Source organism: Brevundimonas sp. Root608 (assembly GCF_001427825.1).
GTDB lineage: Bacteria > Pseudomonadota > Alphaproteobacteria > Caulobacterales > Caulobacteraceae > Brevundimonas.
In genome coordinates, this window is record NZ_LMGT01000004.1 from 1 (window position 1) to 53,400 (window position 53,400).

Here is a 53,400-nt window from a genome sequence, read left to right on the forward strand (position 1 = left end):
CGCACCACGGACGTGACCGGCATCGTGCACCTCAAGGAAGGTGTCGAGATGATCATGCCCGGCGACAACGCCGAGCTGAACGTCGAGCTGATCACCCCGATCGCCATGGAAGAGAAGCTGCGCTTCGCCATCCGCGAAGGCGGCCGCACCGTCGGCGCCGGCGTGGTGAGCAAGATCACCGAGTAATCGGTCGAAACCAGTACGCGTAAGCGAACGGCCCCCGGAGCAATCCGGGGGCCGTTTTTTTGCTGTGCGCTCCGCACTCCACGCCGTCATCCTCGGGCCTGACCCGAGGATGACGGAGCGGGGGGGAGGCGGCGCGCGCGTTTACCGTATCGTTCTCCTCGCAGGCGTCCGTGCTTGCGCGGAACCGCCGTGAGGTCCCTACGTTCGCATCCCGGACGTTAGGATTTCAGTAACCATGCGGCGCGCGATCAGGATCGGACTTTTCATCGGCACCTTCCTCGGCATGTCGGCCTGCGCCGCCACGCCGGACACGGGCGCGCGCGGCCCCTATGGCGGCGTCGAGATCGGCCGCGGGGTCTAAGGCTTCAAGGAAACCGTGGCGGCGGGGGACAATTCCCCCTATCATTGATCCCGCGGACGCCGACAGTCGCGCCGCGTCGGTCCGCTCCCCCTAGATGTTAGCCATCGCCATCGTTGTCGTTCTGCTCCTCGTGGTGCTCAACGGCCTGTTCGCCATGACCGAGCTGGCGGTCGTATCCTCCCGTCGATCCAAGCTGCAGAGCCGTGCCGAACGCGGCGACAAGGGCGCCCGCGTCGCCCTGAAGCTGGCCGAGGACCCGACCCATTTCCTGTCGGCGGTCCAGGTCGGAATCACCCTGATCGGCATCGCCGCCGGCGCCTACGGACAGGCGGCGATCGCGGGCGAGCTGAACCACATCCTCGAAGCGGCCTTCCCGGGACTGGCGGCCTATACCGAAGTCTTCTCGACCGTCATCGTCATCATCTTCATCACCTATGTGTCGGTGATCGTCGGCGAACTGGTGCCCAAGCGGCTGGCGCTGATCTTCCCCGAGAGCATCGCCTCCAAGATGGCGGCGCCGATCTCGACCGTGGCCGTGGTGCTGAAGCCCTTCGTGGTCGTGCTGACGGCCTCGACCTCGGCCATCCTCAAGATCATGGGCGTCAAGGACCGGGACGGTTCGGACGTGACCCAGGAAGAGGTCGAGACGATGATCGCGGAGGGCACCTCGGCCGGCCTGATCGAGCCCGAGGAGCAGACCATGATCGAGGAGATCCTGCGCCTCGGCGACCGGCCGATCCGGGTGGCCATGACGCCGCGCCACGAGGTGTTCTGGATCGCCCTGGACGATTCGGAGGAGACGCTGCGAACAGAGGTTCGCACCTGCCCCTATTCGCGCATCGTGGTCGCGCGGGAGAACGACGTCGATAATCCGCTGGGCGTGGTTCACAAGAAGGACCTGCTGGACAGCCTGCTCGACAACGGCGAGTTCAATGTCGAAAAGCACATCCAGATTCCGGCCTTCATTCCGCAATCGACCTCGGTGCTGAAGGCGCTGGAGATCATGAAGGCCTCGCGCGTCCACATGGCCTTCCTGGTGGACGAATTCGGGGCCTTCGAGGGGGTGGTGACGGCCACCGACCTGCTGGAAATGATCGCCGGAGATTTCGACGAGGGTCACGACGACGCCGAGGTCAATGTGCGCCAGCGCGAGGACGGCAGCTGGCTGGTCGACGGCCAGACCGACATCGACGAGCTGTCGGACGCCCTGGGCGAGGATTTCGGCGAGGCGGAAGGCTTCCACACCATCGCGGGCCTGGTGCTGCACCAGCTGTCGCGCGTGCCCCACGAGGGCGAAATCCTGCAACTGGGCCGGTTCGAGGTCGAGATCATCGACATGGACGACCGCCGGATCGACAAGCTGCTGTTCAAGCAGGTGATCAACGCCCAGGACGAGGCCCGGGCGGTGGCGGCTCAGTACGAGGACTGAACCGCATCCGCCCTTGAAAACCCCGGCGCGGTCGGGCATACGCCGCGGTCTGGCGAAGCCGAACGCGCCCGGGGGTTCCGCCCTCTGGCGCGTTGTAGTTTTCGCCGGGACCACAGGAGTGTAGCTCAGCTGGTAGAGCATCGGTCTCCAAAACCGAGGGTCGTGGGTTCGAGTCCCTCCACTCCTGCCACTTTCCACTGACGGGGCGGGTCCCCATCTGCACCGTCAGACTGCGTTGAAAACGAGAACCGAGCATGGCCAAGGCCAAGAGCCCTTCGGGGCGCCGCACCCAGACCGTCCAGCCCGCCGTCGCCGGCGCGGCCGTGGCGACGGACGCCGTCGCGCCGAAGAAGCGCACCTCGATCCCGCAGTTCGCCAGCCAGGTCCGCGCCGAAGGGCGCAAGATCGTGTGGCCGAGCCGCAAGGAAACCTGGATCACCTCGGTGATGGTGCTGATCATGGTGCTGATCGCGTCCATCTTCTTCTTCGTCGTCGACACCGGCCTGGCCTTCCTGTCGCGCATCGTGCTCGCGATCGGCCAGTAAGAAAGACCCCCCATGACCGACGCAACGCCCGCCAAGCCCGCCGCCAATCCCCGGCACAAGTGGTACATTGTCCACGCCTATTCGAATTTCGAGAAGAAGGTCGCCCAGCACCTGACGGATCAGGCGCGCCAGCAGGGGCTCGAGGACTGTTTCTCGGAAATCCTGGTGCCGACCGAGGACGTCGTCGAGATCCGCCGCGGCCGCAAGGTCAACTCGGAGCGCAAATTCTTCCCCGGCTATGTGCTGGTGAAGATGGAGATGACCGACGACGCCTATCACCTGGTCAAGAACACGCCGAAGGTCACGGGCTTCCTCGGCGCCGCCGGCGGCACCAAGCCGCTGCCGGTCTCGGAGCGTGAGGTCCAGAACATCATCGGCCAGGTGGAGGAGGGCGTCGAACGTCCGAAGCCCACCATCCGCTTCGACATCGGCGAGACCGTCAAGGTCATCGACGGCCCGTTCGCCAGCTTCGACGGCCAAGTCGAGAGCGTCGACGAGGACGCGGCGCGCCTGCGGGTCGCGGTGTCGATCTTCGGCCGTCCGACGCCGGTCGATCTGGAATACAATCAGGTCGAGAAGAGCGCCTCCTAGGCCGGTTTTCGACCGATACAATTCGGGGTCGATATCCGCGACACAGCCGGCGGGACATCATCGATACCCGCGACATGGCGGACATCATGGCGACGGCGGCCCGCACGGGCCGCCGTTTGCTTTTCAGGGCCGCGTTTGCTACACGCGCGCCTCGCCCTGAACGGGGCGGCGTGAGCGATCACGCAAATCCGTGGGAGGCAGCCATGCCACGACCACGGCTCACCGGCCCTGATTGAGTTCAGGGCCATCGTAAGGAGAGACCAATGGCCAAGAAGATTCTCGGCTACATCAAATTGCAGGTGCCGGCCGGCAACGCCACGCCTTCGCCCCCGATCGGGCCCGCCCTGGGTCAACGCGGCGTGAACATCATGGGCTTCGTCAAGGAGTTCAACGCGCGCACCGAGAAGGAAGTGAAGGGCACCCCCCTGCCGACCGTGATCACGGTCTACCAGGACAAGAGCTTCACCTTCGTCACCAAGACCCCGCCCGCGACCCACTACATCAAGCAGGCCGCCGGGATCACCTCGGGCTCGAAGATGACCGGCCGCGAAGTGGCCGGCAAGATCAAGCGCAGCCAGCTGCGTGAGATCGCCGAAAAGAAGATGAAGGATCTGAACGCGAACGACCTGGACGCCGCGACCAAGATCATCGAAGGCTCGGCTCGCGCCATGGGCCTCAACGTCGTGGAGGGCTAAGCACATGGCCAAGCAAACCAAGCGCGTCAAAGCCCGCACCGGCGACACCGTCGCCCCGATGGGCTTCGCCGAGGCGATCGCCGCCGTCAAATCCAACGCCACCGCCAAGTTCGACGAGTCGATCGAGATCGCCGTCAACCTGGGCGTCGATCCCCGTCACGCCGACCAGCAGGTCCGCGGCGTCGTGAACCTGCCCTCGGGCACCGGTCGTGACGTCCGGGTGGCTGTGTTCGCCAAGGACGCCAAGGCGGCGGAGGCCCTGGCGGCCGGCGCCGACATCGTGGGCGCCGAGGATCTGTACGAGAAGATCAACGGCGGCTTCATGGACTTCGACCGCGTCATCGCGTCTCCGGACATGATGGCCCTGGTCGGCCGTCTGGGTAAGGTGCTGGGCCCGCGCGGCCTGATGCCCAACCCCAAGGTCGGCACCGTGACTCCGAACGTCGCGCAAGCGGTCAAGGACGCCAAGGGCGGCGCGGTCGAGTTCCGCGTCGAGAAGGCCGGCATCGCGCACGGCGGCATCGGCAAAGCCTCCTTCACCCAGGAAGCCCTCGAAGCCAACGTGAAGGCCTATGTGGACGCCCTGCAGAAGGCCCGTCCGACCGGCGCCAAGGGCACCTACGTCAAGCGCATCACCCTGTCCTCGACCATGGGACCGGGCTTCAAGATCGACCCGGCGTCGCTGAACGCCTGATCGGCCCTTGAACTGCAACGGGAAGGGCGGCGACCGCAGGGTCGCCGCCCTTTTTTCTGGCCGTCCGTGATCCGGACACGCTTGCGCATCGGCCCGGAGCAACCGACGGTAGGTCCTCATGACGGGGGATTCCATGCGTTTTCTGATGGTGCTGGCGTTCGGGCTGTGCCTGTCCGCGGCGGGTCCCGCGGCGGCCCAGGACGGCGACACGGCGCGGCGGCTGGTTCTGGCGGAGCAGTATATCGAGCTGACCCAAGGGCCGAGCCTGCAGAAGACCCTGGAGAGCTATTTCGACGAGACGTTCGCCAAGTCCGAGGGCCCGGCCGAGCAGCGCGCCTGGCTGGCCGAAAACATGTCGGACGCCTTCGAGGCCGCGATCGAGGCGACCTTCGCCGATTTGACGGACGATGTGGCCGAGATCTTCACCCTGCAGGAGCTGGAGGCGATGGTCGCGTTTTTCGACACCCCGCTGGGCCGCTCGATATCGGACAAGAATTTCGAACTGGGCCTGCGGGTGCAGGCCGTGATGGCCCCGCATCTGATCACGGCCCTCACCCGGCTGAACGAGAAATATTGCACCCGTTTCGAATGCGCGGCGCCCGAGGGCGCGCAGACCGGAAAGCCAGCCGACTGAACCGTCCGATCCCTGACGGGTTGACGCATCGCCGAAGACGCGGGAGTGACCGCACGGCTCCGCGGGGTCCCGCCCGACGCCGGACGGGGTCCGGGGCGCCGGCGCCGCTCAAAGACAATTTCCACCGGGAGCCTTGCTGACCTGATGACCGGCGATGCGATCCGCACCCGGACGGCCGAGCGGCGTCAGGTCGCGGCCCTGCCGTGGCGCAGGACCGCGGCCGGGATCGAGATCCTGCTGGTCACCTCGCGCGAGACCCGGCGCTGGGTGACGCCCAAGGGCGGACGCATGCCCGGCAGGACCGACGCCGAGGCGGCGGCGCTGGAAGCGCTGGAGGAGGCGGGCGTCGAGGGCGCCGTCACGCGCGAGCCGCTGGGGACGTTCCGTTATCTGAAGGTGCTGAAGCGCCGGGCGCCGCGCTGGTGCGTGGTTTCGGTCTACGCCCTGCGGGTGGAGGTCGAGCACGACGACTGGCAGGAACGCGGTCAGCGCGAGCGGATGTGGGTGAGCCGCGACGAAGCCGTCCGCCGCGTCGACGAGCCGGACCTGAAGGCCCTGATCGCCGCCTTCGAGGGCTAGGCGCGCGCCGCAGTCGCCAGGAAGCAGCCGCGGCGCGCGGTGTGGAGATGGATGACCGCCGTATCCGGATGTCCGAACCAGCCTTTCAGCCGGGCCGCCAGATCGCGCCCCTCGACCACGTCGGCGTCGGTCATCATCCAGGCGGCGTCATAGACGCGGGCGGACAGAAGGCGCCGGGACAGCATGTCGGGCAGGACGCCGGGATCGAGAGCCGCCTCCACGGCCGTCTCGCGCACGAAGACAGGACCGTCGGAGCGGTAGGGGCTGAAAGGGTCGTCCAGATGGCGATGGTTCGCCAGGATAAGGCGTTCCCCGGGTTCGGCGTCGGCCAGGCTGACGCGACAGGGCGCGCTGTGGGGCGCGTCGGCGGTCGTGCGGCGCGCGCCCATCGCCCGCAGCGTCTCGCCGTCGAGGGCGAACAGGGGCTGGAACGGCGCGAGGGGCAGGGGTTCGATGCGAAAGCTCATGCGGAATCTCCTTCGCCGCCGATATGACCCCCGGCGGATCGGGCGTCTGGCGGGTTTCGGACGTTGCGCAGGGCGCGCTCCATCCCCACAACGGAGACCATGAACGCTCCCTTCAAGACCCAAGCCGATCCGCTGGACGCTCCCCTGTGGGACCTGTCCGACCTGTACGCCTCCCGCGAGGACGCCCGCATCGAGGGCGATCTGGAGCGGGCGAGGGGGCTGGTGGCCGAGTTGAACGCCCTGCAGGGCCGGCTGATCGAAACGCGGGCCGACGCCGCCGTGCTCGGTGAAAGGCTGGACCGGGCCGTGACCCTGTACGAACAGGCGTCGGACGTGCTGGGCGGGCTCGGCGCCTACGCCTTCCTCGCCGCCTCGACCAACCGCAACGACGCGGGGGCGCAGGGCTTCGAGGCCACGGTGCGCGAGAAGATGACCGCCATCGCCACGCCGACGGTCTGGGTCACCCTGGAGGTCAACCAGCTGGAGGAGGCCGAGATCGAGGCCGCCCTGGCAGCGTATCCGGCCGGGGCGCGCTGGCGGCCGTGGCTGCGGCGGGTGCGGGCGATGAAGCCGCACGAGCTGTCGCAGGAGCTGGAGACCTTCCTGGCCGAGCGCGGCCCGATCAGCGCCCAGTGGCCGCGTCTGTTCGACGAGACGCTGGCGGCGATGAAGATCAGGGCCGGCAAGGACGAGCTGACCCTGGCCGAGGCGCTGAACCGGCTGTCGGACCCGAAGGCGGCGCGGCGCAAGGCGGCGGCCGAGGGGCTGAACGGGGCGCTGGCCCAGCGGACCGCGACCATGGCGCTGGTGATGAACACCGTGGCGGCCGACAAGGCCCTGGAGGACAGATGGCGGGGCTTCAAACGGCCCGCCGACGGCCGGCATCTGTCCAACGAGGTGGACGGCGAGGCGGTCGACGCCATGGCCGACGCCGTGGCGGCCGCCTATCCGCGGCTGTCGCACCGCTATTACGCGCTCAAGGCCCGGGCCATGGGCAAGGCCAAACTGGACCAGTGGGACCGCAACGCCCCGATCGAGACGACCGCCCCGCGCGGCTATGACTGGGCCGCCGGCAAGCAGCTGGTGCTGGAGAGCTTCGCCGACCTCGGGCCGGAATTCGCCGACCGCGCGGGCGGTTTCTTCGACAGGCCGTGGATCGACGGCAAGGCGCGACCGGGCAAGCAGTCGGGCGCCTATGCCCATCCCGTGACCTCGGACCGGCATCCCTATGTGTTCCTGAACTGGATGGGCGAGCGGCGCGACGTGCTGACGCTGGCGCATGAGCTGGGGCACGGGGTGCACCAGACGCTGGCGGCGGGGCAGGGGAGTCTGCTGGCCGACACCCCCCTGACCCTGGCCGAGACGGCCTCGATCTTCGCCGAGGGTCTGACGTTCGACCGGCTGCTGAAGACCGCGCCGAAGGCCGAGCAGCGCGGCCTGCTGGCCGGGCGGATCGAGGACGGGCTGAACACCGTGGTGCGCCAGATCGCCTTCCACCGCTTCGAGACGCGCTTCCACGACGAGCGGGCGGCGGGCGAGGTCCCGGCCGAGCGGATCGGCGAGATCTGGATGGAGGAGATGGGGGCGTCGCTGGGGCCGGCGGTGACGCTGAACCCCGGCTATGAGCACTGGTGGAGCTATGTCAGCCACTTCGTCCACTCCCCCTTCTACGTCTACGCCTACGCCTTCGGCGACCTGCTGGTGGCGGCGCTGATGGAGACGCGGGCGAAGGATCCCGAGGGCTTCACCCCGCTGTATCGCGAGCTGCTCGCGGGCGGGGGGTCGCGCGGCTATGTCGAGGCCCTGGCGCCGTTCGGTCTGAACCCGCGCGACCCGGCGTTCTGGACCATCGGCACGAAGCGGTTGGAGGGGCTGATCGACCGGTTCGAGGCGCTGGTCTGAGTTGACGGCGACGGCGGGGCGGGCGAGCGTCGGGTCATGCGCACATTGATCCTCGCCGCGGCCCTGATCGCCGCCTCTCCGTCCGCCGCCTTCGCCCAGACCCCGGCGGCCCCCGCGCCGCCGTCCGCCAGCGTTCGCGCCATGGCGGCGGGGTACAAGGCCCTGACGGTCTGCAGCGCGTTGAAAACCGCCGAGGCGGCGGGCGGGATGCGGACGCTGGAGAGCATCGAGGCCAATGAGCTGACGGGCATCTATCCCGAGCTGGACCCGCTGGTGCGGGAAATGCCGGTCGAGGTGTTTCCGGCGCGGGTGTCGGTCGCCTGGGACGACGCCATGCCGCCGCGTTCGGCCGTGTGGCGGCCCGGTCGGGGCTGCACCATCATGCCGGTGGGCTGGACGGGCGAGCAGATCGCGACTCTCCCGCCGAGGGGCCCCTCGGATCAGGCCTTCGTCAGGGGCGACACGACGGGCAACGCCGCCCTGTTGAACGAGGCGGTCGAGGGGGCCTTCGTGGGGCGTTATGGCGAGGGTTCCAACACCACCGCCGTGCTGGTTCTGCAGAACGACCGGGTGGTGGCGGAAGAATACGGCGAGGGCTTCGGGCCGGACACGCCGCAGCGGACCTGGTCGGTGGCCAAGTCGCTTGCGGGGACGGTGATCGGCGCGGCGGTCCAGCGCGGCGGGGTCGATGTGAACGCGCCCGCGGCGATCACCGACTGGAGCCGGGCGGGCGATCCGCGCGCGGCCATCACCCTCGACCAGCTGATGCGGATGTCTTCGGGCCTGACCAGCGACACGGCGGGCAACCGCACCGACGCCCTCTATTTCGGCGGCGTGGGCGTCGATGAGCAGGCGACGACCTGGCCGCTGATCGCCATGCCGGGAACGCGGTTCCGCTACGCCAACAACGACATCCTTCTGGCGGTTTTCGCCATCGCCCCGACCTTCGCCGACCATCCGCCGGCCGAGCTGTTCCAGCGGCTGGGCATGTACGACACCTTCGCCGAGACCGACTGGCGCGGGAACTACATGCTGTCCAGCCAGGTGTGGTCGACGGCGCGCGACCTGGCGCGGTTCGGACGTCTGTATCTGAACGACGGCGTCGTCGACGGCGAGCGCATCCTGCCGGCGGGGTGGCGGGACCATGTCTCGCGTCCCTCGGGCCCGCAGCCGGGCGGGGCGCAGGGCTATGGCGCGACCTTCTGGCTGTTCAACAAATCGGAGGGGATTCCCGCCGACGCCATCTCGGCCAACGGCAACCGGGGCCAGTATGTCGTCATCGTCCCCAGCCGGGGGATCGTCATCGTGCGGCGGGGCGAGGACCCGGCGGGGAAGCCGTTCGACTTCATCGCCTTCACCCGCGACACCCTGGCCGCCCTGGACTGAGCGCCGCCGCGAATTGTCACCGGCCGCTTGAGCCGGCGGCGCGCGCCGCTATAAGGGCGCAACCGACGTTCCAGATTCCCGGACACCGACATGGCCGACCTGCACCAAGCCGATTCCCACGACGCCTATGTTCGCGGCTCCCAGGAGATCAGCGAGCAGGCCTCGACGTTCCGCGCCTTCATCAGCATGGCCAAATGGGGTTCGCTGTGGCTGGCGGCCATCGTGATGTTCCTGACCCTGTGGTTCCAGCCGGGCGGCAGCTTCCTCGGCGGCGCGATCACCGCGGCGGTGATGCTGGTCGCGGGGTATTTCTTCCTGAAGTCGGGCAAGACCTCCCACTGAATTGAGCGCTGACGCGCGCGTCCCCGCCTTCGCGGGGATGACGGGCGGTCGCGCGCTGCCTGAGCGCGGAATCGCACGCTTCTGGCGCTTTGACGCAGCCTCACCGATCAGCCTAACGTCGTCCGTCGAGACATGACGGAGGGATTCGCTTGGCTGTCGCCATCGCCGTGACCCGCGAACGCCGAGACGGCGAGACGCGCTGCGCCGTCACTCCGGACACGGTCAGGAAGCTGATCGCCATGGGCGCGGCCGTGACGGTCGAGGCCGGGACCGGCGCGGGGTCTTCCATCCCCGATGACGACTACGCCGCCGCCGGCGCCACCGTGGCCAAGGACACCAAGGCGGTGCTGTCGGGCGCGGACATCGTGCTGAAGGTGCGCGGCCCGACGGCGCAGGAAACCAGCGCGCTGAAGCCCGGCGCCATCGTCGTGGCCCTGCTGGACGCCTACCGCGACAAGGAGACGGTGACGGCCCTGGCCCAGGCCAGTGCGACGGCCTTCGCCATGGAGTTGGTGCCGCGCATCTCGCGGGCCCAGGTGATGGACGCCCTGTCGTCCCAGGCGAACCTGGCCGGCTATCGCGCCGTGATCGAGGCGGCATACGCCTACGGCAAGGGCTTCCCGATGATGATGACGGCGGCGGGCACGGTGGCGCCGGCCAAGGTCTTCGTCATGGGCGTGGGCGTGGCGGGCCTGCAGGCCATCGCCACGGCGCGCCGGCTGGGGGCGGTGGTCACGGCCACCGACGTGCGGCCGGCGACCAAGGAGCAGGTGGAATCGCTGGGGGCCAAATTCCTCGCCGTCGAGGACGAGGAGTTCAAAAACGCCCAGACGGCGGGCGGCTACGCCAAGCCGATGTCGCCCGAGTACCAGGCCAAACAGGCCGAGCTGACGGGCGAGCACATCAAGAAGCAGGACATCGTCATCACCACCGCCCTGATCCCGGGCCGCGCCGCGCCGGTGCTGGTCACGGCGGCGCAGGTAGCGACGATGAAGCCGGGCTCGGTGCTGATCGACCTCGCCGTCGAGGCGGGCGGCAATGTCGAGGGGGCCAAGGCCGGCGAGGTGGTGACCACGGCGAACGGCGTGCAGATCGTGGGGCATACGAACCTGCCCGGCCGGATCGCGGCGGACGCCTCGGCCCTCTATGCGAAGAACCTGGTCGCCTTCGTCGGGCTGATGATCAAGGACGGGGCGCTGGCGCTGGACCTCGAGGACGAGATCCTGAAGGCGGCGGCGGTGACGCACGGCGGGGCCGTGGTGCATGAAGGAGTGAAGGGCTGATGGAACACGTCGATCCCACCGTCTTCCGCCTGGCCATCTTCGTGCTGGCGATCTTCGTCGGCTACTACGTCGTCTGGAGCGTCACGCCGGCCCTGCACACGCCGCTGATGGCCGTGACCAACGCCATTTCGTCGGTGATCGTGGTCGGCGGCCTGATCGCGGCGGCGGCGGCCAGCGCCGACGGCGGCTGGGTCGCCAAGGGGGCGGGCGTCGTGGCCGTGACCCTGGCCAGCGTCAACATCTTCGGCGGCTTCATGGTCACCCGAAGGATGCTGGCCATGTACAGGAAGAAGGAACGGCCCGCGAAGCCGGCAGAGGCGGCGCAGTCGTGATCCAGGCCATCCTCTTCATGGCCATCGTGCCGTTGGCGATCCTGCTGGTGCTCGCCTTCACCCTGCTGAGCGGGCGGATGAGCGACAGCATGCGCGATCGGGTGCAGCGGGCCCTGATCCTGACGGTCTATCCGCTCCTCATTCTTCATTGGCTCTGGCAGGCGTGGGAACGCTGGCAAACAGCCGAATGGCTCGGCCTCGGCATGTACATCGCCATAGCCGCCCTGTTCGCGGTCCAATTCGTCATTTCGCTTCGCACGGGTGTCCTGTTCCCGAGGTTCCGGACTCCCAGGGCATGACGCTGGACGGTCATCAGCTCGCGGTCGGCGCGTCCTGGGTCGCCACGGCGATCGGGGCCGGCCTGTGGCTGTGGAGCTGGCTGCGGGAGACGGACGCCATCCGCAAGCTGCGCTTCCTCGACTGCGGCGTGGTGCTGCTGTTCGCCTCGGTGCTGCTGCGCATCGTCGCCCAGGAGAAGCCGATGAGCATGGTGGACTGGGCCATGGTGTTCGTGGCCCCGCTGTTCATCACCGCCGCCCTGTGGCGGCTGGCGCGGACCGCCTGCCCGCCGGGAGGGCGCTGAGATGCGACCCGGGCGGATCGGCGCGATCGTGAGTCTGGCCGCCATCGTCGCCACGGCGGCGGACGCGCAGACCGACGTGGGCAAGCAGACCGAGGCGGGGCTGCCCTGGCACGTCGCGACGCTGCAGGGGGCCACCTGGTCCCTGGAGTGCCGGTTCCGTCCGGTGGTGTACGAGGCGACCGTCTACAACAGGAGCGCCTGGGCCAACCGGCTGCAACGCACGGCCACCGGCTCCCAGGGCGGGCGGCTGCCGTCGGACAACGGCAGCTGCACCGTGACCAGGACGGGCGGGCGCGGCGCCGTGGCCATCGCCATGATCAAGAACGGCGAGGCGCAGGTCGCGGTCACCAGCGACCCGGCCAGGCCCGCCGCGGTGGGATTTTTCTGATGCTGACTTCCGGGGACACGGCATGAACGCCTCCTTCGCGGCCCTGGCCTATCTGGTCTCCGGCGTGCTGTTCATCCTGAGCCTGCGCGGCCTCTCGAGCCCGGAGACGAGCCGGCAGGGCAACACCTTCGGCATGATCGGCATGGCGCTGGCGGTTGGCGTGACGCTGCTGACGCTGTGGAGTTCGGGTACGCTGGATCCCCTGACCCTGGGCCTGATCGCGGGCGGGGTGATCGTCGGCGGCGGGGCGGGCGCGCTGATCGCCGCGCGGGTGCAGATGACGCAGATGCCCCAACTGGTTGCGGCCTTCCACAGCCTGGTCGGCATGGCGGCCTGTCTGGTCGCGGTGGGCGCGGTCTATGCGCCGGAGAGCTTCGGCATCGCCGACGGCGCCGGCGGCATCAAGATCCAGTCGATCATCGAACTGGCGCTGGGCGTGGCCATCGGGGCCGTCACCTTCACCGGCTCGGTCATCGCCTTCGCCAAGCTGGACGGGCGGATGTCGGGCGCGCCGATCCTGCTGCCCATGCGGCATCTGATCAACATCGGCCTGGCCCTGGGGCTGACGCTGCTGATCGGCATCATGATCGGCACCAATGGCACGGCCACCTGGGCCTTCTGGGGCGTGTTCCTGCTGGCCCTGATCCTCGGCGCGACCCTGATCATTCCCATCGGAGGGGCCGACATGCCGGTGGTGGTGTCGATGCTCAACTCCTATTCGGGCTGGGCCGCGGCGGCGCTGGGCTTCACCCTCGAGAACATCGCCCTGATCATCACCGGGGCCCTGGTCGGCAGCTCGGGCGCGATCCTGAGCTACATCATGTGCAAGGCGATGAACCGCAGTTTCATCTCGGTGATCCTGGGCGGTTTCGGCGGCGACGCGGCGACCGGCGCGGCCGGGGCGGTCGAGACCCGGCCGGTCAAACAGGGCAGCGCCGACGACGCCGCCTTCATCATGAAGAACGCCTCGAAGGTCATCATCGTGCCCGGCTACGGCATGGCCGTGGCCCAGGCCCAGCACGCGCTGCGCGAGATGGCCGACAAGCTGAAGGAGGAGGGGGTCGAGGTGAAATACGCCATCCACCCCGTCGCCGGCCGCATGCCCGGCCACATGAACGTCCTGCTGGCCGAGGCCAATGTGCCGTACGACGAGGTGTTCGAGCTGGAGGACATCAACTCGGAATTCTCGAGCTGCGACGTGGCCTTCGTCATCGGCGCCAATGACGTCACCAACCCCGCCGCCAAGACCGATCCGCAGAGCCCGATCTACGGCATGCCGGTGCTGGACGTGGAGAAGGCGGGGACGGTGCTGTTCATCAAGCGCGGCATGGCGGCGGGTTATGCGGGCGTCGAGAACGAGCTGTTCTTCCGCGACAACACCATGATGCTGTTCGCCGACGCGAAGAAGATGGTCGAGGGGATCGTGAAGGCGCTTTAGTCGCCTGCATCGATTGTTTCAGCGCAGATCGCTACCCGATCCTCACGCCGCCGCGCTCTCGACCTTCAGCACCCCCGCGGCCTTCATGTCCGCAAGCAATGCCTCCGGGGCCCAGTCGTAGCCGTTGGGCCAGGTGAGAGCGCCGAACTCGAGGAACACGCGATCGAAATAGGCGGGATCCTCGAACGGCCGGGTGACGGGCGTGCCGCGTCGCGCCAGATCAGAGAAATCCCATTCACCGGCGCGGCCGTCCGAGAACCACAGCTTCAGGCGATACTCGCCGAGCCGTTGCAGCTTTCGGATGCGAACAACGTCAGTTGTCATTGTCGGCGTCAGGTCCCGGAATTCGTTCTGGCGTGATGTCGTCGCGAACGGCGGTCCATGCCGCCTCCAACTCGGTCTTATACATCGCAATCCATTTGCGGCAGGAAATCTGCCGTCGATCACGGCGCCGGTTTCAAGGTCGAATTTTGCTTCCCGCTCGCCGTGGTAGGCGTGAAAATGCGCGGGCGCATGGTCGTTGAATAACATGCGGATGGCGACGCCGTGGAAGAAGGCTATGGTCGGCACGGTGAATGCGTAACACGTTATAAGTGTATGAGCGAGAGCCTCATGGCCTATGAAGCCAGGACCAAACCCACCAAAATCTCCGTCGCCGACTTCATCGCCGCCGTCGAGAACCCGACGCGCCGGGCCGACGCCGAGACGCTGTGCGCCCTGTTCGAGGAGATCAGCGGCGAACCGCCGGTGATGTGGGGACCGTCGATCATCGGCTTCGGGCGGTATCATTACCGCTACGCCAGCGGGCACGAGGGCGACGCGCCCCGGCTGGGGTTCTCGCCGCGCAAGGCGCAGACGGTGGTCTACATCCTGCCGGGGTTCTCGGGGTGGGAGGCGTTCATCGCCCGGCTCGGCAAGGTGAAGACCAGCGTGGCCTGCCTCTACATCAACCGGCTGGACCAGATCGACCTGGGCGTGCTGCGCGAACTGGCGGCCGCGTCGCTGGTCGAGATGCGCGAGCGCTATCCCGACTGATCAGGCCGCCATGCGGAAGTCCTCGGCGGGGGCGAAGGCGGGACGGGCTTCGTCCCACAGGGCGTCCTCGTCGGCGTAGCGGGCGCTGGCCGAGGCGTCGATGACGTCGATCACCTGTTCTTCCAGCCGGTCCCAGATGACCGCCAGATCGCCGCAGCCCTCGGCGTCGCAGGGGACGATCAGGTAGCGGGAGGCGGCGATGGAAGCGTGGGGGGCGAAGGCGCGGGCCATGGGATGTCTCCGGGGTTCGGGTCTCTGTTGAAACCGACCATGAAGCAGCGTTGCGTCAGATTTGGACGTATGCCACCCTCACCGGATGAGATTGGACAGAACGGCCCTGGTCATCGAGCTGGCGCGGCGCATGGCCGCCAGCGCCGAGGGACTGACGATCGACGAGATGGCGCGGGAGTCCGGTGTCGGCCGGCGCACGGCCGAGCGGATGCGCGACATCGTGCTGGACCTGTTCCCGCAGGCCGAGGAAGTCTCCGATCCCCCGACCAAGCGCTGGCGCATCCGCGGCGGCCTGTCGGCCTTTGAACAGGCCCCGACGACCGAGGAACTGGTCGAGCTGAGCAAGGCGGCCCAGGGGCTGCGCGCGACCGGAGAGCCGGGCCGGGCGGCGGCGCTGGAGGGACTGGAGCGCAAGCTGAAGTCGGCGATGCGCTCGACCACGCTGAACCGGCTGGCGCCCGATCTGGAGGCGCTGGTACGGGCCGAGACCATCGCGGTCCAGGCCGGGCCGCGGCCGTCGGCCGACGAGGCGGTGCTGACCGAGATCCGACAGGCCATCCTGGCCGGCCAGCCGCTGGGCTTCATCTACAGCCGGCCGGGCGCCGAGGCGCGCCGGCGCAGCGTGGCGCCCTGCGGGGTCATGTTCGGGCGGGCCAACTATCTGGTCGCCGCCGACCGCGAGAGCGGCCGCATCCAGACCTTCCGCCTCGACCGGATGAGCGCGGTCAAGGCCGAGGCGGGGGCGGCGTCGCCCCCGGCCGATTTCGATCTGCAGGTCTTCGCCAGCCAGTCGTTCGGCATCTACCAGGACGAGATAGAGGATGTGGTGTTGCGGGTGACGCCGGAGGGCGCGGCCGAGGCCCGGGCGTGGCGCTGGCACCCGACCCAGACGCTGGAGGATCAGGCCGACGGCGGCGTGGTGGTCCGGTTCAGGGCCTCGGGCATGCGCGAGCTGGCCTGGCACCTGTTCAGCTGGGGCGATCAGGTCGCGATCGTCGCGCCGGCGCGGCTCAAGGATGTGATGAAGGGCGAGCTGCAGGCCGCGCGGCGCGGTCTGGACGGGCGCTGAGTGAGGGGGGCAGCGCGCGGCGCCCGCCGGACGCCCGCCAAATGTCCCGAGTCTGAATGTCCTGACGCAGGGGGCGGCCTTCGTTCGAGCGCGCCGGGGTCGGCTATCGGCGCGACTCGGGGGATATCCGGCTCGACCGAGGCCTCAACCGGCGCGCAGAGCCAGGCCGGCCACGAGCCAGCCCGCGAGCGATGCCGCGGTCACGAGTTCAACGACGACAAGGCCCAGGAGCCAGTGCTTCCGGACAAGCAATACGAGATTCACGACACACCCTGATCAGCCGAGTCGTCAAAACTCCCGAACCCGCATGTGGTTCAGGCGTCAGCGGGTCGGCCCCGCGAAGGGGTAGGGACTGACCGACTTGGCCCAGTCATCGACCGCCAGGGGGCGATCGACCGGCGGGGCGGCGCGCTCGGCGCAGGGGTGGCGGTGGCACAGGCGGCAGGCCGGGCCGATGGGGGTGACCTCGGGCGCCGCCAGGTCGAGGCCGCGCGCATGGATCAGACGGTGGGCGTGCTTCAGCTCGCAGCCCAGGCCGATGGCGAGGTCGTGGCCTTCGGTGAAGGCATCATGGCCCTGACGATCCACCGTGCGGGCGAGGGTGAACCAGCGCTGTCCATCGGGCGTCTCGATGATCTGGGTGATGATCTTGCCGGGGGTCCGGAAGGCGCTGTGCAGCCGCCAGCGCGGGCAGGCGCCGCCGAAGCGCGAGAAGGGGAAGGCGCCCGAGGCGAAGCGTTTTGAGATGTTGCCGGCCTGATCGACCCGCATCAGGAAGAAGGGCACGCCGCGGGCGGTGGGGCGGGACAGGGTGGTCAGGCGATGCGCCGCCTGTTCGAAGCCGACGCCGAACCGGGCCTGAAGGCGCCCCATGTCATAGGCCGTCTCCTCGGCCGCACGCTGGAAGGGGCCGTAGGGCATCAGGGTCGCGGCGGCGAGGGTGTTGGTCAGGGAGACCTTGAGCAGGCGGCGGGTCGGTTCGTCGGGCGCGGACGCCGCCTCGGCGAGCGCGGTCAGTTCGGCGTCATGCTCGGCCAGGGCCAGCTGATAGGCGACGGCGAAGGCGCGCGAGGAGGCGCCGAGGGTCTCCGACAGCAACAGCCGCCGGCGGTGGGGGTCATAGCGGCGGGTCCATTCGACCATGACCTCCGAGGGCAGGGTGCGGACGGTCAGGCCATGGCCCGCCAGAAGGCGGGCGCGGGCGCGGGTTTCGAAGGGTTCTCCCGGCGTTTCGGCGTCCATGGCGTCGGACAGGGCTTCGCCGAGGGCGTCCAGTTCGGGGAAGTGGTTCCGGCGGGCCTGGAGGTATTCCCGCACCCAGTCGGCGGGACTGTCGTCGCCGTGTCCGCCAAGGGCGTCGGTTTCGGCCCGATCGCGGGTGCGGCGGTCGGCGAAAGCGCGATACAGACGCAGCAGGGCGTCAGCGGCGGCGGGCTGGTCCTCGGCCAGCTGGACGATTTCGTGGCGCGGCACCGCCAGCCCCTGGAACACCGGGTCGGAGAAGGCCTCGGTCAGTTCGGCCTCGGACGCCGGGCCGCCGGATTGGCCGAGGGTGCGCAGGTCCACGTCATAGGTGTCGGCGAGCCGGAGCAGCAGCTGCGCCGAGACGGGACGCTGGTTGCGTTCGATATGGTTCAGATAGCTGGGCGATACGCCGAGATCGGCGGCCATGGCCGTCTGGGTCAAGCCGAGCTCGCGCCGCAGCCGCTTGAGGCGGCCGCCGAGGAAGAGTTTGCGAAGCGGAGCGGCGTCCATGCCCGCATTAGGTCACAAAATGACTTAACAGCAAGTGTCATAATGTGACTCAATGACACTAGATATGACTCTCAAGCTGTGTTGTTCGTGACTTCAACGTGTTCTGCTTCCGGACATCAGCCGCAACGGCCAGATCCCGAGCAGAGACCGCCATGACGACCTTCGCCGATCTCGTCCCTTCGCCCCATGGCCGTTTCGACGGCATCGAGCGTCCGTACAGCGCGGACGACGTATTGCGCCTGCGCGGGTCTGTCCCGATCACCCACACCCTGGCCGAACGCGGGGCGAACCGGTTGTGGGCGCTGCTGCACGACGAGCCTTTCGTGAACGCCCTGGGGGCCGTGACCGGCAACCAGGCCATGCAGATGGTCCGCGCGGGGCTGAAGGCCATCTATCTGTCGGGCTGGCAGGTGGCGGCGGACGCCAACACCGCCGGCGCCATGTATCCCGACCAGTCGCTGTACCCGGCCAACGCCGCGCCGGAGCTGTGCCGCCGCATCAACCGCACCCTGCAGCGCGCCGACCAGATCGAGCACGCCGAGGGCGGCGCCAAACGCGACTGGTTCGCCCCCATCGTCGCCGACGCCGAGGCCGGTTTCGGCGGACCGCTGAACAGCTTCGAGATCATGAAGGCCTTCATCGAGGCGGGCGCCGCCGGGGTCCATTTCGAGGACCAGCTGGCCTCGGAGAAGAAGTGCGGCCACCTTGGCGGCAAGGTCCTGATCCCGACCCAAGCGCACGAGCGCAACCTGAGCGCCGCGCGTCTGGCCGCCGACGTCATGGGCGCGCCGACCCTGATCGTGGCCCGCACAGACGCCGAGTCGGCCCAGCTGATCACCTCGGATGTCGATGAGCGCGACTGGCCCTTCATAGACCGCGACAACCGCACGCCCGAGGGTTTCTTCCGCCTGAAGCCGGGCACGGGACTGGATCACTGCATCGCGCGCGGCCTGTCCTACGCCCGCTACGCCGACGTCCTGTGGTGGGAGACCTCGCATCCCGATCTCGACGACGCGCGCCGCTTCGCCGAGGCCGTGCACAAGGAGCATCCGGGCAAGCTGCTGGCCTACAACTGCTCGCCGTCTTTCAACTGGAAAGCAAAACTTGACGACGCCACCATCGCCAAATTCCAGCGCGAGCTGGGGGCCATGGGGTACAAGTTCCAGTTCGTGACGCTGGCGGGCTTCCACAGCCTGAACAACAGCATGTTCGAACTGGCCGACGGCTACCGCGACCGCGGCATGGCCGCCTATTCGGAGCTGCAGCAGCGCGAGTTCGCCAACGAGGCCGCCGGCTACACCGCCACCCGGCACCAGCGCGAGGTCGGCACCGGTTATTTCGATCAGGTCGCCACCGTCATCTCCAACGGCCAGTCGTCGACCACGGCGCTGAAGGATTCCACCGAGACCGCCCAGTTCGTGGCGGCCGAATAAGCAGGAGACGTTCCATGCAACCCCTGAACAACCCCACGGCCATCATCGATTTCTGCCTGGCCCCGCTGAACCTGACCGACGGAACCGAGGCCGAGCGCGAGGTGCGGCGTCGGCTGGAGCATGTGATCAAGACGTTCCGGGCGAAGGCGGCCCAGCCCGTCAGCGTCGACTTCTCGTCCATGCCGTCGCAGGTCATAAACGAAGCCGCCCACGGCTACGAATAGGTCAGGCGGCGATGGACTCCGCCGCCGTCCGCGGCAGGGAGACGACAAGCTCCAGCAGTTCGCCCGCGTCCACCGGCTTGGCCAGATGCCGGTCCGCGCCGGCGGCCTCGGCCATGGTCACATGCTCGGTCAGGGCGTTGGCGGTCAGCATGACGATGGGCGTGCGTCGCAGGCCCATCGCCGCCTCGTGCAGCCGGATCTCGCGGGTGGCGGTCAGGCCGTCCATCACCGGCATCTGCATGTCCATCAGGATCAGGTCGTAGTCAGCGTCGCGGCAGGCCTGCAAGGCGCGGGCCCCGTCCTCGACCGAGGTGATTTCGACGGGCGCCTGGGCCAGGATCAGTTCGACGACCTTTCGGTTCACGGGATGATCGTCCGCCAGCAGGACGCGGATCAGGGGCTGATCGCTGTCGGCGGCGATGGCCGGCGACACGAGCGCCGGGGCCGGGGCCTCGGCTGCCCGGTAGGGGATGGTCAGGATGAAGGCCGAGCCGCCGTCGGGCTCGCTCTCGCAATCCAGATCGCCACCCATCATCTCGGCCAGCTGGCGCGAGATGGCGAGGCCCAGGCCCGAGCCTCCGAACTTGCGGGTAATGGCGCCGTCGGCCTGTTCAAAGCGGCTGAACAGGCGCTCGCGGGTTTCGCAGTCGAAGCCGATGCCGGTGTCCTCGATCGAGAACCGCAAGGTCGGCCCGCCGGCCCGGTCCGGGCCCGGCGCGGCGGTCAGGCTGACGAAGCCCGTGCTGGTGAATTTCACCGCATTGGAGACCAGGTTGGTCAGGATTTGCTTGAGCCGCACCATGTCGCCGGTGATCCAGCAGTCGGCTTCGGGGGCGAGCTCGACGAAGAACTGAAGGCCCTTTTCGCTGGCCGCGCTTTCATACAGCCGGGCCGACTCGCGGACGGCCCGGCCCAGGTCGAAGGTCTCTTCCGACAGCTCCAGCCGGCCGGATTCGACGCGCGCCAGATCAAGGATGTCGCTGAGCAGGACCTGCAGGGTGCGGCCGGACGACTGGATCAACTCCATCATCTCGCGCTGGTCGGGCGAGAGTTCGGTCCGGGCCATGACCTGCGCCAGGCCGATGACGCCGTTCAGGGGCGTTCGGATCTCATGGCTCATATTGGCCAGGAACTGGCTCTTGGTGTTGCTGGCGGCCTGGGCGGCGTCCCGGGCCTCGGCCAGGGCCGCGGCGTCGTTCTTCAGGTCGGTGATGTCGGTGCAGACGGTGACGATGCCGCCGGCGGAGGTGAGGCGATCGGATACGCGCAGCCACCTGTCCCCGGCGATCCGCTGCTCGATCGTGGTCGACAGCGCCTTGCGCGACGCCATCCGCTCCACGATCCAGTCATCCTCCCGGCCGAGGGCGTCGGCGTAGAGTCCCTCGGACAGGCCGATCCGGATGATGTCGAGAAAGGTCATTCCGACCTGGAGGTTGGACGACAGTTCCGGGTTCACCTCGGCGTAGCGGTGGTTCCACAGGACCAGCCGGTCCTCGGCGTCGTAGAAGGCCATGCCGTCGGGCATGGCGTCGATGGCCTCGCGGATCTGGGCGAGGGCGCCAGAGCGCGACGTTCGGCCCGTCCACGCCAGGGCGGCGATGGCGCCGATGACGACGGCGACCAGCGCCACGAAAACGGTGCTCATGACCACGTCGGACTCGCGATTGGCGCGCCCGGTACGCGGACCAGGCCGGCGGCCTGAGTCCAGCGCCAGTCATGGTCGAACGCTATGCCGTAGATGATGCGTTCCAATACACCCTCCCGGCGAGACTATCCCGCGAGAGTGGTGAAGAAACCGTGGCCGTTGGCCGGGATTCAGGCGTCGGCGGTCTGCACCACGACCTGGAACTCGTGGCCCAGGACCTTGACGGGATTCACCTGGCGGTCGCCCCGGCGGACCTCGAAATGCAGGTGGGGCCCCGTTGAACGGCCGGTCGAGCCGACCAGACCGATGCGCTGGCCGCTTCCGACGCGGTCGCCTGACGCCACGTCCAGGCGGCTGAGGTGGCCGTAGAGGGTGCTCATGCCGTTGGGGTGGCGGACTTCGACAAACCGACCGTAGCCCGCGGCGTCATAGCCGGTTCGGACAACCGAGCCCTCGGCGGCGACGAAGACGCCGGTCCCTTGCGGCGCCGCGATATCGACGCCCTCGTGATTTCGCATCGCCTGACCGGGCATCCGGCGCGGGCCGAATGGCGAGTTGATCGCATAATCCTTCACGGGCCTGTCGAAGGTGATCAGGCGGGTGATCGGGCCGGCGGCCTCGGCCACGGCGGTGACGGGCGGGGCTTCCGGAATGGCGAAAGTCTCGCTCGGGGCGACCGGATCGGGCGCCGACAGCGGCGCGGCCGCCATGGCCAGCACGGCGACGCCGGCCAGGGCGGCGGCCTGGCCGGAATGGATGAGAAACGACCGGGCGGTCGGCAACAGGCGTCGCATGCGGCGTCGGCTCCGTCTTCGGCTCGCGAGAGCAGGGGGCGGGCGCCGGGCGGGCCGCAACAAACGCGACGCACTGCGGCCAGCGACCGGAGAGCGGGCCTTTTCACGGGCGGGTGGGGCCACTTTGGGGCGAGCGGCAGCGGCAGGTCGTCGCAGGGTGGAACGAAAAAGGCGCGCGACCCGGGAGGATCGCGCGCCCTGTCGGGTCATGCGCTCGCTTACAGCGGCAGGCGGAAGGTGACGGCGCCCACGTGGCTGTCGGCCGAGTCTCCGAAACGGCCGCGATAGCCGATGTTCATGGTCACCGGACCGAGGTCGGCGTCGACGCCCGCCGAGGCGATCAGGGAGCCGCCGAACGGATCCTCGATGTCGCGCGAGAGAATCTTCGCCGGATTAACGGTGATGCCGGTGCGGACGGCGTCGCTGCTGTCGCCGAAGGAGTCGCGATAGCCGCCCTCGACGTAGAAGCTGAAGCCGTCGCCTCCGCCCTCGGCCCTCAGGGAGACCTCTCCGCTGGCCGCCTGGACGGTGCGGTCCTGGTATTCGTACTGCGCGGCCACGCCCTGTTCGGTGTAGCCGTTCACGTCGGTCGAGACGAAGCTGACCGCCGCGCGCGGCGAAAGGCCGATTCCGCCCATGTCGAACCAGACGCCGCCCTGGAGGCGGGCGCCGATACTTCCGCCATCCGTCTCGCCGGTGTGGACGATGGGGGCCAGCGAGGTGATGCGCGTGATGTCGTCATACTGGTCGATCGAGCCGCCGACCGTGGCGTTCACGAACATGGAGCCCGAGCGCCACCCGGCGAAGGCGTCGAAGGCGAAGGATTCGACGTCGAACGCCATGGCGCCGGCGTCAACCTCGGTGTTGCGCCAGGTGGCGGTGAAGCCCATCCGCGTGCTGGCGGACGCCACGTGGTCCAGACCGGCGCGGACGCCCCAGCCGGTCGCATCCGCGGACGCGACGCTGCCGCGGGCGTCGGTTTCGACGCTGTCGGCGATGGCGCCGAACGTCAGGCGGGTGCCGGCTTCCCATGCGGCGCGTCCCGAAAGCCCCTCGCTGGAGAGATCCAGGAGATCCTCCCGCTGGCGGAAGCCGGTCTCGGCCTGGACGGTCGACTGGGCGCCGATGTCGCCATAGTAGAGGTAGTCATTGGCCAGGCGGGCCAGAAGCTGGTGCCCCGCGGCGGTCGGGTGAACGCTGTCCCAGTAGAGATAGGTGCCGGGCGTCGCGCAGACGGTCACGCCGTTGAAACAGGCGTCCCGCGCATTGGTCAGGCCGAACGCGCCCGGACTGCCGGCCAGGGTCGCGCCGATCTTGTACAGGTCCATCAGGATGATGTTGGTCCCCGGGCGGGCGGCGGCCGTGGTCATCAGGCCGCTGAGCAAGGCGCCGTTGAACTGGGTGCCGGCGTAGTCCGCCAGCGCCGCCGCGGGTGCGCCCGGGCCCTGGTTGAACTGCGGCGTCAGGGCCAGGTTGGGCAGGTTCGAAACGAGGATCGTGCCGGCACCGGCGCCGGCCACGCTGTTGACGATGAAGTTGATGTCCGCCGCGGCCGACAGGGCCACGGGCTGGATGGCGCCGGTCGGGTTGGCCGAGGCTCCCGCCGCCGGGACGGCCTGGAAGATGTTGTTGGCGCCCCCGAGAACGCTGACCAGATCATTGGCGCCGAAGACGCCGCCGCCGCTGGTGTACTGCAGCAGCTGGTTGCGCATGCCGGGCGGGAAGGCGGATGAATCGGTGCGGGCGCCGCCGTAGGCGTAGTTGATGCTGCCCGTGCGCGGCGCGCCGGCGGCCGATCGGCCGGCGTTGAAGCCCAGCAGTTCGGTGAATACGGGGCCGTTCGAGAACCGGCCCTGGAAATAGGGCGGCGACGCCGGTTGGGTGTTGCCGGTGGCGGCATACAGGTTGCCGTTGTCGCTCAGGCTGTCGCCGAACACGACCAGGCGGCTGTAGCTCTGGGCGCTGGCGGCCGAGGCCATGGCGCCGGCGGCGGCGATCGTCAGTGCGGCAAGCGCCGCGCTGCGCAGGAAACGAGACATCGATGATCCTCCCTCGGCCGTCATCATGCGACCGTTGAGGGCAGTGTGCGCCGGTTTCGCGTCGGCGCAAGATGCCGTCAGGGAAGGTTTCAGTGCAGCATTCTGAAACGCAGTGTTCCGGCAACACTCTTCAGGGCGCGGAGGGCGTCCGGATCGTAGTCTCGGTCGACGTCGGTGATGACATAGCCGGTGCGTTCGTCGGTCTTCAGATGCTGGCCGAGAATGTTCAGGCCGGCGGCCGCGAGTTCGCGGTTCAGCTCGGCGAGGACGCCGGGCTGGTTGCGGTGGATGTGCAGGATGCGGTGCGCGCCCGTCACCTCGGCCAGCTGCACATTCGGCAGGTTGACGCAGAAGGTGGTGTCGCCGCGATTCAGATAGGCCAGCAGCCGTTCGGCGGCGAATTCGCCGATGGCTTCCTGGGCCTCCTCGGTCGAGCCGCCGATGTGGGGCGTCAGGATGACGTTGGGCAGGCCGCGCAGGGGGCTGTCGAAGGGGTCGGCGTTGGTCGCCGGCTCGTCGGGAAAGACGTCGATGGCCGCGCCGCCGATGCGGCCCGCGCCCAGCGCCTGGGCCAGGGCGCCGATGTCGACGACATGGCCGCGCGACAGGTTCACCAGCAGGGCGCCCGGCTTCATTTTCGCCAGGCGCGCGGCGTCGATCAGGGCAGTGTTGTCGGTCCGGCCGTCGACATGCAGGCTGACCACGTCGCTCTCGGCCAGAAGAGCGTCCAGCGAGGCCATGCGGCGGGCGTTGCCGAGGGCCAGCCGCTCGGTCAGATCGTGGAAGATCACCCGCATCCCCAGCCCTTCGGCCAGGACCGACAGCTGCGAGCCGATGGCGCCGTAGCCGACGATGCCGAGGGTCTTGCCGCGCAGCTCGCGCGAGCCGGTCGCCGACTTGTTCCATTCGCCGCGATGCATGGCGGCGGACTTGTCGGCCACGTCGCGCATCAGGGCGATGGTCAGACCGACCGCCAGCTCGACCACCGAGCGGGTGTTGGAATAGGGGGCGTTGAACACGGCGACGCCGCGGGCGGCGGCGGCCTCGAGGTCGATCTGGTTGGTGCCGATGCAGAAGGCGGCGATGGCCATCAGCCGCGGCGCGGCCTCCAGCACGCGGGCGCTGACCTGGTTCTTGGAGCGCAGGCCCAGCACATGGACGCCCTGCAGGGCCTCGATCAGGGCGTCCTCGTCGAGGGCCCCCTTCAGGGTCTCGACCGAATAGCCGGCCTCGTGCAGCCGTTCGACGGCGGCGGGGTGGATGTTCTCCAGCAGCAGGATGCGGATGCGGGCGCGGGGGTAGGACCAGCGGCCGGCCAGGCCCTCGGCGTGGAGGAATTCGTCCATCGACGGGGAGACGACATCCGCGGCGGCGACGACGCGGTCGCGGCGGACAATCTCGGTGAAGGCGTGGAAGCGGTCGGCGGCGCCTGACAGGCGGACCTCGGCGTCGGTCCATCCGTCGCCGACCATGACGACGGGCGCGGGGAGGGCCAGGGCGCGCACGGCGACCGACTTGCCGCCGGCGTGGGCCAGCGGATTGTCCGCGTCCACGCCGGTGACGCGGCCTTCGGCGTCGTAGGTCAGGTCGTTGCACAGCACCCGGTCCGGCGCGATGTGAAGGTGTTCGGCCAGGGGGGCGATGATCTCGCGGAAGCCGCCTGACAGGATGACGATGCGGTCGGCGTTCTCGCGGAAGAAGCGCAGGTTCCGGCGGACCGACGGCGTGCCTTCGTCGAGGATGCGGCCCGCCAGTTCGGCGACGTGGGACCGGGTCAGGGGCAGGAGCTCAAGGCGGCGGCGGAGGGCCTCGCCGAAGGGCATGTCCCCGGTCATGGCCTGATCGGTCAGGCGCACGATCTCGGCGCGGACCGCCCCGGCGTCGGGCGCGCCGGCCAGGGCGATGTCGGCCAGGGCCTCGAGCGTCTCGATCCGGACGAGGGTGGAATCGAAGTCGAAGACGTAGGTCGCCGGATCAGCCATGGGGGGAGCTTGGCTCACCTTCGCAGTTGCAGCAATGGGCCGGGCGGGTTCGAAAAAATACAGTCCAGACCGTCCAGCTCGTCCAAATGAAAAGCGCCGGCCGCCCGGCGAGGGACGACCGGCGATCATGCTGGCAGGCAGCTACGTCGGATTCGGACGCAGACGTCAGAATTTGCCGAGGCTGCGCAGGCGGCTGTCGGGACGACGGGCGTCCATGGCGGCGGCGCCGATGGCGGCGGCGATGGTCAGAAGGGCGAGGGCCGCGCCGCCTTCACGGGCGTGATCCCTGGCGTAGGCGCCGGCGTCGTGCGCGTACCGGCGCGCGGTCTTGCCGTGTTTCTTCAAGGCCTTGCGCGAAGAATGTCGTGCGCCGTGCAGGATCTGCTCGCCACGATGGCGGGCTTCGCCGCTGAAGTCGGACGCGCGCTCGCCGGCGTCGCTGAGGCCATGGCGCACCGTTTCGGCAAGATCGCCGAAGCGGTCGCGCAGGGCGTCCGTGTCGACCCAGCCGCGCGGGTCGAAACGACCGCGCAGGCGCTCATAGCGGGTGGGACCCGAACGCTGGTTCAACAGCACGGCTGCGATGCCGATGCCGGCCAGGATGGCGACGACGCCGCCGGTGATTCCCGGGTGTTTGCGGACTTCGGCGAGGGCGGAGAACTGGCGGACCATGGGATAGTGAACCTCTTCATCGAGGCCGTCGTCGTTCGGGTCGTAGAGCCCGTCGTCAAACGGCTGATACGCGGAACCCCTGTCCCGCATCATGACAGGAGCGAACCGCGCCAGAAGTGGTTCCGCCAGACCCGGGAGGGCGGAATAGAAGCTGGCGATCAGCCGCCCGCCGCCCCCGACCGTGATCTCGCGGATCGGATGGCTGGCGCAATACAGGATGGTGTCGGCGACCACATGGGTGGCGTAGACGGGCTGGGGGTTCTGCACCGCCTGACCCGTCAGGTTGCGGGCGTGCTTGTTGTAGGGCGTGTCGATCGCCGAGGGCTTGACCAGCGACAGGGTGATCGGCGCCTGTTCGCGCATCAGCTCCATGCGGAAGGCGTTGGTGAAGCCCTTCACCGCGTGCTTCGAGGCCGAATAGACGCCCTGCACCGGAATCGGCGCGTCCGACAGGGTCGAGCCGACATTGACGATGGCCCCGCCGCCCGGCCGTTCGCGCAGGTGGTCGGCGGCGATCATCGAGCCGTTGACCACGCCCCAGTAGTTGGTCTCGAACAGCCGCCGCTGATCCTCCAGCGTCGTCGCGCGGATATTGCCGAAGATCGAGACGCCGGCGTTGTTGATCCAGGTGTCGAAGCCGCCGAACAGACGCACGCATTTCTCCGCCGCCCCGGCCAGGGCGTCGTAGTCGGCCACGTCGGCGACGGCCCAGGCGGCGCGGGCGCCCGTGCCCTGAAGCTCTTCGGTCAGGGCCTTAAGGTCGTTTTCGCCGCGCGCGATCAGAAACACGCAGGCCCCCGCCTTCGCCGCCCGCCGCGCGGTCGCCAGGCCGACGCCGGAGGTGGCCCCGGTGATGACGATGGCTTGCTGGTTCAGGGGCTTGAGGGTCGCTTTGGTCATGAAACCGCCGGGTCTGTGCGCTTGGATCGGGCCTTGAACGAACGGGGCCGAGACCCCGCCGGTTCCTGCTGTAGCATGCAGGTCTTACCATTCGCGATGGCCGCGCCTATCTGACGGCGCTTCCGCACAATCGCTCTTTCCGAGGACCGCCCGTGACCGATCACGCGCATACGTCGCCCGCCAACCCCGCCGACGATCTGGCGGCCGCCTTCCAGATCGAGGGCTGGCCCGTGCGTGGGCGTCTGGTGCGGCTGGGCGAAACCATCGACGCCATCCTGTCGGCCCATGACTATCCGGAACCCGTCGCGGCCCTGCTCGGCGAGGCCTGCGCCCTGGCGGCCCTGGTCGGGTCGAGCCTGAAGTTCGAGGGCCGGCTGATCGTCCAGGCCCAGGGCGACGGGCCGGTGCGCTACGTCGTCGCCGACTATGACACCCAGGGGCATATGCGCGGCTATTGCCGCTTCGACGAGGCCGAGGTCGCCGCGGCGTCGCAGGGCTTCGCCCGGCCGGGGGCGCGCTCGCTGCTGGGGCAGGGGGTGTTCGTGATGACGCTGGATCGCGGGCCTGATTTCGAGCGGACCCAGGGGATCACGCCGATCGAGGGCGAGAGCCTGTCGCTGGCCGCCGAACACTATTTCCAGCAATCCGAGCAGATCCCGACCAAGGTCCGTCTGTCGGTCGGTTCGATCACCACGGACGCGGGCACGGGCTGGCGGGCCGGCGGGGCGCTGATCCAGTTGATCGCGGGCGACGAGGCGCGCGGCTCGACCGAGGAGGCGTGGGACCGGTCGCGGGCCCTGTTCCAGACGCTGGGCGACGACGAGCTGCTGGACCCGACGATCACGCCGGAGACCCTGCTGTTCCGCCTGTTCCACGAGGACGGCGTGCGGCTGGAGGACGCCCGCGCGCTGGTGGCCCAATGCCGCTGCTCGCACGCCCGCATCGCCGGAATGCTGACGTCGTTCAAGGCCGAGGAGCGGGCCGAGATGGTCGAGGCCGACGGCAAGATCCGCGTGACCTGCGAATACTGCGCCACGGTCTATGCGCTGGAGCCGGAAGAGATCACGGTCAGCGAAGGCTAGGTCCCGGCCCCGGCACGACCGGCGGCGAGGCCGTGCTGGGTCCCAGGGCCAGGACGCCGTCATAGGCGCCGTCATCAGTCGGCTCGAGGCGCACGCCTCGAAGGTCGATGTCGACGACGGCGCGTGACGGATTGGTTCCGCATGCAGACTGGCAGTTCCATTCCGTGCCGCCCTGCTGCGCCACCTTGAGCGTCAGGACATCGGCGGCGGGCAGGTGGCCGGCGGCGGGAACGCCGACATCGGGGAAGCGGGGGAAACCGGTCTTGCGGGCATGCAGGTTGCCGACGAGGACCAGCACCTTCGACTGCGGCCGGGCGTAGATCGCTCCTGCCAGCGCATGGCCCATGTCGAGTTCGTACCAGGCCTGCGTCAGGTCGCGCTGGCGGGGCGTGGAAGGCTGGAAGGCGTGAAAGGCTACATCGCGTCCATCCGCGCGAAGCTGGCGGACGGACAACAGCATGGCCAGCATGGCCTGGCTGCTGCGGCCGTCGTTCATGCGCGGGTTCAGGAAATGGGTGCCGGACAGCGCCTCGACCGCCGTGGCCTCGTCGGGCGCGGCCAGGAAGGCGTCCAGCTGCGGCTGCATGACCGTCGGCAGTTCGAGGGCGATCGTGACCGGCCCTTTTTCGGCCGCCGCGCACGCCATCTGCGCGAACGCGGCCGGGGTCTCGACCGTGCCGTGGCTTTCGCCCACGACAATGTAGCGCTGCGGCATTGCGAGAAGGGCGTCAGTCCCCGCCGGCGGAGAACAGTCGGCGGGCTGCGCGGCCAGCAGGCTGGCGGCGGCGAACAAGGCGATCATCGAAGCCCCCGGTTGATCCACGCCCCTACCGGCGCGTGTGCAGAAGGCTGGGCGATTGTGGCGGGCGCGTGGCCCTCCTCAGTACGCCAAGGCAATGCCGTCTTTCCGCATCTCCGTCGCCGCGCCGTAGGTCCAGGGGCCGCGTCCGTTGGTCTGGCGCACCACGTTCTGGTAGCCGCCGAAGCCGCCGTTGGGACCGCCCAACACCCAGCCCATGGCCTCCAACCGCGCCTTCGAAGCCGCCGGGACGCCGGTTTCCAGATGCAGCACACCGACGCCCTCGGACGGATGGCCGGTGGGTTCGGACGAGCCCTCGTGCTGCCAGCGCGGGCTGTCGCCGGCTTCCTGCGGGTCGAGGCCGTAGTCGACCATGTTGATTATGATCTGGGCCTGCCCTTGCGGCTGCATGCCGCCGCCCATGACGCCGAAGGCCATCCACGGCTCGCCGCCCTTGCAGGCGAAGCCGGGGATGATGGTGTGGAAGGGGCGCTTGCCCGGGGCGTAGACGTTGGGGTGGCCGTCGGTCAGGGCGAACAGCTCGCCGCGGTCCTGGAACATGAAGCCGAGGGTCGAACCGTCGGGGCCGTCGGGGACCAGGCCCGAGCCCATGCCGCGATAGTTGGACTGGATCCAGCTAACCATCATGCCGTCCTTGTCGGCGACGCTGAAATAGGTGGTGTCGCCCTGGGTCGGGGCGTCGCCGGGGAAGGCGCGGTCCATGACCCGGTCGGGCCGGATCAGGCGCGCGCGTTCGGCCGCGTAGGCTTTCGAGTTCAGCCATTCGACCGGGGTGCGACTGAAGCGGTCGTCGGCGAACCATTTGGCCCGGTCCTCGAACGCCAGCCGCTTGGCCTCGGCCTGGTGGTGGATCGAGGCGGCGGACTGGAAGCCCATGCCCTTGAGGTCGAAATTCTCGCAGATGTTAAGGATCTGGTTGGTCGACAGGCCCTGGGTGTTGGGGCCGAGGCCATAGACATCGACGCCGCGATAGTCGGTGCGGATCGGCTCGACCCATTCGGTGCGATGCGGGGCCAGATCGGCCTTCGTCATCCAGCCGCCGATGCGGCGGAAATAGCGTTCGATGTGGTCGGCGATCGCCCCCTCATAGAAGGCGTCGCGGCCGCCCTCGGCGATCAGGCGATAGGTGCGGCCCAGGTCGGGGTTGGCGAAGACCTCGCCGACCGCCGGGGTGCGGCCGTCGCGGGCGTAGACCTTCCTGCGGTTGTCGTTCTCCTCGATGATCGCGGCGCGGCGATCGAAATTGGCCATGTTGCGCTCGAGATACCAGGCGATCAGCTGGGGCATGGGCACGCCCTCCTCGCACAGCTCGGCGACCGGCAGCAGGACGTCCTTCCACGGCAGCTTGCCGTAGCGCTGATGGGCGCTCCACCAGGCGTCGACCGTGCCGGGGACGTTGACGGTGACCGCGCCGTAGGGGGGCAGGTAGCCGTCCTCGGCCTTCCTCGACCGCGCCGTCTCCAGCGACAGGCCGCGGGGGCTGTTGCCCGAGCCGTTGAAGCCGACGACCTTCCGCTGCGCCGGGTCCCACAGCATGCAGAAGGCGTCGCCGCCGATGCCGTTGGCGGTGGGCTCCAGGAAGCCGAGGGCGGCGTTGATGGCGATGGCCGCGTCAATGGCCGAGCCGCCGCGCCTCAGGGTGTCGATGCCGATCAGGGTGGCGCGCGGATGGGCCGTGGCGGCGGCGCCGTGCGCGCCCCAGACGGTCGAGCGGCCGACGAACTGGACGCCGCTGTTGCGGTTGCCGGGGCCGACGCCGGCGTAGGGGTCGGCAGGCGCGGTCTGGCGGGGAGGGGCGGCGGTTGCGGCAGGAGCGCCGGCGGTCGCTGCACCTGCTCCGGCGAGGAGAGCGGCTGCGGGGAGGGTCGAAAGGAAGGTGCGGCGGCGCATGGGCGAGGCTCCCTGAACTGAGAAGGGGACCCTAGCGGGTTCGGGTGCGGAAGGAAGTGCAACTGCCGTTTCAGCCGTCGTCATCCCGGCGAAGGCCGGGACCCAGCGGCGCCGGAGCGAAGCGGAGGCGACGAGTCAGCCTGGGTTGGCGTGACAGGTTCGCGCTCTCGCGCGCCGCTGGGTCCTAGGGTCCGCTGCGCCCCCCCCGGGATGACGACAGCAGTGGTTACCCGCCCAGATCCAGCGAATAGCCCGCCGACCGCACCGTGCGGATCGGGTTGACCGTGCCCTCGACGTTCAGGGCCTTGCGCAGGCGGCCGACGTGGACGTCGACCGTGCGGGCCTCGACGTAGACGTCACTGCCCCAGACGGCGTCCAGCAGCTGTTCGCGGCTGAACACCCGGCCCGGGTGCTGCATCAGGTGGTCCAGCAGGCGGAATTCGGTGGGGCCGAGGTGGATCTCGTTGCCGGCGCGGCGGACGCGGTGGGCGACGCGGTCGATGACGATGTCGCCGTGGTTGATGCGGTCGTCGGCCAGACCGGGCCGGATGCGGCGCAGGACGGCGCGGATGCGGGCGATCAGCTCCGACATCGAGAAGGGCTTGGTCAGATAGTCGTCGGCGCCGGTGTCGAGGCCGCGGATGCGGTCGCTTTCCTCGCCGCGCGCGGTCAGCATGATGATCGGCAGGTTGCGCGTCTCGGCGCGGCCCCGGATGCGGCGGCAGACCTCGATGCCCGACAGCTTGGGCAGCATCCAGTCCAGAAGGACCAGATCGGGCAGGCGTTCGTCGATCTGGAGCATGCCCTCCTCGCCGTCGGCGGCGACGACGACGCGATAGCCTTCCTTTTCGAGATTGTACGAGAGCAAGGTCGCCAGGGCGTCCTCGTCTTCCATCACCAGAACATAAGGCTGCACGTCGAACTCTCCGGTCAGGCGGTCGTCGTCGGGTCGGTGGCGTCAGCGGGGTCGGGATTCCAGCGGGGGCGTTCGCCGGTGAATTCCTGACCCGTGATCTCGTAGTAGATGGTTTCGGCGATGTTGGTGGCGTGATCGCCGATGCGCTCGAGGTTCTTGGCCATGAACAGCAGGTGGGTGCCCGCCGTGATCGTGCGCGGATCGCCCATCATGTAGGTCAGCAGTTCGCGGAACAGGGCGTTGTAGTGCTCGTCCACCTCGTCATCGGTGTTCCAGACGGCGACCGCGCGGTCGACCTCGGCGGCGGCGTAGGCGTCCAGCACGTCGCGCAGGCGCATGGAGACCAGCTTGCCCATCCGCTCGATCGACCGGGTCAGCGGCGGCATCGGATCGCCCTCGGCCAGGATCAGGCCGCGCTTGGCGATGTTCTTGGCGAGGTCGCCGGTGCGCTCGAGATCCACCGCCAGCTTCATCGAGGCCAGGGTGCGGCGCAGGTCCGAGGCCACCGGCTGGCGCAGGGCGATCAGGCGGATGGCCTTGCGCTCGATGTCGCGGTGCATGGCGTCGAGCCTGGCGTCCCGGTCGACCACGGCGCGGGCCAGGGCGATGTCGCGGCGGGCGACGGAATCGACGGCGTCGGCGACCTGGGCCTCGGCCAGACCGCCCATGCGGGCGACCTCGGCGGTCAGCTGGTTCAGTTCGTCGCCATAGGCCTTGACGGTGTGCTGGTTCATCAGCCGAACCTTCCGGTGATGTAGTCCAGGGTGCGCCGCTCGCGCGGGTTGGTGAAGATGTCCTCGGTGTCGCCGGTCTCGATCAGGCGGCCCATGTGGAAGAAGGCGGTGCGCTGGCTGACGCGCGCGGCCTGGGCCATGGAGTGGGTGACGATGACGATGCAGTAGCGCTCGCGCAGCTCGTCGATCAGTTCCTCGATCTTGGCGGTGGCGATCGGGTCCAGGGCCGAGCAGGGCTCGTCCATCAGGATGACCTCAGGCTCGACGGCGATGGCGCGGGCGATGACGAGGCGCTGCTGCTGGCCGCCGGACAGGCCGGTGCCGGGCGAGTGCAGGCGGTCGGCGACCTCTTCCCACAGGCCGGCGCGCTTCAGCGAGGCCTCGACCACGACATCGAGCTCGGCTTTCGACGCGGCCAGGCCATGGATGCGGGGGCCGTAGGCGACGTTCTCGTAGATGGTCTTGGGGAAGGGATTGGGCTTCTGGAACACCATGCCGACCCGGGCGCGCAGCAGGACGGGATCGACCGATTTCGCGTTGATGTCCTCGCCGTCCATCTCGATGCGGCCCGTGACCCTGGCCCCCGGAATGGTGTCGTTCATGCGGTTCATGGTCCGCAGGAAGGTCGACTTGCCGCAGCCCGACGGGCCGATCAGGGCGGTGACGGTCTTGTCAGGGATGTCCAGCGAGACGTCATGGAGCGCCTGCTTGCCATTGTAGAAGACCGAGACGTCGCGCGCGGCGATCTTGGTCGGGCCGACGGGGCCCGAGCTGTGGATGACCGGCGGCGCGGCCATGACCGGCGTTTCGGCGGGCGCGCCGCCCTCGGCGCCGTCGGGGGCGCGGAAGAGGTTGAATTTCATCGGGCTACCACCGGCGTTCGAAGCGCCGGCGCAGGAAGATGGCGGCGGCGTTCATGACGATCATGAAGGCGAGAAGGACAAGGATGGCGGCCGCCGTGCGCTCATGGAAGGCGCGCTCGGAAGCGTTTTCCCAGATGTAGACGAGAGAGGGCAGGGCGCCGCTGGGTTCGCCGACGCTGTGCGGTATGCCGGGAATGAAGCTGACCATGCCGATCAGCAGCAGGGGGGCGGTTTCGCCGAGCGCATGGGCCATGGAGATGATGGCGCCGGTCATCACGCCCGGCATGGCCAGGGGCAGGGTGTGATGGAAGACCGTCTGGGTCTTCGACGCGCCCATGGCCAGGGCGGCCTCGCGGATCGACGGCGGCACCGCCTTCAGCGACGAGCGGGTGGCGATGATGATGGTCGGGAGCGCCATCAGGGCCAGGACCAGACCGCCGACCAGCGGGCTGGCGCGCGGCAGGTGCATCCAGTTGATGAACAGGGCCAGGCCCAGCAGGCCGTAGATGATCGACGGCACGGCGGCGAGGTTGTTGATATTGACCTCGATCAGGTCGGTGATCCGGCCGCGCGGCGCGAATTCTTCCAGATACAGGGCCGCGCCGACGCCGAGCGGAATGGCGATGAAGGCGGTGACCAGCAGCATCAGGGCCGAGCCGACCACCGCGCCCAGCACCCCGGCCAGTTCCGGCTCGGTGGAGTCGCCCTTGGTGAACAGGCCGCTGTTGAAGTGGGCGGCCACGGCGCCCGAAGCCTTCATCCGGTCGAGCCAGCCGATCTGTTCATCGGTCAGGCGGCGCTGGTCGGCGGGCGTGTCGCGCGAGATCTCGCCCTTGAAGAACAGGTCGGCGTCGTCGGACACGGGCGCGGCGATCGGCACGGTCTGGCCGATCAGGTTCGGATTGGCCTGGATGCGGGCGGCGGCGGCGAACTTCAGTTCCGAGGAGAACAGGCTGCGCATCGCGGCGGCTTTCGAGCCCTGGGCGTCGTCGGCGACGCCGAGACGGGCGAGTTGCTGTTCGGCGACCAGCAGTTCGAAATTCGTCCCCTGCGGATAGCCGCGGTCGACGCGGGCCGGGTCCATATAGACGGGGACGGTGATGGTGTGGGTGTAGAAGGCGGTGTGGCCCTGGTCGATGATCCGGCCCAGCAGCAGCAGCAGGAAGCCGACCGCCACGCCGATGGCCAGCAGGCCGTACAGCCGGAACCGGCCCTCGCGGGCGTAGCGGCGCTTGAGTCCGGCGCGCAGGCGTTCGGCGCGGATCGCGGGCGTGACGGTCGCGTCAGTCATACTGCTGCCGGTAGGTCTGGACGATGCGCTGGGCGATGATGTTCAGCGCCAGGGTCACCAGGAACAGGGTCAGGCCGAGGCCGAAGGCGGACAGGGTCTTGGGGCTGTTGAACTCCTGGTCGCCGGTCAGAAGGGTGACGATCTGGACGGTCACGGTGGTGACGGTGTCCAGCGGGTTCAGGGTCAGGCGCGCGGCGAGGCCGGCGGCCATGGTCACGATCATGGTCTCGCCGATGGCCCGCGACATGGCCAGCAGCATGGCGCCGGCGACGCCGGGCAGGGCGGCCGGCAGAAGCACGCGCTTTACCGTCTCGGACTTCGTCGCGCCCATGGCGTAGGACCCGTCGCGCAGCGACTGGGGCACGGCGTTGATGATGTCGTCCGACAGGGAGCTGACGAAGGGGATCAGCATGATGCCCATGACCATGCCGGCGACCAGGGCCATCTGGTTCTGCACCAGCATCAGATACTGGCCGAGCCCGTCCAGCGGACCGCCGGCCAGCATGGCGCCGATCTCGTTGAAGAAGACCCGGAACGCCGGGCCCACGGTCAGGGCGGCGAAGAAGCCGTAGACCACGGTCGGCACGCCGGCGAGGATTTCCAGCACCGGCTTGACCACGGCGCGGAACGTCGGCCCGGCGTACTCCGACAGGTAGATGGCCGAGAACAGGCCCACCGGGGCAGCCACGGCCATGGCGATGAGCATGATCAGGAAGGTGCCCGCGAACAGCGGCAGCGCCCCGAAGGCGCCGGTCGATCCCACCTGGTCGGCGCGGATGGCGGTCTGCGGGCTCCACTGGGTCCCGAACAGGAATTCGGCGATCGGCACCGAGGCGAAGAACCGTATCGAGTCGTAGACCAGCGAGGCGATGATGCCGACGGTGGTCAGGATGGCCACGACCGAGCAGACGAACAGCAGGCCGACAATCCAGCCCTCGACCCGGTTGCGGGCGCGCATGCCGGGCCGGATCTGGCTGAAGACGAACAGGGCGCCGAGCAGCCCGGCCAGGACGGCGGCGGCTCCGGCGCCGATATCCAGCATCAGGGCGATGCGGGCGGCGCGCCGGCCCTCGGCGGGCAGGAGCTCGGCATAGGGCGCCGGCCAGATCTGCACTGCCGGACGGCCGGCGCCGACGGAACGGGCGTCGGCGAAGAAGGCCTCGCGCCGGAACGGCTCAAGCTGCTGGACCGCCTCGGGCGCGCCGGAAGCGGTCAGCGACTGCTCGACCGGGCCGGAGAAGACGGAGGCGGCCAGCAGGATCGCCAGGGCCGGGACCACCGTCCAGATCAGGGCGTAGGCGCCGTGCTGGCCGGGACGGGAATGCGGCCGCTGACCCTCGCCACGACGACGCGCCATCGCCCGGCCGCCGACATAGGCGGCGACGGCTGCGGCGATCAGGATCGGCAGGAAAAGCCAGGTCATGGACGTCCGTGACAGCGGGAATCAGAACGGCCCGGTCCCCCGGTTCGCCCCGCCGCGATAACTGCCCCCGAATGGTCAGCGGATTACGACGGGTGAATGACAGTTCTGTTACGCTGCAGAGGTCTTCGGGGCGGTTCTGTCATACGATCGTCGCTCCGCGGGGCGCGGCGAGAGGGAAATAGGCCGTGAAGACAGCGCCCTGGCCCGGGGCGCTCTCGACCGTCAGGCCGCCGCGATGGCGATTGACGATGTGTTTGACGATCGCCAGGCCCAGACCCGTGCCCTGGCGTTCGCCGCTCTTCTGGCCCTCGACGCGGTAGAAGCGCTCGGTCAGCCGGGGCAGGTGTTCCCGCGCCAGGCCGGGGCCATGGTCGCGCACGGTGACGGCGGTGTAGCGCTGGCCGGTTTCCCGATCGGGCGTGACCAGCGGCAACCGGGTCGCCCCCTCGCCGCGATTGCCCCCGGACCAGGGCGCCGACGCCTCGTCCAGGGTGATGTCGGGCCGGATGACGATCTCGACCGTCCCGCCCGAGGGCGAATATTTGACGGCGTTGTCGACCAGGTTCTGGACGACCTGAAGAATCTCGTCGCGATCTCCATGCACCGGCGCGCTCATCTCCCGGTCCTGCAGGTTCACGGTCACGGCGCGGTCGGCCGACAGCACGCTGACCGCATCGACGACGTCGGCGGCGGCGCGGGCCAGGTCGACCCGGCCCCCGGGCGGAATGTGCTCGTTCAGCTCGATGCGGCTCAGCGACAGAAGGTCGGCGACCAGCCGGCTCATGCGGTCGGCCTGGGTGGCCATGATGTCGAGGAATTTGTCGCGCGCCTTGGGATCGTCCCGGGCGTGGCCCTTCAGCGTCTCGATGAAGCCGGACAGCGAGGCCAGCGGCGTCTTCAGCTCGTGGCTGGCGTTGGCGAGGAAGTCGACCCGCATCAGCTCCATGCGCCGCACATCGGTCTCGTCGCGCAGCACCAGCAGCGCCAGGCTGCGGTCGTCGGACGAGGGCAGGGGGCGGGTCAGGGCGCGCCAGTGCCGCGTCTGGGCTCCGACACCGGCGTAGTCGGTGGTGCGGGTCAGGCCGCCGAACAGGGCCTCGTCCACCGCCTCCAGCACCGCGGGATCGCGCAGCACGGGCACCAGCAGGGCGCCCTCGGTCTGGATGCGCAGCAGGTCGCGGGCGGCGGTGTTGGCCAGCACGATGCGGCGGCCCGCGATGTCGTCCGCCTCGCCGCCCGACACCACCAGGACCGGGTCGGCCAGGGCCTCGAAGACGCTGTCCAGCAGAAGCCGGTCCGGGCGCGGCTCCTGGGCCTCGGCCTGGTCCACGGGTCCGGCTTCGACCGGGGTCCGACGGTGGATCATCCACGTCGTCAGACCGACCAGGGCCGCGGCCCCGAACAGCCAGGCCGCCGCCGCCGGCTGAAGAACCGCTGCGCCCAGCAGGGCGATGATGGCGATGCCGGCGCTGGCGCCGACCGTCCACAGCCGGGATCCGGACCGGGGGGCGACGGGAGAGGATGAGACTTCGTAGGGCATTCACGCTTTCGCCGGCGGGGACTTGTACCCCGCGAACATGACACGGAATTCATGACAGCGGGGCGCCGATGGCCCCCGCGACGGGTTGTCAAACATCCTTTACACTCCTATCCCTGAGGGCGACAGACTGGATAAGGCCGGAGGGGATCATGGCGGCGGCGTTGACGCTGGAAGGCGTAAGCAAACGGTACGGGGATTTCCAGGCCGTCAAAGACCTGAGCTTCGAGGTCGAGAAGGGCACGATCTGCGGCTTCCTGGGCCCGAACGGGGCCGGCAAGACCTCGACCATCCGGATGATTCTGGGGTTGCAGGGCGTCAGCGCCGGCCGGATCGAGATCCTCGGCGCCGACGACGGGCGCAAGGTGCGGGACCGCATCGGCTTCCTGCCGGAGGAGCGCGGCCTCTACAAGAAGATGACCCCCGTCGACGCCATCGCCTTCTTCGGTTCGCTGAAGGGCCTGCCGATCGGCGAGGGCCGCCGGCGCGCGAAGGAGATGCTGGACGCCCAGGGCCTGGGCGGCGCAAAGCGCAAGAAGATGAAGGAGCTGTCCAAGGGGATGGCGCAGAAGGTCCAGCTGATCGCCTCGGTGGTGCATCGCCCCGAGTTCGTCATTCTCGACGAGCCGTTCTCGGGCCTGGACCCCGTCAACCAGCAGGGTCTGGAAGCGGTCATCCGCGGCCTGGCGGCCGACGGCGCGACGGTGCTGTTCTCGACCCACGTGATGCAGCACGCCGAGCGGCTGTGCGACAAGGTCGTGCTGCTGGCCCGCGGCCGGAAGGCGTTCGAGGGCACGGTGAGCGAGGCGCGCGCGACCTCGAAGCGGTTCCTGGAGCTGGAAGGGGCCATCGATGCGGCCCAGGCGGCGACCCTGCCCGGCGTCACCGACGTCGAGGTGGTGTCCGACATCGACGGCGTGCGTGTGCTGAAGGCCGCGCTCGGTCGCGGCGGCAAGGGGCAGGAGGCGCTGAAGGCGGCCTTCCTCGGCGGGCTGGACGTGCGGCGGTTCGAGTTGCGCGAGCCCAGCCTGCATGACGCCTTCATCGGCCTGACCGGCGACAATCCCGACGTCGACCAATCCACGAAAGCCGCGGAGGCCGTCCGATGAACCGCACCCTGCTGATCGCGCGCCGCGAATACGGCGCCTATGCCCGCACCGTCGGCTTCTGGCTGTCGCTGCTGGCCTTCCCGATGTTCGCGGTTCTGGGCGGGGCGGTGCCGCTGATGATCCGGTCGTCCGAGCCGGTCCGGGTCGTGGCCGTGGTCGAGGAAGGACCGCAGGCCGCCGGCCTTGCGGCGGCGGTGCGCGACTCCCTGCGCAACGACGCCGAGCGGCGAAACGCGCGCGCCCGGGAAGCGGCCGGGAAGGCCGCCGCCTCGACCGGCGCCTCGGCCGATCCGGGCATGGCGCAGGGGGCGATGGCCAACCTGTCGCGGCCGAAGATGCGGCTGGTCGCGACGCCGACCGACATTTCCTCCCTGCCGGCCGGGCCCGGGCAGGACGCGGCCGTGCGCCGCCACATGACCGACGACACGCCCAAGGATCAGCGGCTGGACGCGGTGGTCTTCCTCAACCGGACGGACGGCAAGCCGACGGCGCGGGTCTGGACCGCGCGGGCCACCGACGACACGGTCGAGGACTTCATCCGCGACGCCCTGAACTCGGCCAATCGCAAGACGGTGTTCGAGGCCGCCGGCATCGACCCGGGCGTGGTCGACCAGACCGAGGCCTTCCGCGCCGACGTCAGCGTCTTCTCGCCCAAATCGGCCAGCGGCGGAGAGGTGTCGTTCCGCGACAAGCTGCCGGCCATCATCGGCCTCGGGGCCGGCTTCCTGTTGTGGTCGCTGATCATCACCGGGGCCTCGATCCTGCTGAACAGTGTGATGGAGGAGAAGTCGAACAAGATTCTCGAGGTGCTGCTGTCCTCGGCCTCGGCGACCGAAATCCTGACCGGCAAGGTGCTGGGCGTGGCGCTGCTGACGCTGACGGTGCTGGCGGCCTGGGGCGGGATCGGCGCGGCCGGGCTGTTCTGGTTCGCACCGGAGCAGGGCGGCATGGTCGGGGACATCCTGCTGAACGGCGGCATGCTGGCCTGGTTCGGCGCCTTCATGCTGGGCGGTTATCTGATGTATGCGGTCCTGTTCGCGGCCATCGGCGCCTTCTGCGAGACGCCGCGCGACGCCCAGACCCTGATGGGGCCGATCATGATGATCCTCGTCATTCCGATGATCACCATGCAGATGGCGCTGCAGACGCCGGACGCGCCGATGGTGCGGATCATGTCGTGGATCCCGTTCTTCACCCCCTTCCTGATGATCGCCCGCATGCCCTCCGACCCGCCGCTGATCGAGGTGATCGGGGCCATGGGCGGCATGTTCGCCTTCGCCCTGCTGATGGTGTGGATCGCCGGCCGCGCGTTCCGGGCGGGGGCGCTGTCGGACGTCAAGCTGAGCTGGAAGAGCTTCGCGGGCGCGGTCAGGGGCGGGCGGTAGGACTCAATACCTTCTCCCGAAAGGGAAGAAGGGCAGAATAGAAAAGGGCCGCTCCGGTTTCCCGGGGCGGCCCTTGATCTGTTCGTTCGGCTGTCGAGCGGGGTTTAGCCGCGGCTCGGACCACCCACGCCCGGCACGCGGGGCTTCGGCGGCGGCAGCAGGCCTTCGCGCTGCATGCGCTTGCGGGCCAGCTTGCGGGCGCGGCGCACGGCCTCGGCCTTCTGGCGGGCGCGCTTCTCCGAGGGCTTCTCGTAGTGCACGTGGCGCTTCATCTCGCGGAAGCTGCCTTCGCGCTGCATTTTCTTCTTGAGGGCCTTGAGCGCTTGATCGACGTTATTATCGCGAACGAAAATCTGTACCAGGTTGAACTCTCCTTTGGCCGCCCGCCGCGCACCTCGAAAGGGAGACGGGCAGACAAATAAAATCTCGGTCCGACGGACAGGGGTCCGCGGATGAAGGCGGGCTGATACACGTTCGGCCCCCTCGTGTCCAGATCGTCGCGCTTCAATCTGAAGGGTCGAAACCCCCGGCTGACGGGGATATGCTGCCGCCATGACCGATGCGCCACACCTGTCGAACGAGACGCCCGGGGGAGACTGGGGCGACCGGATGGAGCAGTCGGTGCTGGACGCCGCGGTCCGCCTGTCGCCCGCCCTGGGCTGGAACAGCCGGATGCTGAGGACGGCCTGCGCCGACAACGGCCTGTCGTTGGGCGACGAGGAACTGCTGTTTCCCAATGGGGCGAGGGATCTGGCGGCCCTGCTGTCGCGCCGCCACGACGACCGGACCCTGGCGGTTCTGGCCCAGGTCGATGCGAAGTCGCTGAAGATGCGCGAGAGAATCGCCCGCGCCGTTTCGGCCCGGATGGAGGCGGGGGCGGCCGATCTGGAGGCGACGCGCCGCTGCGCCGCCTTCCTGGCCCTGCCGACCAATGCTGATCTGGGGCTGAAGCTGGCGTGGGAGAGCGCCGACCACCTCTGGCATTGGGCCGGGGATACCGCGACGGACTGGAACCACTATTCCAAGCGGGCGATCCTGTCGGGAATCCTCATTCCGGCGCTGACCATGCGCTGGTTTGACGGCAGGGACGCCGCCGAGACCTTCGTCGCCGCCCGGATCGAGAACGTCATGGCCTTCGAGAAGTGGAAGGCCGGCAAGGATTTCGACGCGCCGCTGCGCAAGGTCAGCGAGGCTCTGAGCCGGATGCGGTACGGGGCGAAGACCGACACCTGACCTTTCGTCATCCTCCGGCAAGCCGCGCAGCGGCGCAGACCGGGGGACCCAGCGGCGCCGCGACGGCGGCGAAATACCGCTGTCTCCAGCGACAGCGCTCCTGACAGGTTCGCGCTCACGCGCGCCGCTGGGTCCCCCGGTCTCGCTGCGCTCGCCGGAGGATGACGAAGATCAGAGCGGCTTGACCCGGTTCACATGGCCCATCTTGCGGCCGGGACGGGCCTCGGCCTTGCCGTAGAGGTGCAGGCGGGCGTCGGCCTTGCCGGACAGCCTGGTCCATTGTTCGATCTCATCGCCCAGCAGATTGGTCATCTCGACGCGGGCGTGGGCCGTGGTCGGGCCCAGCGGCCAGCCGGCGATGGCGCGAATGTGCTGTTCGAACTGGTCGCAGACGCAGCCGTCCTGGGTCCAGTGGCCGGTGTTGTGGACGCGTGGCGCGATCTCGTTGACCAGCAGGCGGCCGTCTCCGAGATCGAACAGCTCGACGCCGAGGACGCCGACATAGTCGAGGCCCTCAAGCACGGCCTTGGCTATGGCTTTCGCCCGCTTCTCCGTCCTCACATCGACGGCGGCGGGGGCGAGGGTGGTCTTCAGCACCCCGCCCTTGTGGATGTTCTCGCCCAGCGGATAGACGGCGATCGCGCCGTCGCGGCCGCGCGCGGCGATGATCGACAGCTCGCGCACGAACGGGGCTTTCGCTTCCAGCACCGAAGGCCGCTGGCCGACGGCGCTCCAGGCGTCAGCCGCCATGGCCGCCGACCGCACCCAGATCTGGCCCTTGCCGTCATAGCCCTCGCGCCGGGTCTTGAGCACCGCCGGCGTACCGAGCCGCTCCAGTCCGGTCAGCAGGTCGTCGAGGCTGTCGACGGCGGCGAAGTCGACGGTGGTGGCTCCGACGCCGTTCAGGAAGGTCTTCTCCTCGACCCGGTCCTGCGCCACGGCCAGGGCCCTGGGGCCGGGGGCGACGACAGCGCCGCCCTCGACCAGCCGTTCGACCGAGGTCGCGGGGACGTTCTCGAACTCGAAGGTGACCGCCTGACAGGTCTGGCCCAGCACCATCAGGGCCGTGGGATCGTCATAGGCGGCGACGATCTGGCCCTGGGACACCCGCCCGGCGGGGCTGTTCTCCTCGGGGTCGAGGATGGCGACGTTGAAGCCGAGGCGGGACGCCGCCTGGCTGAGCATGCGGCCCAGCTGGCCGCCGCCGAGAATGCCGAGGGTCGAGCCGGGAGCCAGAGGAGCCACTCAGTCCTCGACCGTCTCGTGGACCGCCTCGGTCTGGGCTTCACGGAAGGCCGTCAGCCGCCCGGCCAGCACCGGATCGGCCAAGGCCAGGATCTGGGCCGCGAGGATGCCGGCGTTCTTGGCTCCGGGCTCGCCGACCGCGAGGGTGGCGACCGGGACGCCGCCGGGCATCTGGACGATGGACAGCAGGCTATCCAGCCCCTTCAGCGCCTTGGACTCCACGGGCACGCCGAGAACCGGCAGTTCGGTCATCGAGGCGGCCATGCCCGGCAGGTGGGCCGCGCCCCCCGCCCCGGCGATGATGACCTTGAAGCCCGCGGCCTTGGCGCCCGTGGCGAAGTCGAACAGGCGTTGCGGGGTGCGGTGGGCGCTGACGACCTTGGCCTCCCAGGCCACGCCGAGCCGGTCCAGCGCGTCGGCGGCGTGTTTCATCGTCGGCCAGTCCGAGCGGCTGCCCATGATGATCGCCACGGGAGTCTGGGTCGCCATGGGTGCGCAGCCTTTCGCGGGAAAGCGGCGCGATACAGGACTCGCGTTGCGCCCGCAACCGACCGCGTTAGGCTGAGCCTTGGCCCGGCGTGGTGAGTCGCCGGCCGGGGAGCCCTCTTCGCTCGTGACCAACGCGGCCGTCATCGACCCTTACGACGAGATCGAGCGCCTGCGCGCGGAGATCGAGGCCCTGCGCCGTCGCGCCGAAGCGGCCGAGGCGGCGGCCGATCACGACGTGCTGACGCCGGTCCTCAACCGGCGCGGCTTCATCGCCGCGATGAAGAGCGCCATGGCCTTCTGCCAGCGCCACGGCACGCCCGCGGTGCTGCTGTATCTCGATCTGGACGGTTTCAAGGGCGTCAACGACAGCCTCGGCCACGCCGCGGGGGACGCCGCCCTGGTGCATATCGCCAACCTGCTGGCGGACAATCTGCGCGAATCGGACGCCGTGGGCCGTCTGGGCGGCGACGAGTTCGGCCTGCTGTTGCTGAACGCCGGCCTGAACGGCGGCCGCGAGAAGGCGCAGCGGCTGGCCGACGCCCTGGCGGCCGAGGAATTCACCTGGAACGGACAGTCCGCGCGCCTCGGCGGATCGTTCGGTGTGCGGGCGTTCAACGGTCACACCGACCCGGAGGTCTGGCTGGCCGAGGCCGACGCCGCCATGTGGGTTCGCAAGAAGGGGCGGTGACGCCCGTCAGGCGATGATGTCGGGCAGAATCCGGTCCTCGATCCGGGTGATCTCGTCGCGCAGAACCAGCTTCTTCCGCTTCAGCCGCGCGATCATCAGCTGATCGGGCACGGGCATGCGCCCCAGCGCCTCGATCGAGGCGTCGAGGTCGGCGTGTTCGAGCTGAAGCAGCTTCAGCCGGGCGTGGAGCGCCTGCTCTTCCTCGGTCAGAAAGGGTTCGTCGTCGTTCATGCCAGGATCCCGGACGTCATCTATATCGTGCGTCGCATCAGGCCGGAAGGCGCTCGGCGAGGCGGACCAGCCCCGCGCGCGGGGTGATCGGAGACCAGACCCGGGCCGCCGCCACCATGGCGGGGAGCGGGGGCTGGACAGGGCCGCCGGGGGCGGGGGCGAGGCCTTCCAGCGCGGTCAGCAGGCGGCGTTCCGCCTCCAGCTCCACCGCCTTGACCTGGCTCCGGACGGCTTCGCGATCCGCGTCGTCCAGGTCGGGGGCGCGGGGCTTCAACGCCCGGCGCACGGCGCGCAGGGGGGCGATGGCGGTTTCCTGCCAGGCGCGGGCGGTGTCGCCGGCGGCTTCCAGGGCGTCCTCGTCCGGCGTGCGCCCCTCGGCGGCGCACCAGGCGGCCCAGAGCAGCAGGGGAATGTTCTGGCCGGCGGAGTCCTGCAGCTCAAGGCAGGCGTCGGCGACGCCATCGACGGCGTAGACCGCCACCGCCCAGCGCCAGAGGCTCATTCGGCGGCCGCGGTCTTCAGCCCGTCCCAGCGGCGGACGGCGGACCAGTCGAGGCCGAACAGATCCAGCGCGCGGCCGACCGACTGGTCGACCATTTCGCCGATGCTGGCGGGTTTCGCATAGAAGGCCGGCAGAGGCGGCGCGATGATCGCGCCCATCTCGGAGAGGGCGGTCATGGTGCGGAGATGGCCGAGGTGCAGCGGCGTCTCGCGCACCATCAGCACCAGCGGCCGGCGCTCCTTCAGCACCACGTCGGCGGCGCGGGTCAGCAGGGTCGAGGTCACGCCGGTGGCGATCTCGCTCATCGTGCGGACCGAGCACGGGGCGACGATCATGCCCATGGTCCGGAACGAGCCCGAGGCGATCGCGGCGCCGACGTCGTTGAGGCGGTGCGTCACGTCGGCGCGGCCCATCAGGTCGTCGGCGCTGAGGTCGGTCTCCTGCGACAGGGTCAGCAGGGCGGCGCGGGTCACGACCAGGTGGCTTTCGACCCCCAGTTCGCGCAGGGCGTCCAGCACCCGAACGCCGTAAGTCACGCCGGAGGCTCCGGAAATTCCCACGATCAATCGGGAGGGCGTCGAGCCGGAAAGGTTCCGTACGGCTCCGTTCACATCTTCGGCCAATTCGGGCTCCAGGGTGGTCCGTGTCCGGACGGTCGGCAATTCACTGGAATGTGATTCTACAGCCGGTCAGACCCGGCGCTGACTGTACTGGTCCCTTAGACATGGAGGCGCAAGCCATGACCATCGAAGCTCGTATCCGCGAACTGGGAAACCGTCACCGCAGCCTGGATGAGATCATCCGGCGGGAGATGATCCACCCGGCCACGGACTCGCTTCACGTCAGGGAGCTCAAGCAGCAGAAGCTTCGACTCAAGGAAGAGATCACCAGCCTGGAGGCCCGCGCAGGATAGCGAGGCGGCTTCCCGAAAAGACACCGGCCCCGGAGAGCGATCTCCGGGGCCGTTTTTCGATCAGTCCTTGTTTCCGAACACCGAAGCCGCGGTGGGCTCGGCCCCGCGGCGTTCGCGGGCCTCGGGGACGAACTCCTCCTCGGCCGGTTCGGCGGGCGCGTCGACGGGCTGCAGGGTGGCGCCGCCCTTCTTCGCATCGTCCTTCGCCTTCTTGTCGGCGGCCTTGCGGACCAGTTCGTCCAGGGCCAGTTGACCGACCAGGCCGAGGGTCACGGGGTCGACCGGCTTGATGTTGGGGCTGTTCCAGTGGGTGCGGTTGCGCACGCTTTCGATGGTCGACTTGGTCGTGCCGAGCATCTTGGCGATCTGGGCGTCGGTCACCTCGGGGTGGTTGCGCACGAACCAGGCGATGGCGTCGGGACGGTCCTGACGGCGCGAGACGGGCGTGTATTTCGGCGCCGGCTTGCCGCCCTTCATCAATTCGGCGTGGCGGCTGACCACGGCCTGCATGCGGTAGTTTTCATCGTTCTGGGCCTTGTCCAGCTCCTCGCGGGTCAGCTGGCCGTTGACCAGCGGGTCCGCGCCGCGGATGTCCCGGGCCACGTCGCCGTCGGCGATGCCGCGCACTTCCAGCGGATGCAGGCCGCAGAAGTCGGCGATCTGCTCGAACGTCAGGGAGGTGTTGTCGACCAGCCAGACCGCGGTGGCCTTGGGCATGAGGATGTCGGTCATGAACGCAATTCCGGTTGTGGCTCGAGCCCGGAACCCGGGCTCTGGATACGACGGCGCCCGGCCTTTCGACCGGGCGTTGATGATCGCGATATAGGCCTATTCGCGCGAAAAGAAAACGGACGCCGACAAGGCCGTACAGCCACGGTTCATCGACAAGCTGAACAGTGGGCCGCACAGACGCGTTGTGCGTCGGGAAACCTCCAGGAGGGACGACGATGTTTATCGAGATGCTGGCCGCCATGGCGGTCGTTTCGGGCGGAGCCGCTCCGGCGCAGCAGGACCCGCAGGTCGGCGCCCGCGTCGCGCCGCGCGGCGACTATCGCGACAGCTGCAGCGGCGAATATGTGAACCGGGGGCGGCTTTACGCCGACTGCCGCACCGACCGGGGACGAATCCGCGGCACGTCGATCGAGCTGAACCGCTGCTCCGACTATGAGATTCGCAACGACAACGGCTTGCTGGTCTGCGGTCCGTATCGCGGCCAGTATGAAGACCGGCCGGGCGGCGGCGGCGGCAACGACGGTCCGGGCTGGCCGGGCGGCGGCGGCGGCGGCGGACGCGGCTCGATCACCATCTATCGCGACGCCGATTTCCGCGGAGCCTCGTTCCGGTTCGACGGCGAGGTCCCGAACCTGGCCAACACCGGGTTCAACGACGCGATCTCGTCGATGCAGTTCCGGGGTACGTGGGAGGCCTGCACGGACGCCTACTATCGCGGCCAGTGCCAGACGTTCACCGATGACATCCGGAACCTGCAGCGCTGGGGCATGAACGACCGCATCTCCTCGCTGCGTCCGGTGGGCCGCGGCGGCCGCTGGTAACGTCAGGTCGTCAGGACGATCTTGCCGACATGGCCGCCCGCCTCCAGCGCGAGGTGGGCGGCCGACGCCTGTTCCAGCGGGAAGGTCGCCTCGACCGGCGGCCGGACCGCGCCGGACGCGACCCAGGGCCAGACCGCGGCTTCCACGGCGGCGATCAGCCGGGCCTTTTCGTCCGCGGGACGCGCCCGCAGAGTCGAGCCGGTCAGGACGATCCGCTTCATCATCAACCGCGCGAGGTCGATCTGCGCCATCGCGCCGGACTGGGTCGCGATCACGACCCAGCGGCCGGACGGCTTCAGGGCCGCCTGGTTGAGCGCGGCGTAGTCGGCGCCGACCATGTCCAGCACGACGTCGGCGCCGCCGAAGGCGGCGATGGCCGTGTCCATGTCGTCAGCGAGGGCGTCCAGGCTGAGGTCCGCGCCCAGTCGCAGGGCGGCGGCGGTCTTGTCCGGTCCGCGCGAGGTGGCGATGACCCGTGCCCCCGCGGCCCTGGCCATCTGTATACCGGTGACTCCGATGCCGCTGGTGGCTCCGTGTATCAGCAGGGTTTCGCCGGGCTTCAGGCCGCCGGCCTCGAAGACATTGGCGAAAACGGTGCAGACCGTCTCGGGCAGGGCGGCCGCCTGGACGAGGCCGACGCCGGCCGGCACGGGCAGGGCGTGACGCGCGTCGACCACGGCGCGTTCCGCATAGCCGCCCCCGCCCAGCAGGGCGCAGACCTCGTCGCCGAGGGCCCAGCGGGTCACCCCTTCGCCGATCTGGTCAACCTCGCCCGCGACCTCGAGGCCGAGGATGTCGGGCGCGCCGGGCGGGGCGGGATAGCGGCCCAGCCGCTGAAGGAGATCGGGCCGGTTGACGCCGGCGGCCCGGACCCGGATCCGGATCTGACCGGTTCCCGCGACGGGATCGGGCCGTTCCGCGAGGATGAGAGCCTCCGCCGGGCCCGCTCCGCCGGCGATCTCGATGACCCGCATTCGCTCCATCCAATTCTTGCAATCGTCCGTGTCCGGGCGTTCAGATAGGGGGTTGCATAACCCTTGGCCACGGAGGAGGCGGCGATGTTCGAGGATCTGGAGCCCCGTCCGGCGCGCGGCGCGCCGCTCATCGCCCTGACGCGCGAGGACCTGGACGGCTATTCGGTCGAGGACCTCAAGCAAAGGATCGAGGGACTGGAGGCCGAGATCGCCCGTTCGCGCGCGGCCATCGAGGGCAAGTCGTCGCAACGCAACGCCGCCGACGCCATGTTCAACTTCCGCCCCTGAATCAGGCTGTTGGCACAACCGTTGCAGTCCGTTGAAGCGCCGCGCGAAACCGTGCCGGTCGTGATACGGATGCGCGTACCCCTATGAGTTTGACCGACTTCATGCCCACCGACGCCTCCATACCTTCGCCCGCCGGCCGCAGCCGCGCCGCCGTCGTGGACGACTTCGCGCGCTCGGAACTGTTCGACCGGACCTTCCGCGAAGGCATGGAACTGGTCGAGGATACCGCCGCCTATCTGGACGGCGACGGCCGCCGCGAATCCAAACTGCTGTCGCGGGCGACGGCGCTGGCCTATGCCGGTGAAAGCATGAAGCTGACCACGCGGCTGATGCAGATCGCGTCCTGGCTGCTGGTGCAACGGGCCGTGCGCGAGGGCGACATGACGGCGCTGGCGGCCTGCGAGCCGCGCTACCGGCTGGCGGACCGCACCGCCGAGACCGATCCCACCGACAGCGAACTGCCGATCGCCCTGGTCGAATATCTGGTCCGGGCGGAGAAGCTGTACGACCGCGTCCTGCACCTGGACCGTCGCATGTATCAGGACGCGTCGGAGGAGGATGCGGTCAATCCGGTGCAGAGCCAGCTCGATCGACTGACGGCCGCTTTCCGAAGCTAGCCGCGTCTATGGCCCGACGTCGTTGGCGACGCCGGCGCCGTCATCGACCGCCTTGGGCAGGCTGATGGCGATACCGAGGGCTTCGGCCAGCTTGGCGTCCCGCTCGTAGACATCCTCGCGGAAGGCCACCCGGCCCTGACCGTCGACGAAGGCGGTCCAGTACAGCAGGCGCACGCTGATCTCGCGGCCCGTGGCGATGCGCTTGGTTTCGCGGGTGTCCTGGGCGGTGTCGAACTGTTCCAGCAGGGCCGGGTCGGGCGAGAGCAGCAGGCGGGCGAAATCGACCGCGCCCTGGACGCGGACACAGCCATGCGAGCGCTGCCGCATGGCCAGGTTGAAGACGCTCTTGGCCGGGGTGTCGTGCAGGAAGATGGCGTAGCTGTCGCGCAGTTCGAACTTCACATAGCCGAGTGCGGCGTTCGGCCCGGCGCGCTGGATGACCGTGCCGTTCGAAACGTACATGTTCTGGCTGGCCAAATAGCCCGGACCGCGAGGCAGGATTTCGTTTCGGGCGATCGAGGCGGGCACGTACCAGGGCGGATTGGCGACCACCGAGGCGAACGGTTTCTCGAGGCTGGGCGTCTGGTTGGTCGGCGAGCCGACGACGACCCGGTTGGAGTGGACCGGCCGGCCGTCCTTCCAGTAGACCATGATGGCGGCGGCGGTGTTGACCTCGATCCGTTCGGGCGAGACCTCGCGCTTCAGCCAGCGACGGCGTTCCAGGTTCAGGGCGATCTGGCGGGCGCGGTCCTCGGCCGAGGCGGACAGGGAGCGCTGGCTGCCCGTGCCGATGCGGCCGTCGGCGACGAGACCGTGCCGGACCTGGAATCCGCGCACGGCGGCCTGGAGTTCAGGGCCGTAGACGATGCCCTCCTGCGTCAGGCGCGCGCCGTCCGCCGCGGGAAGGTCGCCCTCGGCGACGAGGCGCTGGATAAGCGCGGGAATGCGGGCGTCGCTCGCGCCCGGCTCGATCGTCGGTCCCTGGCGGAAGGCCGGCCAGCCGCCCTCGCGGATCAGACGGCGGTAGCGAACATAGCCGGCGGAAAGGTTGGAATAGCCGATGTCCGTGGGGGCGAGCGCCTCGAACCAGTCGACCAGACGGCTCTGGGCCAGGGCGTCGTTGAGGCCTACGGGCAGGTCGACGCGGTTCTTCTGCATCTCCCACAGGTCTTCGACCGTCTCGGGCCGGACGCGGCCCTCGGCGAGGACGCGGGCGTAGCCCATGGCGGCCGCGGTGGTGCGCATTTCGGCGGCGTCGCGGTCGGCGGCGAGAGTCTCGAAGTTGAAATAGTCGGCCTGCGACAGGCCATGACGCTCGGCCCGGCCGGCGGCGGCCTGCAGGGCGCGCAGCCGTTCCGGGTTCCAGACGGGCCGCCAGCCGTTCAGCTCGTAGAAGGCGCGAACGTCCGGCTGGATTCCGGCGGGCAGACGGGCCAGCTGATCGTTGAACCGGTCATAGAAGGCGACGGCGGCGGGATCGCGGGTCTGGGCCGAGGCCGCCTGACCCATGGCGGACGCAAACGCCGTCACGGCCGCGCCCAGTCCGAGTTGCCGTCGATTCATCGCCAAGGTCTCTACGCAGGATTCGATGCGGGACACCGTGTCCACGCCCCCGAAAAAGCCAACGCCGGGATGTTATCGGCGTTCCGGTCAAACAGAAAGGCGCCGGTCCGGAGACCGACGCCTTTGTTGTCGTCTTGCCTCAGGGTGTGGCCTGAAAGCCCGCACCCGCAGCGGCCTACTTCTTGATGAAGCCGGCGAACTTGTTGTTGAAGCGCGAAACGCGGCCGCCGCGGTCCAGCATGTGCTGGTTGCCGCCGGTCCAGGCCGGGTGGGTCAGCGGATCGATGTCCAGGTTCAGGACGGCGCCTTCCTTCTGGTAGGTCGAGCGCGTCTGATAGGTCGTACCATCGGTCATCGTCACGGTGATGAAGTGGTAGTCGGGGTGCGTATCCGCCTTCATGGTCCTGGTCCGGTCTCTGCGCGATGACGATGCCGACCGTCGGAGCGCGAAAATGAGAAAACCCGCCAGCGAAGGGCGGGAATGAGCGGCGGCGTTTACACCGGGGGCCGTTCCGGGGCAAGAGGCGCGCGCCATGACAGATGCAACCGCCACCGCCGACGCTGCTGACATCCGGGGACGCCCCGGCGCGGGGGCCGTTCTCATGGAACAGCTGGGCGAGGCGGGGCAGCGGCGCGAGAAGCGGCGCGACGTCCGCCCGCTGGGCCGGCTGCTGCCCTATGCGATGCGGCACAAGGGTCATCTGACGATGGCCGCCGTCTGGCTGATCCTGTCCACCGCCGCCTCCCTGGCCCTGACGGCGTCGGCGCGGGGGGCGATCGACAACGGCTTCGACAACGGCGGATCGCAGCTGAACCTGTGGTTCATGCTGCTGGGCGCCAACGCCCTGTTCCTGGGCCTGGCGACCGCCGTCCGATATTATTTCGTGACCAAGACCGGCGAGCGGGTCATCGCCGATCTGCGCAAGGGGCTGTTCGGGCGAATCCTGACGCTGGACCCGGCCTTCTACGCCGCCATGCGGACGGGGGAGGTGCTGTCGCGCCTGACGACGGACATCGCCCTGGTCGAGACCCTGCTGACCACCTCGGTATCGTTCGCGCTGCGAAACTTCCTTACCCTGATCGGCGGAACCGTGCTGCTGTTCGTGGTCAGTCCCAAGCTGACCGGGATGGTGCTGCTGGTCGTGCCGCTGTTGTTGGGCCCCATCTTCCTGTTCGGGCGGCGGGTGCGGAAGCTGACGGTGGCGTCTCAGGACCGGTTCGCGAACGCCGTCGGTTTCGCCGGCGAGAGCGTGGACGCGATCGAGACGGTGCAGGCGTTTGGCCGCGAGGCCAGCGCCATCGACCGCTTCGGCAAGGCCGTCGAGGACGCCTTCGGCGTGTCCCTGGTGCGGATGAAGGCGCGGGCCCTGATGACGGCCATGATCATCGGGGTGATGTTCGGCGGCGTCACCCTGGTGCTGTGGCTGGGGGCGCAGGACGTGATCGCCGGACGGATGACCCCGGGCGCGCTGCTGCAGTTCGTGCTGCTGTCGGTGTTCGCCGCCGGGGCGGTGGGGGCGCTGGGCGAGAGCTGGGGCGACGTACAGAAGGCGGCGGGGGCCATGGAGCGGATCGACGAGCTGATGCGCGCCGAGGCGGCCATCCGGGCGCCGGAGACGCCGCGGGCGCTGCCGGACCCGGCGACGGGCGAGGTGTCGATGTCGGCGGTGCAGTTCGCCTATCCGGGCCGGCCCGATCTGCCGGCGTTGAAGGGCTTTTCGCTGACGGTCAGGCCGGGCGAGACGGTGGCGCTGGTGGGGCCCTCGGGGGCCGGCAAGAGCACGGTGTTCCGGCTCTTGCTGCGCTTCTACGATCCGCAGTCGGGCGTGGTGTCGGTGGACGGGATCGACGTGCGCGAGGCCGATCCGGTGGCGGTGCGCGGCCGCTTCGCCTGGGTGTCGCAGGAGGCGCCGCTGTTCTCGGGTTCGGCCAACGAGAATATCCGCTTCGGGCGGGAGGACGCCGATGACGCCGCGATCCGCGCCGCGGCCGAGGAGGCGCAGGCGCTGACGTTCGTGGAAGCCCTGCCGGAGGGGTTCGACACGCCGCTGGGCGAGCGCGGCAAGAGCCTGTCGGGCGGGCAGCGGCAGCGGATGGCCATCGCGCGGGCGCTGGTGCGGGACGCGCCGATCCTGCTGCTGGACGAGGCCACCTCGGCGCTGGACGCCGAGAACGAGCGGCTGGTGCAGGCCGCGCTGGATCAGGCGATGCAGGACCGCACGACCATCGTCATCGCCCACCGCCTGGCCACGGTCCTGCGCGCCGACCGCATCGTGGTGATGGAGGACGGCAAGGTGGTGCAGGAGGGCACGCACCAGGCGCTGATGGCGCAGGGCGGGCTCTACGCCCGGCTGGCCGAGCTGCAGTTCCGGGCCGACTAGGTTTTCGGCTTGAGCCTAAGGCCGCCGATGATGGCCCCGCCGAGGGCGTAGACGACCAG

59 protein-coding genes, 1 tRNA gene and 1 pseudogene (1 of these 61 only partly in view) are annotated in these 53,400 nt (G+C 69.2%); 33 read left to right on the forward strand and 28 right to left on the reverse strand.

The window, feature by feature from the left end; translation table 11 throughout:
- From tuf to ASD59_RS06275, 10 genes and pseudogenes are all read left to right on the forward strand, one after another.
- Window positions 1-186: pseudogene (tuf, locus tag ASD59_RS06235) on the forward strand (elongation factor Tu); the annotation flags it as partial.
- Between the two features lie 235 nt (window positions 187-421).
- Window positions 422-547: a hypothetical protein gene (locus tag ASD59_RS14680; protein ID WP_255356209.1), complete on the forward strand. Its 126-nt coding sequence runs from the start codon at window positions 422-424 to the stop codon at window positions 545-547.
- 94 nt (window positions 548-641) lie between these two features.
- Window positions 642-1,976 (forward strand): hemolysin family protein, encoded by a 1,335-nt coding sequence (locus tag ASD59_RS06240; protein WP_200943754.1) that lies wholly within the window; start codon window positions 642-644, stop codon window positions 1,974-1,976.
- A 114-nt stretch (window positions 1,977-2,090) separates the two neighbouring features.
- Window positions 2,091-2,166, forward strand: a tRNA-Trp gene (locus ASD59_RS06245).
- 64 nt (window positions 2,167-2,230) lie between these two features.
- The gene (secE, locus tag ASD59_RS06250; protein ID WP_055829955.1) at window positions 2,231-2,521 is read left to right on the forward strand and encodes a preprotein translocase subunit SecE; all 291 of its coding nucleotides are present in this window, start codon (window positions 2,231-2,233) and stop codon (window positions 2,519-2,521) included.
- A 12-nt stretch (window positions 2,522-2,533) separates the two neighbouring features.
- On the forward strand, window positions 2,534-3,112 hold the full coding sequence (nusG, locus tag ASD59_RS06255; RefSeq protein WP_055829958.1) for a transcription termination/antitermination protein NusG: 579 nt from the start codon (window positions 2,534-2,536) through the stop codon (window positions 3,110-3,112).
- 263 nt (window positions 3,113-3,375) lie between these two features.
- Window positions 3,376-3,807, forward strand: coding sequence for a 50S ribosomal protein L11 (rplK, locus tag ASD59_RS06260; RefSeq protein ID WP_055829960.1), 432 nt, complete (start codon window positions 3,376-3,378; stop codon window positions 3,805-3,807).
- 4 nt (window positions 3,808-3,811) lie between these two features.
- Window positions 3,812-4,501 (forward strand): 50S ribosomal protein L1, encoded by a 690-nt coding sequence (gene rplA / locus ASD59_RS06265; protein WP_055829962.1) that lies wholly within the window; start codon window positions 3,812-3,814, stop codon window positions 4,499-4,501.
- A gap of 133 nt (window positions 4,502-4,634) precedes the next feature.
- Entirely contained in the window at window positions 4,635-5,135 is a 501-nt protein-coding gene (locus tag ASD59_RS06270; protein ID WP_156376957.1) for a DUF2059 domain-containing protein, read from the forward strand.
- Window positions 5,136-5,279: 144 nt separating this feature from the next.
- Entirely contained in the window at window positions 5,280-5,714 is a 435-nt protein-coding gene (locus ASD59_RS06275; protein WP_055829966.1) for an NUDIX hydrolase, read from the forward strand.
- Here the strand turns inward: ASD59_RS06275 and ASD59_RS06280 are convergent.
- Window positions 5,711-6,181 (reverse strand): DUF1203 domain-containing protein, encoded by a 471-nt coding sequence (locus tag ASD59_RS06280; RefSeq protein ID WP_055829969.1) that lies wholly within the window; start codon window positions 6,179-6,181, stop codon window positions 5,711-5,713. The genes ASD59_RS06275 and ASD59_RS06280 overlap by 4 nt on opposite strands.
- A gap of 99 nt (window positions 6,182-6,280) precedes the next feature.
- On the opposite strand from ASD59_RS06280, the gene ASD59_RS06285 reads away from it, so the two are divergent.
- The 9 genes from ASD59_RS06285 to ASD59_RS06325 all read left to right on the forward strand — a co-directional run bounded on the left by ASD59_RS06285 (window position 6,281) and on the right by ASD59_RS06325 (window position 13,835).
- Window positions 6,281-8,083: a M3 family oligoendopeptidase gene (locus ASD59_RS06285; protein ID WP_055829971.1), complete on the forward strand. Its 1,803-nt coding sequence runs from the start codon at window positions 6,281-6,283 to the stop codon at window positions 8,081-8,083.
- Between the two features lie 36 nt (window positions 8,084-8,119).
- Window positions 8,120-9,469 (forward strand): serine hydrolase domain-containing protein, encoded by a 1,350-nt coding sequence (locus tag ASD59_RS14205; RefSeq protein ID WP_055829973.1) that lies wholly within the window; start codon window positions 8,120-8,122, stop codon window positions 9,467-9,469.
- A gap of 90 nt (window positions 9,470-9,559) precedes the next feature.
- Window positions 9,560-9,811 carry an aa3-type cytochrome c oxidase subunit IV gene (locus ASD59_RS06295; RefSeq protein ID WP_055829975.1) on the forward strand — a complete coding sequence of 84 codons (252 nt, stop codon included), beginning with the start codon at window positions 9,560-9,562 and terminating at the stop codon, window positions 9,809-9,811.
- Between the two features lie 149 nt (window positions 9,812-9,960).
- Entirely contained in the window at window positions 9,961-11,094 is a 1,134-nt protein-coding gene (locus tag ASD59_RS06300) for a Re/Si-specific NAD(P)(+) transhydrogenase subunit alpha (protein WP_055829978.1), read from the forward strand.
- Entirely contained in the window at window positions 11,094-11,426 is a 333-nt protein-coding gene (locus ASD59_RS06305; protein WP_055829980.1) for an NAD(P) transhydrogenase subunit alpha, read from the forward strand. The genes ASD59_RS06300 and ASD59_RS06305 overlap by 1 nt, the downstream gene beginning before the upstream one ends.
- Window positions 11,423-11,725: a hypothetical protein gene (locus ASD59_RS06310; RefSeq protein WP_055829982.1), complete on the forward strand. Its 303-nt coding sequence runs from the start codon at window positions 11,423-11,425 to the stop codon at window positions 11,723-11,725. Before ASD59_RS06305 ends, ASD59_RS06310 begins: the two co-directional genes overlap by 4 nt.
- Window positions 11,722-12,009 carry a hypothetical protein gene (locus tag ASD59_RS06315; RefSeq protein ID WP_055829983.1) on the forward strand — a complete coding sequence of 96 codons (288 nt, stop codon included), beginning with the start codon at window positions 11,722-11,724 and terminating at the stop codon, window positions 12,007-12,009. Before ASD59_RS06310 ends, ASD59_RS06315 begins: the two co-directional genes overlap by 4 nt.
- A gap of 28 nt (window positions 12,010-12,037) precedes the next feature.
- The gene (locus ASD59_RS06320; protein WP_235561739.1) at window positions 12,038-12,397 is read left to right on the forward strand and encodes a hypothetical protein; all 360 of its coding nucleotides are present in this window, start codon (window positions 12,038-12,040) and stop codon (window positions 12,395-12,397) included.
- 22 nt (window positions 12,398-12,419) lie between these two features.
- Entirely contained in the window at window positions 12,420-13,835 is a 1,416-nt protein-coding gene (locus ASD59_RS06325) for an NAD(P)(+) transhydrogenase (Re/Si-specific) subunit beta (protein WP_055829987.1), read from the forward strand.
- Between the two features lie 42 nt (window positions 13,836-13,877).
- Here ASD59_RS06325 and ASD59_RS14425 read toward each other — a convergent pair whose 3' ends face one another.
- The gene (locus ASD59_RS14425) at window positions 13,878-14,405 is read right to left on the reverse strand and encodes a DUF4160 domain-containing protein (RefSeq protein ID WP_200943662.1); all 528 of its coding nucleotides are present in this window, start codon (window positions 14,403-14,405) and stop codon (window positions 13,878-13,880) included.
- A 27-nt stretch (window positions 14,406-14,432) separates the two neighbouring features.
- Here ASD59_RS14425 and ASD59_RS06335 point away from each other — a divergent pair, with 27 nt between their 5' ends.
- Window positions 14,433-14,870, forward strand: a complete 438-nt coding sequence (locus tag ASD59_RS06335) for a DUF1801 domain-containing protein (RefSeq protein WP_235561740.1) — start codon at window positions 14,433-14,435, stop codon at window positions 14,868-14,870.
- On the opposite strand, the gene ASD59_RS06340 is transcribed toward ASD59_RS06335, so the two are convergent.
- Window positions 14,871-15,101: a hypothetical protein gene (locus ASD59_RS06340; protein WP_055829994.1), complete on the reverse strand. Its 231-nt coding sequence runs from the start codon at window positions 15,099-15,101 to the stop codon at window positions 14,871-14,873. It abuts the gene before it with no gap.
- Between the two features lie 85 nt (window positions 15,102-15,186).
- Here ASD59_RS06340 and ASD59_RS06345 point away from each other — a divergent pair, with 85 nt between their 5' ends.
- Window positions 15,187-16,170 (forward strand): helix-turn-helix transcriptional regulator, encoded by a 984-nt coding sequence (locus tag ASD59_RS06345; protein WP_055829996.1) that lies wholly within the window; start codon window positions 15,187-15,189, stop codon window positions 16,168-16,170.
- Between the two features lie 321 nt (window positions 16,171-16,491).
- Here ASD59_RS06345 and ASD59_RS06350 read toward each other — a convergent pair whose 3' ends face one another.
- On the reverse strand, window positions 16,492-17,925 hold the full coding sequence (locus ASD59_RS06350) for a helix-turn-helix domain-containing protein (protein WP_055829998.1): 1,434 nt from the start codon (window positions 17,923-17,925) through the stop codon (window positions 16,492-16,494).
- A 152-nt stretch (window positions 17,926-18,077) separates the two neighbouring features.
- Between ASD59_RS06350 and aceA the strand changes: the two genes are divergently transcribed.
- Window positions 18,078-19,358: an isocitrate lyase gene (gene aceA / locus ASD59_RS06355; protein ID WP_055830000.1), complete on the forward strand. Its 1,281-nt coding sequence runs from the start codon at window positions 18,078-18,080 to the stop codon at window positions 19,356-19,358.
- A gap of 14 nt (window positions 19,359-19,372) precedes the next feature.
- Entirely contained in the window at window positions 19,373-19,582 is a 210-nt protein-coding gene (locus ASD59_RS06360; RefSeq protein ID WP_055830004.1) for a hypothetical protein, read from the forward strand.
- 1 nt (window position 19,583) lies between these two features.
- Here ASD59_RS06360 and ASD59_RS06365 read toward each other — a convergent pair whose 3' ends face one another.
- From ASD59_RS06365 to ASD59_RS06385, 5 genes are all read right to left on the reverse strand, one after another.
- Complete coding sequence (locus tag ASD59_RS06365) at window positions 19,584-21,227, reverse strand: ATP-binding protein (RefSeq protein ID WP_055830006.1); 1,644 nt, start codon at window positions 21,225-21,227, stop codon at window positions 19,584-19,586.
- 170 nt (window positions 21,228-21,397) lie between these two features.
- Window positions 21,398-22,021: a M23 family metallopeptidase gene (locus ASD59_RS14725; RefSeq protein ID WP_055830008.1), complete on the reverse strand. Its 624-nt coding sequence runs from the start codon at window positions 22,019-22,021 to the stop codon at window positions 21,398-21,400.
- 218 nt (window positions 22,022-22,239) lie between these two features.
- On the reverse strand, window positions 22,240-24,060 hold the full coding sequence (locus ASD59_RS06375) for an autotransporter domain-containing esterase (RefSeq protein WP_055830010.1): 1,821 nt from the start codon (window positions 24,058-24,060) through the stop codon (window positions 22,240-22,242).
- Between the two features lie 89 nt (window positions 24,061-24,149).
- Entirely contained in the window at window positions 24,150-26,042 is a 1,893-nt protein-coding gene (gene serA, locus ASD59_RS14760) for a phosphoglycerate dehydrogenase (RefSeq protein WP_055830012.1), read from the reverse strand.
- Between the two features lie 165 nt (window positions 26,043-26,207).
- On the reverse strand, window positions 26,208-27,614 hold the full coding sequence (locus ASD59_RS06385; protein ID WP_055830014.1) for an SDR family oxidoreductase: 1,407 nt from the start codon (window positions 27,612-27,614) through the stop codon (window positions 26,208-26,210).
- Window positions 27,615-27,766: 152 nt separating this feature from the next.
- On the opposite strand from ASD59_RS06385, the gene ASD59_RS06390 reads away from it, so the two are divergent.
- The gene (locus ASD59_RS06390) at window positions 27,767-28,696 is read left to right on the forward strand and encodes an Hsp33 family molecular chaperone (RefSeq protein WP_055830016.1); all 930 of its coding nucleotides are present in this window, start codon (window positions 27,767-27,769) and stop codon (window positions 28,694-28,696) included.
- On the opposite strand, the gene ASD59_RS06395 is transcribed toward ASD59_RS06390, so the two are convergent.
- The 8 genes from ASD59_RS06395 to ASD59_RS06430 all read right to left on the reverse strand — a co-directional run bounded on the left by ASD59_RS06395 (window position 28,683) and on the right by ASD59_RS06430 (window position 38,173).
- Window positions 28,683-29,498, reverse strand: a complete 816-nt coding sequence (locus tag ASD59_RS06395) for a hypothetical protein (RefSeq protein WP_055830018.1) — start codon at window positions 29,496-29,498, stop codon at window positions 28,683-28,685. The genes ASD59_RS06390 and ASD59_RS06395 overlap by 14 nt on opposite strands.
- Before the next feature lie 78 nt (window positions 29,499-29,576).
- The gene (locus ASD59_RS06400; RefSeq protein WP_055830020.1) at window positions 29,577-31,406 is read right to left on the reverse strand and encodes a gamma-glutamyltransferase family protein; all 1,830 of its coding nucleotides are present in this window, start codon (window positions 31,404-31,406) and stop codon (window positions 29,577-29,579) included.
- A gap of 226 nt (window positions 31,407-31,632) precedes the next feature.
- Complete coding sequence (phoB, locus tag ASD59_RS06405; RefSeq protein WP_055830022.1) at window positions 31,633-32,322, reverse strand: phosphate regulon transcriptional regulator PhoB; 690 nt, start codon at window positions 32,320-32,322, stop codon at window positions 31,633-31,635.
- Window positions 32,323-32,336: 14 nt separating this feature from the next.
- A complete protein-coding gene (phoU, locus tag ASD59_RS06410) occupies window positions 32,337-33,056 on the reverse strand; it encodes a phosphate signaling complex protein PhoU (RefSeq protein WP_055830024.1) in 720 nt (239 codons plus the stop codon).
- On the reverse strand, window positions 33,056-33,853 hold the full coding sequence (gene pstB / locus ASD59_RS06415) for a phosphate ABC transporter ATP-binding protein PstB (protein WP_082572622.1): 798 nt from the start codon (window positions 33,851-33,853) through the stop codon (window positions 33,056-33,058). The genes phoU and pstB overlap by 1 nt, the downstream gene beginning before the upstream one ends.
- Window positions 33,854-33,923: 70 nt before the next feature.
- Window positions 33,924-35,210, reverse strand: a complete 1,287-nt coding sequence (gene pstA, locus ASD59_RS06420) for a phosphate ABC transporter permease PstA (RefSeq protein WP_055830028.1) — start codon at window positions 35,208-35,210, stop codon at window positions 33,924-33,926.
- Window positions 35,203-36,633, reverse strand: coding sequence for a phosphate ABC transporter permease subunit PstC (pstC, locus tag ASD59_RS06425; RefSeq protein WP_055830030.1), 1,431 nt, complete (start codon window positions 36,631-36,633; stop codon window positions 35,203-35,205). Before pstC ends, pstA begins: the two co-directional genes overlap by 8 nt.
- 139 nt (window positions 36,634-36,772) lie before the next feature.
- Window positions 36,773-38,173 carry a sensor histidine kinase gene (locus ASD59_RS06430; protein ID WP_055830032.1) on the reverse strand — a complete coding sequence of 467 codons (1,401 nt, stop codon included), beginning with the start codon at window positions 38,171-38,173 and terminating at the stop codon, window positions 36,773-36,775.
- Window positions 38,174-38,322: 149 nt separating this feature from the next.
- On the opposite strand from ASD59_RS06430, the gene ASD59_RS06435 reads away from it, so the two are divergent.
- Both ASD59_RS06435 and ASD59_RS06440 read left to right on the forward strand, forming a co-directional pair.
- On the forward strand, window positions 38,323-39,279 hold the full coding sequence (locus ASD59_RS06435; RefSeq protein WP_055830035.1) for an ABC transporter ATP-binding protein: 957 nt from the start codon (window positions 38,323-38,325) through the stop codon (window positions 39,277-39,279).
- On the forward strand, window positions 39,276-40,664 hold the full coding sequence (locus ASD59_RS06440) for an ABC transporter permease (RefSeq protein ID WP_055830037.1): 1,389 nt from the start codon (window positions 39,276-39,278) through the stop codon (window positions 40,662-40,664). Before ASD59_RS06435 ends, ASD59_RS06440 begins: the two co-directional genes overlap by 4 nt.
- Before the next feature lie 104 nt (window positions 40,665-40,768).
- Here the strand turns inward: ASD59_RS06440 and rpsU are convergent, their stop codons facing one another.
- Window positions 40,769-41,026, reverse strand: coding sequence for a 30S ribosomal protein S21 (gene rpsU / locus ASD59_RS06445; protein WP_056621430.1), 258 nt, complete (start codon window positions 41,024-41,026; stop codon window positions 40,769-40,771).
- Window positions 41,027-41,216: 190 nt separating this feature from the next.
- Between rpsU and ASD59_RS06450 the strand changes: the two genes are divergently transcribed.
- Window positions 41,217-41,897: a COQ9 family protein gene (locus ASD59_RS06450; protein ID WP_055830039.1), complete on the forward strand. Its 681-nt coding sequence runs from the start codon at window positions 41,217-41,219 to the stop codon at window positions 41,895-41,897.
- A 171-nt stretch (window positions 41,898-42,068) separates the two neighbouring features.
- Here ASD59_RS06450 and ASD59_RS06455 read toward each other — a convergent pair whose 3' ends face one another.
- Both ASD59_RS06455 and purE read right to left on the reverse strand, forming a co-directional pair.
- On the reverse strand, window positions 42,069-43,142 hold the full coding sequence (locus tag ASD59_RS06455) for a 5-(carboxyamino)imidazole ribonucleotide synthase (RefSeq protein WP_055830045.1): 1,074 nt from the start codon (window positions 43,140-43,142) through the stop codon (window positions 42,069-42,071).
- On the reverse strand, window positions 43,143-43,631 hold the full coding sequence (purE, locus tag ASD59_RS06460; protein WP_055830047.1) for a 5-(carboxyamino)imidazole ribonucleotide mutase: 489 nt from the start codon (window positions 43,629-43,631) through the stop codon (window positions 43,143-43,145). It lies immediately after the preceding gene.
- Between the two features lie 124 nt (window positions 43,632-43,755).
- Between purE and ASD59_RS06465 the strand changes: the two genes are divergently transcribed.
- Complete coding sequence (locus ASD59_RS06465; RefSeq protein ID WP_055830048.1) at window positions 43,756-44,319, forward strand: GGDEF domain-containing protein; 564 nt, start codon at window positions 43,756-43,758, stop codon at window positions 44,317-44,319.
- A 6-nt stretch (window positions 44,320-44,325) separates the two neighbouring features.
- Here the strand turns inward: ASD59_RS06465 and ASD59_RS06470 are convergent, their stop codons facing one another.
- From ASD59_RS06470 to ASD59_RS06480, 3 genes are read right to left on the reverse strand one after another with little or no spacing between them, the layout of a single operon-like run.
- Window positions 44,326-44,550 (reverse strand): YdcH family protein, encoded by a 225-nt coding sequence (locus tag ASD59_RS06470; protein ID WP_055830050.1) that lies wholly within the window; start codon window positions 44,548-44,550, stop codon window positions 44,326-44,328.
- Window positions 44,551-44,587: 37 nt separating this feature from the next.
- The gene (locus ASD59_RS06475; RefSeq protein ID WP_055830052.1) at window positions 44,588-45,052 is read right to left on the reverse strand and encodes a TIGR02444 family protein; all 465 of its coding nucleotides are present in this window, start codon (window positions 45,050-45,052) and stop codon (window positions 44,588-44,590) included.
- On the reverse strand, window positions 45,049-45,663 hold the full coding sequence (locus ASD59_RS06480) for a UbiX family flavin prenyltransferase (RefSeq protein WP_200943718.1): 615 nt from the start codon (window positions 45,661-45,663) through the stop codon (window positions 45,049-45,051). Before ASD59_RS06480 ends, ASD59_RS06475 begins: the two co-directional genes overlap by 4 nt.
- Window positions 45,664-45,791: 128 nt before the next feature.
- Between ASD59_RS06480 and ASD59_RS06485 the strand changes: the two genes are divergently transcribed.
- Window positions 45,792-45,965 (forward strand): YdcH family protein, encoded by a 174-nt coding sequence (locus ASD59_RS06485; protein WP_055830657.1) that lies wholly within the window; start codon window positions 45,792-45,794, stop codon window positions 45,963-45,965.
- 60 nt (window positions 45,966-46,025) lie between these two features.
- Here ASD59_RS06485 and ASD59_RS06490 read toward each other — a convergent pair whose 3' ends face one another.
- Window positions 46,026-46,697 (reverse strand): DUF1013 domain-containing protein, encoded by a 672-nt coding sequence (locus tag ASD59_RS06490; protein WP_055830056.1) that lies wholly within the window; start codon window positions 46,695-46,697, stop codon window positions 46,026-46,028.
- 215 nt (window positions 46,698-46,912) lie between these two features.
- On the opposite strand from ASD59_RS06490, the gene ASD59_RS06495 reads away from it, so the two are divergent.
- A complete protein-coding gene (locus ASD59_RS06495) occupies window positions 46,913-47,518 on the forward strand; it encodes a beta/gamma crystallin-related protein (RefSeq protein WP_055830058.1) in 606 nt (201 codons plus the stop codon).
- A 2-nt stretch (window positions 47,519-47,520) separates the two neighbouring features.
- Here ASD59_RS06495 and ASD59_RS06500 read toward each other — a convergent pair whose 3' ends face one another.
- Window positions 47,521-48,492, reverse strand: coding sequence for an NAD(P)H-quinone oxidoreductase (locus tag ASD59_RS06500; protein WP_055830060.1), 972 nt, complete (start codon window positions 48,490-48,492; stop codon window positions 47,521-47,523).
- An 84-nt stretch (window positions 48,493-48,576) separates the two neighbouring features.
- Here ASD59_RS06500 and ASD59_RS06505 point away from each other — a divergent pair, with 84 nt between their 5' ends.
- Both ASD59_RS06505 and rcdA read left to right on the forward strand, forming a co-directional pair.
- On the forward strand, window positions 48,577-48,780 hold the full coding sequence (locus ASD59_RS06505; RefSeq protein ID WP_055830063.1) for a DUF1192 domain-containing protein: 204 nt from the start codon (window positions 48,577-48,579) through the stop codon (window positions 48,778-48,780).
- A 101-nt stretch (window positions 48,781-48,881) separates the two neighbouring features.
- Complete coding sequence (gene rcdA / locus ASD59_RS06510; RefSeq protein WP_055830659.1) at window positions 48,882-49,397, forward strand: protease adaptor protein RcdA; 516 nt, start codon at window positions 48,882-48,884, stop codon at window positions 49,395-49,397.
- A gap of 6 nt (window positions 49,398-49,403) precedes the next feature.
- Here the strand turns inward: rcdA and ASD59_RS06515 are convergent, their stop codons facing one another.
- On the reverse strand, window positions 49,404-50,960 hold the full coding sequence (locus tag ASD59_RS06515) for a L,D-transpeptidase family protein (protein ID WP_055830065.1): 1,557 nt from the start codon (window positions 50,958-50,960) through the stop codon (window positions 49,404-49,406).
- Between the two features lie 175 nt (window positions 50,961-51,135).
- Window positions 51,136-51,360 (reverse strand): 50S ribosomal protein L31, encoded by a 225-nt coding sequence (gene rpmE, locus ASD59_RS06520; protein ID WP_055830066.1) that lies wholly within the window; start codon window positions 51,358-51,360, stop codon window positions 51,136-51,138.
- A 133-nt stretch (window positions 51,361-51,493) separates the two neighbouring features.
- Here rpmE and ASD59_RS06525 point away from each other — a divergent pair, with 133 nt between their 5' ends.
- On the forward strand, window positions 51,494-53,341 hold the full coding sequence (locus ASD59_RS06525; protein WP_055830068.1) for an ABC transporter transmembrane domain-containing protein: 1,848 nt from the start codon (window positions 51,494-51,496) through the stop codon (window positions 53,339-53,341).
- On the opposite strand, the gene ASD59_RS06530 is transcribed toward ASD59_RS06525, so the two are convergent.
- On the reverse strand, window positions 53,338-53,400 hold the 3' portion of the coding sequence (locus tag ASD59_RS06530; protein WP_055830070.1) for a DUF1761 domain-containing protein. It continues 348 nt past the right edge of the window; only the last 63 of its 411 coding nucleotides appear in the window; its start codon lies beyond the right edge, outside the window; it ends in the stop codon at window positions 53,338-53,340. The two genes, ASD59_RS06525 and ASD59_RS06530, sit on opposite strands and share 4 nt — an antisense overlap.

Coding starts and splice junctions, on each gene's coding strand:
- ASD59_RS14680 (WP_255356209.1), top strand. CDS start 422: ATGCGGCGCGCGATCAGGATCGGACTTTTCATCGGCACCTTCCTCGGC.
- ASD59_RS06240 (WP_200943754.1), top strand. CDS start 642: ATGTTAGCCATCGCCATCGTTGTCGTTCTGCTCCTCGTGGTGCTCAAC.
- secE (WP_055829955.1), top strand. CDS start 2,231: ATGGCCAAGGCCAAGAGCCCTTCGGGGCGCCGCACCCAGACCGTCCAG.
- nusG (WP_055829958.1), top strand. CDS start 2,534: ATGACCGACGCAACGCCCGCCAAGCCCGCCGCCAATCCCCGGCACAAG.
- rplK (WP_055829960.1), top strand. CDS start 3,376: ATGGCCAAGAAGATTCTCGGCTACATCAAATTGCAGGTGCCGGCCGGC.
- rplA (WP_055829962.1), top strand. CDS start 3,812: ATGGCCAAGCAAACCAAGCGCGTCAAAGCCCGCACCGGCGACACCGTC.
- ASD59_RS06270 (WP_156376957.1), top strand. CDS start 4,635: ATGCGTTTTCTGATGGTGCTGGCGTTCGGGCTGTGCCTGTCCGCGGCG.
- ASD59_RS06275 (WP_055829966.1), top strand. CDS start 5,280: ATGACCGGCGATGCGATCCGCACCCGGACGGCCGAGCGGCGTCAGGTC.
- ASD59_RS06280 (WP_055829969.1), bottom strand. CDS start 6,181: ATGAGCTTTCGCATCGAACCCCTGCCCCTCGCGCCGTTCCAGCCCCTG.
- ASD59_RS06285 (WP_055829971.1), top strand. CDS start 6,281: ATGAACGCTCCCTTCAAGACCCAAGCCGATCCGCTGGACGCTCCCCTG.
- ASD59_RS14205 (WP_055829973.1), top strand. CDS start 8,120: ATGCGCACATTGATCCTCGCCGCGGCCCTGATCGCCGCCTCTCCGTCC.
- ASD59_RS06295 (WP_055829975.1), top strand. CDS start 9,560: ATGGCCGACCTGCACCAAGCCGATTCCCACGACGCCTATGTTCGCGGC.
- ASD59_RS06305 (WP_055829980.1), top strand. CDS start 11,094: ATGGAACACGTCGATCCCACCGTCTTCCGCCTGGCCATCTTCGTGCTG.
- ASD59_RS06315 (WP_055829983.1), top strand. CDS start 11,722: ATGACGCTGGACGGTCATCAGCTCGCGGTCGGCGCGTCCTGGGTCGCC.
- ASD59_RS06325 (WP_055829987.1), top strand. CDS start 12,420: ATGAACGCCTCCTTCGCGGCCCTGGCCTATCTGGTCTCCGGCGTGCTG.
- ASD59_RS06335 (WP_235561740.1), top strand. CDS start 14,433: ATGAGCGAGAGCCTCATGGCCTATGAAGCCAGGACCAAACCCACCAAA.
- ASD59_RS06340 (WP_055829994.1), bottom strand. CDS start 15,101: ATGGCCCGCGCCTTCGCCCCCCACGCTTCCATCGCCGCCTCCCGCTAC.
- ASD59_RS06345 (WP_055829996.1), top strand. CDS start 15,187: ATGAGATTGGACAGAACGGCCCTGGTCATCGAGCTGGCGCGGCGCATG.
- ASD59_RS06350 (WP_055829998.1), bottom strand. CDS start 17,925: ATGGACGCCGCTCCGCTTCGCAAACTCTTCCTCGGCGGCCGCCTCAAG.
- aceA (WP_055830000.1), top strand. CDS start 18,078: ATGACGACCTTCGCCGATCTCGTCCCTTCGCCCCATGGCCGTTTCGAC.
- ASD59_RS06360 (WP_055830004.1), top strand. CDS start 19,373: ATGCAACCCCTGAACAACCCCACGGCCATCATCGATTTCTGCCTGGCC.
- ASD59_RS06365 (WP_055830006.1), bottom strand. CDS start 21,227: ATGAGCACCGTTTTCGTGGCGCTGGTCGCCGTCGTCATCGGCGCCATC.
- ASD59_RS14725 (WP_055830008.1), bottom strand. CDS start 22,021: ATGCGACGCCTGTTGCCGACCGCCCGGTCGTTTCTCATCCATTCCGGC.
- ASD59_RS06375 (WP_055830010.1), bottom strand. CDS start 24,060: ATGTCTCGTTTCCTGCGCAGCGCGGCGCTTGCCGCACTGACGATCGCC.
- serA (WP_055830012.1), bottom strand. CDS start 26,042: ATGGCTGATCCGGCGACCTACGTCTTCGACTTCGATTCCACCCTCGTC.
- ASD59_RS06385 (WP_055830014.1), bottom strand. CDS start 27,614: ATGACCAAAGCGACCCTCAAGCCCCTGAACCAGCAAGCCATCGTCATC.
- ASD59_RS06395 (WP_055830018.1), bottom strand. CDS start 29,498: ATGATCGCCTTGTTCGCCGCCGCCAGCCTGCTGGCCGCGCAGCCCGCC.
- ASD59_RS06400 (WP_055830020.1), bottom strand. CDS start 31,406: ATGCGCCGCCGCACCTTCCTTTCGACCCTCCCCGCAGCCGCTCTCCTC.
- phoU (WP_055830024.1), bottom strand. CDS start 33,056: ATGAACCAGCACACCGTCAAGGCCTATGGCGACGAACTGAACCAGCTG.
- pstB (WP_082572622.1), bottom strand. CDS start 33,853: ATGGCCGCGCCGCCGGTCATCCACAGCTCGGGCCCCGTCGGCCCGACC.
- pstA (WP_055830028.1), bottom strand. CDS start 35,210: ATGACTGACGCGACCGTCACGCCCGCGATCCGCGCCGAACGCCTGCGC.
- pstC (WP_055830030.1), bottom strand. CDS start 36,633: ATGACCTGGCTTTTCCTGCCGATCCTGATCGCCGCAGCCGTCGCCGCC.
- ASD59_RS06430 (WP_055830032.1), bottom strand. CDS start 38,173: ATGCCCTACGAAGTCTCATCCTCTCCCGTCGCCCCCCGGTCCGGATCC.
- ASD59_RS06435 (WP_055830035.1), top strand. CDS start 38,323: ATGGCGGCGGCGTTGACGCTGGAAGGCGTAAGCAAACGGTACGGGGAT.
- ASD59_RS06440 (WP_055830037.1), top strand. CDS start 39,276: ATGAACCGCACCCTGCTGATCGCGCGCCGCGAATACGGCGCCTATGCC.
- ASD59_RS06450 (WP_055830039.1), top strand. CDS start 41,217: ATGACCGATGCGCCACACCTGTCGAACGAGACGCCCGGGGGAGACTGG.
- purE (WP_055830047.1), bottom strand. CDS start 43,631: ATGGCGACCCAGACTCCCGTGGCGATCATCATGGGCAGCCGCTCGGAC.
- ASD59_RS06470 (WP_055830050.1), bottom strand. CDS start 44,550: ATGAACGACGACGAACCCTTTCTGACCGAGGAAGAGCAGGCGCTCCAC.
- ASD59_RS06475 (WP_055830052.1), bottom strand. CDS start 45,052: ATGAGCCTCTGGCGCTGGGCGGTGGCGGTCTACGCCGTCGATGGCGTC.
- ASD59_RS06485 (WP_055830657.1), top strand. CDS start 45,792: ATGACCATCGAAGCTCGTATCCGCGAACTGGGAAACCGTCACCGCAGC.
- ASD59_RS06490 (WP_055830056.1), bottom strand. CDS start 46,697: ATGACCGACATCCTCATGCCCAAGGCCACCGCGGTCTGGCTGGTCGAC.
- ASD59_RS06495 (WP_055830058.1), top strand. CDS start 46,913: ATGTTTATCGAGATGCTGGCCGCCATGGCGGTCGTTTCGGGCGGAGCC.
- ASD59_RS06500 (WP_055830060.1), bottom strand. CDS start 48,492: ATGCGGGTCATCGAGATCGCCGGCGGAGCGGGCCCGGCGGAGGCTCTC.
- ASD59_RS06505 (WP_055830063.1), top strand. CDS start 48,577: ATGTTCGAGGATCTGGAGCCCCGTCCGGCGCGCGGCGCGCCGCTCATC.
- rcdA (WP_055830659.1), top strand. CDS start 48,882: ATGCCCACCGACGCCTCCATACCTTCGCCCGCCGGCCGCAGCCGCGCC.
- ASD59_RS06515 (WP_055830065.1), bottom strand. CDS start 50,960: ATGAATCGACGGCAACTCGGACTGGGCGCGGCCGTGACGGCGTTTGCG.
- rpmE (WP_055830066.1), bottom strand. CDS start 51,360: ATGAAGGCGGATACGCACCCCGACTACCACTTCATCACCGTGACGATG.
- ASD59_RS06525 (WP_055830068.1), top strand. CDS start 51,494: ATGACAGATGCAACCGCCACCGCCGACGCTGCTGACATCCGGGGACGC.